Raw genomic sequence first — 55162 nt, 5'->3', positions numbered from 1 at the left:
TGATTAATTGACGGGCGACATCTGTGGTCAGCCAAAGCGTTCTGTCTACTTGGGCTTCTTCGGGCGTTTGGTCTAGTGAAGACAGGTAATGAAGGCGTATCATCATGGCGTCGTAAACGTCGACAGTACTGATATCCCAACCGACAAGCGGGTGCGTCTGAATTACTTCATCATTTCTGTCCATAAAGACCCCTTATTGAGTAGTAACTACCGTGAGTGACTAACGAGGATCAATGCGGCTCATCATCATGAGAGCAATTACAGTATACGCATCCGCTTTCATCGGTGGAGGGGGTTGTCACCAAAATTTGCAAAATAAATATTTATTTGAACAATTATTCTACAAATTTGTATGTGCTGCAGTGGGTGAGTACAGCGCAGCACGTTATTCCGCGTCGGCAGGTGGCGATGCGCCATGCAAACATTTTTCCAGCTCTTCGGCCAAATGGGCGAAATGCTTTTGCGTTTCGGCGTCGCGATTCTGGCTGTGCGACTCCAGCTTCAGGCTGTGGATCAGCCGCTGGTTGGCTTTGTCATCCAGGCTGAAGGCCAGATAAGAGAAAGCCACTTCCAGTACGTTCAAGCGCCTTTTCTGATCGGCAATCAACGCCAGCAGTTCGCCAAACGTCATTGCGTCTTCGGATTTCACCTTGTCCGGGGCCATGCTTACTCCTTTGCGTTAAATACAGCGCTGAGGCGGATTTTGTTCCAGAGTAAGGGTAAGCGATGAATGGGCTGGGCGCCAGAAACAAAAAAGCCGGAGAGCGACCCCCGGCAAAAACAGCATTGCAGTGTTATTCTGCGCTGAACCACTCGTCCGCGCTTTCCCAGGTTTCCTGAAGGATTTCCTCGATCAGATCCCGGTCGGTTTTGGCGCCCCCCAGCACGGAGAGCCCGTTGGCGCCGGCATAACGTACGTGCACGACGGCGTCTGGAAACTGGCGATTGACCCGTTTGCCCAGTTCACCGGTCAGCGCCTCAATGGCGCCCGACGGCAGCGGCCGGGTTTTATCTATAGTGACTTCAACACGCATAATTGCCCCCGAAGCGATTTACTGTTTATTTATACAGTTAACCGACTGCGGGGGTAAGAGGGCGAAGAAAAAATATCAGTCTTTCAGCGACCAGTTCAGGGTTTCACCGGCCAGGAAGGGGATCACGGATTCATTGCCCAGGGCGATCTCTTCTGGCTGGGTGGTCGGCACGCGCTGCAGCTCGATGAAGTCTTCGTTGAGCGGCAGGCCATAGAAACGCGGGCCGTTGAGCGAGCAGAAGGCCTCAAAGTGCGCCAGCGCGCCGAGCTGTTCGAACACCGCGGCGTAAGCCGGGATGGCATTCGGCGCGTTGAAACAGCCGGCGCAGCCGCAGCTGGACTCTTTGCGATGCTTGAGGTGCGGCGCGGAGTCGGTACCGAGGAAGAAACGATCCGAACCGCTGGCGACCGCCTGACGCAGCGCTTCCTGATGGACATTGCGCTTGAGGATCGGCAGGCAGAACAGGTGTGGGCGAATGCCGCCGACCAGCATGTGGTTGCGGTTGAACATCAGGTGCTGCGGCGTGATGGTGGCGCCGAGGAAACGATTGCCTGCCTGCACATATTGCGCCGCTTCTTTGGTGGTGATGTGCTCGAAGACGATCTTCAGCTCCGGGAACTGCTGGCGGATCGGTTCCATCACCTGCTCGATAAAGCGCGCCTCGCGGTCGAAGATATCGACGGCAGGGTCGGTCACTTCGCCGTGGATCAGCAAAGGCATGCCGATTTTTTGCATCTGTTCGAACAGCGGGTAAATGCCGGTCACGTCGCTGACGCCGTGGCTGGAGTTGGTGGTGGCGTTGGCCGGATACAGCTTGGCGGCAGTAAACACCCCTTGCTCAAAGCCGTTGACCAGTTCACTGGCCGCCAAAGAGTTGGTCAGATAGCAGGTCATCAGCGGAGTGAAGTTGTGGCCCTGCGGGACCGCCGCCAGAATGCGATCGCGGTAGGCGCGCGCGGCGGCCACGGTCGTTACGGGCGGAACCAGGTTCGGCATCACGATCGCCCGGCCAAATACCTGGCTGGTATAGGGCACCACCGTTTTCAGCATCTCGTCGTCACGCAGGTGGATATGCCAGTCGTCTGGGCGGCGGATTTTCAGAACTTGAGGTTGTGCGGTCATCTAGCTAGGCTCCGGCGGTCAAATACGTCTAATGAAAAGCGAATAATGGGTTTATTCACGCCGGGGTGTAAGGATAAGCGGAAAGCGCCTGAGATGCATCTGTTTGTTGGCGACAAGTTGAAATCAATAGCACGGCGGGCGCATAGTAACAGGGATTTCAACGATGCCGACGCCAATACCGTCGACCTTCATCAAGTGGAAAGGGAGAAAGCAATGGAAGTACGCGTTATCGCCACCCTGCAAGCGAAAGCGGGATTTGAAGACGCCGTCAGCGAAGCGGTGCACGACATTCTCGAGCCGAGCCGCCAGGAGTTGGGCAACCTGCAATATGATTTGCATCGCGATCTGGAAAAGCCGGGCGTTTTCGTGTTCTTTGAGCGTTGGGCCAGCAGCGAAGCGCTGGATAAGCATAATGAGACGGCGCATTTTCAGCAGTTCGTCAGCCGGCTTGACGGCAAGTTGGATGTTTTAGACATCAAAAAACTGAAAAAGATAGCCTGAGCCTTTTTGCAGGCAAGAAAAAACCCGCCGATGGCGGGTTTTTTTAGAGCTGCAGATTAACTTATTCGTTAACCGGCTGCGGCTTGGTGGCCGGCGCGGTGGCCTGGCTCACCGCCGAATGGCCGCCTGCCGAGCCTTTGCCTTCAAAGTTGAAGGAAGGGCGCTGCCAGTCGCTGTGCTTGCGTTCTTCCGGCACGTAGGCCGGCGCAGGCGCTTTGGTCATCGGCGCAGTGGCGATGTGTTTGTACAGTACGTCCTGCACGGCTTTCACCGGTGCCGGCTGCTGAGTAACCACAGGTGCAGGTTCTGCGGCGATTGGCGCCGGGGCTTTTTCGACCGGAGCGGCTTCCACGGCGGCTGGCGCAGGCGCTGCTTCTGCCACTGGCGTTTCTTCCGCTTGCGCAGCTTCTGCCGGCGCAGCGTCGACCACAGGCTCGTCTTCCACCGGCTTGGCTTCAACCACAGGTTCTGCCGCAACGGTTTCAGCTACCGGCTCGGCTTCCACTGCCGGGGCAGTCTCTTCCGCTTTCGGTTCTTCAACTGCGGCAGGTGCCGGCGCGGCTTCCACCGGCGCCGGGGTTTCCTCGGCCGGGGTGGCAACGACAGGCGCTACGGCTGCAGCTTCTTCCGTTACGGTAACGGCCGCAGTTTCAACGGCGGCTTCTGGTGCCGGCTCGTTGACGCTGGCCGCAGCCTGAGTTTCTTCCACGGCAACGCTGTGCTGTTCAACCGCTGCGGCAACAACCGGTGCCGCTGCCTGTTCTACTTCTACGGCTTCGGCCTGCACTTCGGCTTCTTCAACCTGAGCAACCGGGTAGCTTACCCAGACTTTGCCCGATGCCATTTCCGGCGAAGCGAACGCGCCCGCCAGCGGCATTGGGGACTGCAGCGGGTAACGCTCATCGCGGTAACGACGGCGACGCTGGCCGCTGACGCGCAGGTGGCGCGGTGAACGACGGGAACGGCGCGGCATGCCTTCGCCGTTGCCGCGGTTTTCGCCCTGGGCATCGTCTTCCGGCTGAGCGGCAACGGTTTCCGGCAGCAGCTTGACGCTGTCGTCGGCGGTCGGCTGCGCGACTTCGGTTTTCGCTACCGGCGCTTTCGGCGCCAACAGCTCTTCCGCTGCACGCTGCAGTTCTTCTTCCGCGGACAGGATGCGCACCTTCTGCGACAGAGGGCGGCGCTGACGGCGCTGCATATTCTGCTGCTGGCGTTCTTCCTGCTCTTCGTCGGTGCTCTCGACAGCTTCAACGCTTTCCAGCGCTTTCACTTCCTGCTGCGCCTGACGTTTTTCTTCCTGACGACGACGCTGGCGTTCAGCTCGCTGCTCACGGCGTTGCTGCTGATCTTCGCGCGGCGCTTTAGCGCTTTCTTCCGAAGCGGATTCCTCCGCTACCGGCGCGTTCTGCTGCTGGTTGCGGCGGTTACGGCGCTGCTCATCGCGGGATTCACGCGATTCACGGCCTTCGCGGTTCTCACGCGGCTCACGGTTGTCGCGCTCGCGATTGTCACGGCCTTCACCGCGCTCTTTACGCTCGCCGCGTTCCGGACGGTCGCCACGCTCACCGCGCTCTTTACGGCCTGTGCCTTGGCGACGCTGACCGCGACGATCCTGACGACGGTTTTCACCGTTGCTTTCCGCCTTCGGCGTTTCGGCCGGTTTGGTTTCTTCGACGGCAGGTTGTTCCTCACCGGCGAACAGGCTCTTCAGACCACCGAACAGGCGGCCCAGGAAGCCCGGCTTGGCGGCGGCCGGCGCTGCGGCTTTAGCTTTGGCGGCGGCAGCGGCAGGCTTGGCCACGGCGACAGGTTCTTCAGCCGGCGGTGGCGCATCGGCGGACAGGGAGAAGGAAGCCAGGGCCGGTTGCTCTGGACGCTTGCGTTCCATCGGCGCGTCTTCCAGCGGGCGCTCCATGTCTTCTTCGTGCAGCTTCGGCAGCAGGTAGCTGAGGGTAGAGGTTTCCTCGCCCTTGCGCACGCGCAGCACCGAGTAGTGCGGGGTTTGCATTTCATCGTTAGGCACGATGACGGCTTTCACGCCACCCTGACGTTTTTCGATCGCGCTGACGGATTCGCGCTTTTCGTTCAGCAGGTACGAAGCAACCTGAACCGGCACGATAGCGTGAACTTCTTTGGTGTTTTCCTTCAGCGCTTCTTCTTCGATCAGGCGCAGGATGGACAGCGCCAGCGATTCGTTGTCGCGAATGGTGCCGGTGCCGTTACAGCGTGGGCACACGTGGTGGCTGGATTCGCCCAGCGACGGGCTGAGGCGCTGACGGGACATTTCCAGCAGGCCGAAACGGGAAATGCGGCCGATCTGGATGCGCGCGCGGTCTTGGCGCACGGCATCGCGCAGGCGGTTTTCCACTTCGCGCTGGTGGCGAACCGGCGTCATGTCGATGAAGTCGATGACGATCAGGCCGCCAAGGTCACGCAGGCGCAGCTGGCGAGCGATCTCGTCCGCCGCTTCCAGGTTGGTGTTGAACGCCGTCTCTTCGATGTCGCCGCCGCGGGTGGCGCGGGCGGAGTTGATGTCGATGGCGGTCAGCGCTTCGGTGCTGTCGATGACGATCGAGCCGCCGGACGGCAGGCGCACTTCACGCTGGAAGGCGGATTCGATCTGCGATTCGATCTGGTAGTGGCTGAACAGAGGGATTTCACCGCTGTACAGTTTGATTTTGCTGCTGAAATCCGGGCGGCCCAGCGCAGCGATGTGCTCTTTGGCCAGATCGAGAATTTTCGGGTTGTCGATCAGGATTTCGCCGATGTCCGGGCGCAGGTAATCGCGGAAGGCGCGCACGATAACGTTGCTTTCCTGGTGGATCAGGAACGGCGCGGGGCGGCCTTCGGCGGCTTTTTTAATCGCTTCCCAGTGCTTCAGGCGGAAGGATAGATCCCACTGCAGTGCGTCGGCGGATTTGCCTACGCCCGCGGTGCGAACGATCAGGCCCATGCCGTCCGGCAGTTGCAGCGAGGAGAGCGCTTCTTTCAGCTCGGTGCGATCGTCACCCTCGATGCGGCGGGAAATACCGCCGGCGCGCGGGTTGTTCGGCATCAGCACCAGATAACTGCCCGCGAGACTGATGAAGGTGGTCAAGGCGGCGCCTTTGTTGCCACGTTCTTCTTTGTCTACCTGAACGATGACTTCCTGGCCTTCGCGCAGCACATCTTTGATGTTCGGGCGGCCATGGGAAGAGTAATTGCTAGGGAAGTATTCGCGGGCGATTTCTTTAAGAGGGAGGAAACCATGTCGTTCTGCGCCGTAGTCCACGAACGCTGCTTCAAGACTTGGTTCAATGCGGGTGATTTTGCCTTTGTAAATATTCGCTTTTTTCTGCTCATGACCCGGACTTTCGATATCCAAATCATACAGCCGCTGTCCATCTACGAGGGCAACACGCAACTCTTCCTGCTGAGTTGCGTTAATCAACATTCTTTTCATCTTAACTTACTCGTTATTTTTACATTATCGACAAAGCTGCGGGCAAAATAACCTCATGGCCGGAGTTAAACCGAAAGCCCCGTGTCTTCTCGCAAAGCCGTCAACCTCACGGTTGTCGCCTGCATAGGGGCGCATTATCTCGGTAAGCCTGCTTTTCTTTGTGAAAGACAGCACTTTTACTAGGGGAATAGCCTCTGATTTACGTCGACAGATCTGATTCCATTTGCCGGCCAAGCTGCAACCCGCAGCCCGCTAATTGTTTGATTTCGCATTACGTCTTACGCCATTGCTGCGTTTTTGCGCGATCAGACAAATTTTATAATTCCACCGTTTTCCCTGTTTAACGAGAATCAACGCGGAAAGTGACTGCATTATTCCACTGCTGATGCCGTTATAGCAAGGTGACTTTTCCTTAACTGCGGAAGAAATCGCAAACGTTCAAACCGGCTTGCTGCCTTATTGTCCGCTGGGGTTTCGCCCGCCGTCAGAGAGACAGTTAAGCACAGAAAAAGATGTGGCGCTATTCACGCGCTCTATTTAGAATCCCGCACCATGAAAACGAACAATCCAGCAGTACAATTCATCACGATTTCCGACGACGAAGCCGGTCAGAGAATCGACAACTTTCTGCTCGCTCGCCTGAAAGGCGTGCCGAAGAGCATGATTTATCGCATCGTGCGTAAGGGCGAGGTGCGGGTCAATAAAGGGCGCATCAAGGTCGAATACAAATTGGCGGCCGGCGACGTGGTGCGCGTGCCGCCGGTGCGGGTGGCCGAGCGCGAAGAGACGCCGGTGTCGGCCAAGCTGGATAAGGTAGCCGCGCTGGCCGATTGCATTCTGTATGAAGACGACCACCTGCTGATCCTCAACAAGCCTTCCGGCACCGCGGTGCACGGCGGCAGCGGCCTGAGCTTCGGCGTGATTGAAGGGCTGCGCGCGCTGCGCCCGGAAGCCCGCTTCCTCGAGCTGGTGCACCGTCTGGATCGCGACACCTCAGGCGTGCTGCTGGTGGCCAAGAAGCGTTCCGCGCTGCGTTCGCTGCACGAGCAGCTGCGGCTGAAGGGCATGCAGAAGGATTATCTGGCGCTGGTGCGCGGCCAGTGGCAATCCCACTGCAAGGCCGTACAGGCGCCGCTGCTGAAAAACATCCTGCAAAGCGGCGAACGCATCGTGCGCGTCAGCAGCGAAGGCAAGCCTTCGGAAACCCGCTTCAAGGTGGAAGAGCGTTACGAATTCGCCACGCTGGTGAAGGCCAGCCCGATCACCGGGCGCACTCACCAGATCCGCGTGCACACGCTGCATGCCGGGCATCCGATCGCCTTTGACGATCGCTATGGCGACCGCGAGTTCGATCGCCAGCTGGCGGGCACCGGCCTGAAGCGTCTGTTCCTGCACGCCGCGGCGCTGCGCTTCGAGCATCCGGCCACCGGCGAAACGATGCGCATCGAAGCGCCGATGGACCAAGAGCTGCGCCACTGCCTGCAGGTGCTGCGCCGGCAGGCGGCCAAGTAATCCGCGTCAGACCAGCGGGTTGATGCCCTCAGCCCGCAACATCTCCAACAGCGCGATCAGCGGCAGGCCGATCAGGGCGTTCGGATCCCGGCCTTCCAACCTGTCGAACAGCGCGATCCCCAATCCCTCGCTCTTGAAACTGCCCGCGCAGTTCAGCGGTTGCTCTATGCGTACATAGGCGGCGATCTCCGCTTCGCTCAACGCGCGAAAATGCACGTGGAACGGCTCGCACAGGGCCTGCAGCTGCTTGCTGCGGCCGTTGTACAGCGCCAGGCCGGTATAGAAGGTCACGGCCTGGGCGCTGGCTTGGCGCAGCTGCGCCCGGGCGTTTTCCTCGGTATGGGGCTTGCCGGTGATGTTGCCATCGATCACGCAGACCTGATCGGAGCCGATGATCAGATGCTCGGGATAGGCGAGGGCCAGCGCCTGAGCCTTCGCCGCCGCCAGGCGCAGCACCAGCGCTTCGGCGCTTTCGCCCGGCAGTGGGGTTTCATCCACCTCGGGTGCGGCGCAGTCGAAGGGCAGCCGTAACTTCCCCAGCAGCATTTTTCGATAGGGTGAGGTGGAGGCTAAAAGCAATCTCTGCATAATTTTTTTCGCAAACCGTAGCGTAAATGGGTACGGCATTTTAAACTGTCGGCCGCTGTGGAAGCGAATATTGGTGAAAGGAGCCGTTTTACGGCCTTTTTCTTTGACTCTATGTCGTTACAAAGTTAATATGCGCGCCCTATGCAAAAGGTAAAATTACCCTTGACCATTGATGCGGTACGTACCGCTCAGAAACGCCTGGACTATGCTGGTGTCTATGCGCCTGAGCAGGTTACTCGTGTTGCCGACTCCGTGGTCAGTGTGGACAGTGATGTCGAGGTGTCGTTGTCGTTCAATATCGACAATCAACGCCTCGCGGTGATAACAGGGCATGCGGACGTCACGGTAACGTTGATGTGCCAACGCTGTGGAGTCCCGTTCGAACATCAGGTTCACACAACATATTGTTTTAGCCCGGTCGTCAATGATGAGCAGGCTGAGGCATTACCGGAAGCGTACGAACCGATCGAAGTTGACGAGTTTGGCGAAGTCGATCTGTTGGCGATGATTGAAGACGAAATTATTCTTTCACTGCCTGTCGTTCCGGTACATGAATCTGAACACTGTGAAGTGTCCGAAGCGGACATGGTATTTGGCCAACTGCCTCCCGAGGCGGAGAAACCGAATCCGTTTGCCGTATTAGCCAGTTTAAAGCGTAAGTAATTGAGGAGTAAGGTCCATGGCCGTACAACAGAATAAACCAACCCGTTCCAAGCGTGGCATGCGTCGTTCTCACGATGCTCTGACCACGACTACTCTGTCTGTAGACAAAGTATCCGGTGAAACTCACCGTCGTCACCACATCACTGCCGACGGTTTCTACCGCGGTCGCAAGGTTATCGGCTAAGTAGCGATACCTTGACTCGTCTAACCCTGGCGTTAGATGCAATGGGCGGGGACTTCGGTCCCTGCGTCACAGTGCCTGCTTCGTTGCAGGCACTGGCCTCTAATTTACAGCTTCATCTCCTGCTGGTCGGCAATCCCGACGTCATCTCCCCTTTGCTTGCCCACGCCGATCCGGTTCTTCTGGAGCGTCTGCAAGTCGTGCCCGCCGAGTCCGTGATCGCCGGCGACGCCAAACCTTCACAAGCGATACGCGCCAGCCGCGGCACGTCGATGCGCATTGCGCTCGAGCAGCTCAGCAGCGGTAAAGCGCAGGGCTGCGTCAGCGCCGGCAATACCGGTGCGCTGATGGGATTGGCGAAGCTGTTGGTCAAGCCGCTGGAAGGCATCGAGCGCCCGGCGCTGATGACGGCGATCCCGAATCAGCAACGCAGTAAAACCGTGGTGCTGGATTTGGGCGCCAACGTCGAGTGCGACAGCACCATGCTGGTGCAGTTTGCCGTGATGGGCGCGGTGATGGCGGAAGAGGTGATCGGCATTGTGCAACCGCGGGTGGCGCTGCTGAATATTGGCGAAGAAGAGACCAAAGGCCTGGATAATATCCGCGAAGCGGCCGCTGTGCTAAAAAATACTCCGGCAATCAACTATATTGGTTACCTGGAAGGAAACGAGCTGCTCACCGGCAAGACCGACGTGTTGGTGTGCGATGGCTTCGTGGGCAACGTCACCCTGAAAACCATGGAAGGGGTGGTCAGGGTGTTCTTATCGCTGCTGAAATCGTCCGGCGACGGCAACAAGCGAGCGTGGTGGCTGAAATTGTTGGGCCGTTGGTTGCAAAAACGGGTGGTTAAGCGGTTCGGCCACCTGAACCCCGACCAGTATAATGGCGCATGTCTGTTAGGATTGCGCAGCACCGTAGTCAAGAGCCACGGCGCTGCGAACCCTCACGCGTTTGCAGTCGCAATCGAACAGGCTGTGCAGGCGGTGCAGCGGCAAGTCCCGGAAAGGATTGCTGCGCGCCTTGAGGCTGTATTACCTAAGAGTGACTGATCGTACATGTATACAAAGATTCTCGGTACGGGGAGTTATTTGCCCGTACAAGTGCGCACCAATGCTGATTTGGAAAAAATGGTGGATACCTCTGACGAGTGGATCGTCACGCGTACCGGTATCCGCGAACGTCGCATCGCCGCTGCGGATGAAACCGTCGCGACGATGAGCTTCCAGGCCGCTGAGAAAGCGCTGGAAATGGCAGGTGTGGCTAAAGAAGACATTGGGCTGATCGTCGTGGCGACCACCACGACCACTCACGCGTTCCCGAGCGCGGCGTGCCTGGTGCAGCAAATGCTGGGCATCAAAGACTGCGCGGCGTTCGATCTGGCTGCGGCCTGTGCCGGCTTTACTTACGCGCTCAGCGTGGCCGATCAGTACGTGAAGAACGGCGCGGTCAAACATGCGCTGGTTATCGGCGCGGACGTCTTGTCGCGCACGCTGGATCCTGAAGATCGCGGCACCATCATTTTGTTTGGCGATGGCGCAGGGGCGGTGGTGCTGGGGGCTTCTGAAGCGCCGGGCATTCTGTCTACCCATCTGCATGCCGACGGCAGCTACGGCAACCTGCTGACGCTGCCGTACAAGGATCGCCAGAATCAAGACAAGCCGGCCTATGTCACCATGGCGGGCAACGAAGTCTTCAAGGTTGCGGTTACCGAGCTGGCGCGCATCGTCGACGAGACGCTGCAGGCCAACAACATGGACCGCAGCGAGCTGGATTGGCTGGTGCCGCACCAGGCCAACCTGCGCATCATCAGCGCAACGGCGAAAAAACTGGGCATGGGGATGGACAAAGTGGTGGTGACGCTCGATCGTCACGGCAACACCTCTGCCGCCTCGGTGCCTTCCGCACTGGACGAAGCGGTGCGCGACGGGCGAATTCAGCGTGGCCAACTGGTGCTGCTGGAGGCCTTCGGCGGCGGCTTTACCTGGGGCTCGGCGCTGGTTCGTTTCTGATTTGGACAGGAAGAAAAAATGACGCAATTTGCTTTTGTTTTCCCGGGCCAGGGGTCGCAGACCGTTGGCATGCTGGCCGAGTTGGCCGCACAGTTCCCGATCGTCGAGGAGACCTTCGGCGAGGCGTCTTCCGCCCTGGGTTACGACCTGTGGCAGCTGGTGCAGCAAGGCCCGGCGGAAGAGCTGAACAAAACCTGGCAGACCCAACCGGCTCTGCTGGCCGCCTCGGTGGCGATTTTCCGCGTTTGGCAACAGCAGGGCGGTAAAGCGCCGGCGCTGATGGCGGGCCACAGCCTGGGCGAATACTCGGCGCTGGTCTGCGCCGGCGTGCTGGACTTCAAGGCGGCGATCCGTCTGGTTGAGCTGCGCGGCAAGCTGATGCAGGAAGCGGTGCCGGAAGGCACCGGCGCGATGTACGCCATCATCGGTCTGGACAACGACGCGATCGCCAAGGCGTGTGAAGAGTCTGCGCAGGGGCAGGTGGTTTCTCCGGTCAACTTCAACTCGCCGGGCCAGGTGGTCATCGCCGGCAACAAAGAAGCGGTTGAGCGCGCAGGCGCCGCCTGCAAAGCCGCAGGCGCCAAGCGCGCGCTGCCGTTGCCGGTGAGCGTGCCTTCGCACTGTGCGCTGATGAAACCGGCCGCCGACAAGCTGGCCGTGGCGCTGCAGGACATCACCTTCAACGCGCCGCAGGTGCCGGTGGTGAACAACGTCGACGTGCGCACCGAAAACGATCCGGAAGCGATCCGCAGCGCGCTGGTGCGTCAGCTGTACAGCCCGGTGCGTTGGACCGAGAGTGTAGAATTTATCGCAGCACAGGGAGTGACGTCGCTGCTGGAAGTGGGGCCGGGCAAAGTGCTGACCGGTCTGACTAAACGTATTGTTGACACCCTGACGGCTGCGGCGGTGAACGACACCGCCAGCCTGTCGGCGGCGCTTGAACAATAAAGAGGAAAATGATGAGCTTCGAAGGTAAAATCGTTCTGGTCACCGGCGCGAGCCGCGGTATTGGCCGAGCTATTGCAGAAACGTTTGTGGCACGCGGCGCCAAAGTGATCGGCACCGCGACCAGCGAGAGCGGCGCTGAAGCGATCAGCAGCTACCTGGGCGCAAACGGCAAAGGGTTTATGTTGAACGTTGTTGATGCGCAATCTATCGATAGCGTGCTGGCATCGATTCGCGCCGAATTTGGCGAAATCGACATTTTAGTGAATAATGCCGGCATCACGCGTGATAACCTGCTGATGCGTATGAAGGATGATGAGTGGGAGGATATCCTCGACACCAACCTGACTTCCGTATTCCGCCTGTCAAAAGCGGTAATGCGCGCTATGATGAAAAAGCGGTTTGGCCGTATCATCACCATCGGTTCCGTTGTCGGCACCATGGGGAACGCAGGGCAGGCGAACTACGCGGCGGCTAAAGCCGGTCTGATTGGTTTTAGCAAATCTTTGGCACGTGAAGTTGCTTCGCGTGGCATTACGGTCAACGTCGTGGCACCTGGCTTTATTGAGACGGACATGACACGGGCGTTGACAGATGATCAACGCGCAGGCATTTTGTCATCAGTTCCAGCCAACCGGCTGGGCGATGCTAAAGAAATCGCCAGCGCTGTTGCATTTTTGGCCTCTGATGAGGCCGGCTATATCACCGGTGAAACGTTACATGTCAATGGCGGCATGTACATGATTTAAAAAATGTGAAAACCATTTGCGTTATTTGAGGCAAAAACCGCAAAATAGCGTAAAATCGTGGTTTGACCAGCCGGGATTTAGTTGCATCTTTTTCAGCATTTTATACACTACGAAAACCATCGCGAAAGCGAGTTTTGATAGGAAATTTAAGAGTATGAGCACTATCGAAGAACGCGTTAAGAAAATCATTGTTGAGCAACTGGGTGTTAAACAGGAAGAAGTTTTGAACAACGCTTCTTTCGTTGAAGATCTGGGCGCTGATTCTCTTGACACCGTTGAGCTGGTAATGGCACTGGAAGAAGAATTCGACACCGAGATTCCAGACGAAGAAGCTGAGAAGATCACTACTGTTCAGGCAGCTATTGATTTCATCAACGCTAGCCAGCAGTAAGAGAACATATCTAGGCGGTCGCTCGACCGCCTAAGTTTTTTCTATCCCTAGTGTCATATTTTTCCCTCCCTGGAGGACAAACGTGTCTAAGCGTCGAGTAGTTGTGACCGGACTGGGCATGTTGTCTCCTGTCGGCAATACGGTAGAGTCCACGTGGAACGCTCTTCTTGCCGGTCAGAGTGGCATCAGCCTGATCGACCATTTCGATACCACTGCCTATGCGACCAAGTTTGCTGGCCTGGTAAAGAATTTTAATTCCGAGGATTTCATCTCGCGCAAAGATGCGCGCAAGATGGACGCCTTTATCCAGTACGGTATCGCTGCCGGCATGCAAGCCATGCAGGATGCAGGCCTGGACATCACCGAGGCTAACGCCAGCCGCATTGGAGCCGCGATCGGTTCCGGCATCGGCGGCCTGGGTTTGATCGAAGAAAACCACAGTTCACTGGTTAACGGTGGCCCACGGAAAATCAGTCCGTTCTTTGTGCCATCCACCATCGTGAATATGATTGCCGGTCACCTGACAATCATGTATGGCATGCGTGGCCCAAGCATTTCCATCGCCACCGCCTGTACTTCAGGTGTGCACAACATCGGCCATGCGGCGCGTATCATTGCCTACAATGATGCGGACGTGATGCTGGCCGGTGGGGCAGAGAAAGCCAGCACCCCATTGGGCGTCGGCGGCTTTGGCGCAGCGCGCGCCCTGTCCACTCGTAATGACAACCCGCAGGCGGCGAGCCGTCCGTGGGATAAAGACCGCGACGGTTTTGTGCTGGGCGACGGCGCCGGCATGATGGTGCTGGAAGAGTACGAGCACGCGAAAAAGCGCGGCGCGAAAATCTACGCCGAAGTGGTGGGCTTTGGGATGAGCAGCGATGCTTATCACATGACGTCGCCACCGGAAAACGGCGCAGGCGCTGCGCTGGCGATGGAAAATGCCCTGCTTGACGCTGGTGTGACCCCGTCACAAATCGGCTACATCAACGCGCACGGCACCTCTACGCCGGCGGGCGACCAGGCGGAAGCGCAGGCGGTGAAATCCGTCTTCGGCGCCGATGCAGAACGCGTGCTGGTGAGCTCGACCAAATCGATGACTGGCCACCTGTTGGGTGCGGCAGGCGCGATCGAGTCTATCTTCACCGTGCTGGCGCTGCGCGATCAGGCGGTACCGCCAACCATCAACCTGGATAACCCGGATGAAGGTTGCGATCTGGACTTCGTGCCTCACGAAGCGCGCCAGGTCAGCGATATGGAGTTCAGCCTGTGTAACTCCTTCGGCTTCGGCGGCACCAATGGCTCGCTGATCTTCCGCCGAGTGTAACTCGCGCTGTGGATAGCTGATGAAAAGCCCGGTTTTTTAACCGGGCTTTTTTACGCCTATCGTCTGGACACCAACAGGGCTGCGTATCGCCTCGTCGCCTGCTATCCTGCGAGCGTAATGAAATCACCCGGCAACAGGAGGGAGCATGTACTGGATTAACGGACAACGCCACGATGCGCTGGCGCCGAGCGATCGCGGCCTGCAGTTCGGCGATGGCTGCTTTACTACCGCCCGGGTTATCGATGGTAAAATCGAGCTGCTGCCCTGGCATCTGGAGCGGCTGCAGCAAGCGGCGCAGCGGCTGATGCTGCCCGCCACCGATTGGCTGGCTTTCGAGCGGGAGATGGCGCTGGCGGCCGAATCAATTCCGCTCGGCGTGGTCAAAGCGATACTGACGCGCGGCAGCGGCGGGCGGGGTTACAGCCCGACGGGGTGCGAAAACCCGACGCGCATCGTGGCCCGCAGTAGCTACCCTGCGCACTATTTGCAGTGGCGCGAGCAGGGCATCACGCTTGCGCTCAGCCCGGTGGCGCTGGCGCGCAATCCGTTGCTGGCGGGGTTGAAGCATTTGAACCGCCTGGAGCAGGTGCTGATCCGCGCGCATCTTGACCAGACGGCCGCCGACGAGGCGCTGGTGCTTGACACTGCCGGTATGCTGGTGGAATGCTGTGCGGCTAATTTGTTCTGGCGTAAGGGAAAAGCGGTATTTACCCCGGATCTGAGCCAGGCAGGTGTCGCCGGCCTGATGCGGCGGCGGGTGATCGCGCTGCTGGCAGGCTCGGAATACCGTCTGCACTGCGTCAGTGAACCGCTGGAGACGCTGGCCGATGCCGACGAAGTCCTGGTGAGCAATGCGCTGATGCCGCTGCTGCCGGTAAACGCTGCGCAATCATGGCGCTATGCTTCGCGCCAGCTGTATGATTTTTTGCGTCCACACTGTTAACCATGGCTGATTGATGAAGAAAAGAAAGCTGAAGGTCCTGTCTATTATTGTTGTTCTGGTATTGGCGCTGCTGTTTTGGGGCTACCAGAAGATCGAACGCTTTGCCGATACGCCACTGGCTATCCAACAAGAAACCATCTTCAAACTGCCGGCCGGCACCGGCCGGGTAGCGCTGGAAGGGTTATTGGTGCGCGATAAGCTGGTGCGCAACGGCCGCTGGTTCCAGTGGCTGCTGAAGCTGGAGCCGGAGCTGGCGGAGTTTAAAGCCGGCACCTACCGGTTCACGCCGGGCATGACGGTGCGCCAGATGCTGAAACTGTTGGCCAGCGGCAAAGAGGCGCAGTTCACCGCACGCTTTATCGAAGGCTCACGCCTGCGTGACTGGCAGCAGGTGCTGCAGCAGTCCAAATACCTGAAACACACCCTGGCGGGCAAGAGCGAAGCGGAGATTGCCGCCGCGCTCGGCATTCCTGCGGGAGAAACGCCGGAAGGGCATTTGTACCCGGATACCTATCAGTATACCGCCGGCATGAGCGACATCGCGCTGCTCAAACGCGCACACGTGCGCATGAACAAAGCGCTGCAGGCCGCCTGGGCCGGCCGCGACACCAGCCTGCCGTATAAAACGCCGGAAGAGCTGCTGACCATGGCATCGATCGTCGAGAAAGAGACCGCGGTGCCGGAAGAGCGCAGCAAGGTGGCGTCGGTGTTCGTCAACCGCTTGCGCATCGGCATGCGCCTGCAGACCGATCCGACGGTGATCTACGGCATGGGCGAAAGCTATAATGGCAACATCACGCGCAAGGATCTGGAGACGCCGACGCCTTACAACACCTATGTGATCGCTGGCCTGCCGCCAACGCCGATCGCCATGCCGGGTGAGGCCTCGCTGCAGGCGGCCGCCAATCCGGCCAAAACGCCTTATCTCTATTTTGTCGCCGACGGCAAGGGTGGGCATACCTTCACCACCAATCTGGCGAGCCATAACCAGGCGGTGCGCGTGTACCGTCAGGCGTTAAAGGAAAAGAATGAAAAGTAAATTCGTTGTTATCGAAGGGCTGGAAGGCGCGGGTAAAACCACCGCGCGCGATACGGTGGTCAATGTGCTGCGCGAACACGGCGTCAGCGACATCGTCTTCACCCGCGAGCCGGGCGGCACGCCGCTGGCGGAGAAGCTGCGCGATCTGTTCAAGCGCGGCATCGACGGCGAATTGCCGACCATCAAGGCCGAAGTATTGATGCTGTACGCCGCGCGCGTGCAGCTGGTGGAAACCGTGATCAAACCGGCCCTGGCGCGCGGCGCCTGGGTGGTGGGCGATCGCCACGATCTCTCTTCACAGGCTTACCAGGGCGGCGGCCGCGGTGTGGATCCGCAGCTGATGAGCTCGCTGCGCGACACCGTGCTGGGGGATTTCCGCCCGGATCTGACGGTGTATCTCGATCTGCCGCCGCTGGTCGGCCTGCAACGCGCGCAGGCGCGCGGCCAGCTGGATCGCATCGAACAGGAAGCGCTGCCGTTCTTCGAACGCACCCGCGCTCGCTATCTCGAGCTGGCGGCGCAGGATAAAACCATCGTCACCGTCGACGCCGCCCAGCCGCTGGAGCAGGTGACCGCGGCGATCCGCGACTGCGTCGGCCACTGGCTGCGGCAGCAGGAAGGCGCATAATGAACTGGTACCCGTGGCTGAACGGCCCTTATCGCCAGCTGATCGGGCAGTACGCCGACGGCCGAGGCCATCATGCGCTGCTGCTGCACGCGGCGGCGGGCAACGGTGACGACGCGCTGGCCTACGGCCTGAGCCGCTGGTTGATCTGTCAGCAGCGCAACGGTGAAAAAAGCTGCGGCGAGTGCCACAGCTGCCGGCTGATGCTGGCGGGCAACCACCCGGATTATCACGTGCTGGCGCCGGAAAAGGGCAAGAGCAGCCTGGGCATCGAGCCGATCCGCCAGGTGATTGAAACGCTGTACGCCCACGCGCAGCAGGGCGGCGCTAAAGTGATTTGGCTGCCGCAGGCGGAACAGCTGACCGAAGCGGCGGCCAACGCGCTGCTTAAAACGCTGGAAGAGCCACCGGAGAAAACCTATTTTCTGCTGGGCTGCCGTGAGCCGTCGCGGCTGATGGCGACGTTGCGCAGCCGCTGCCTGTATTGGCATTTGGCCAGCCCGGATGAGCAGCTCAGCCTGCAGTGGCTGGGCCGGCAGGCGGCCGGCTCTCAGACGGACCGCCTCACGGCGCTGCGCCTGCACGACGGCGCGCCGCTGGCCGCCGAACAGCTGTTGCAGCCGCAGCAGTGGCAACAGCGCAGCGCCCTGTGCGCCGCGTTGAGCGCCGCGCTGCCGCAGCGCGATATGCTGTCGCTGTTGCCGGTGCTGAACCATGAAGACGTCGCCGAGCGCCTGCACTGGCTGTGCGCGTTGCTGGTGGACGCGATGAAGTGGCAGCAGGGCGCGCATCACTATGTATTGAATCAGGATCAGCAGCCGCTGGTGCATCAGCTGGCCAGCCTGCTGAGCAGCGCCTCGCTGCAGCAGATCGTGCAGCAGTGGCTGAACTGCCGCCATCAGCTGCTCAGCGTGGTGGGCGTCAACCGCGAGCTGCTGCTGACCGAACAGTTACTTCGCTGGGAACAGATGCTTGGCACCGCCGGCTATTCCCACCCTCATTCGCTGTAAAGTAAAAGAGTTAAAAATTATGTTGTTAGTCGATTCTCATTGCCACCTTGACAGTCTGGATTATCAAACGCTGCACCAGAATGTGGACGATGCGCTGGCCAAAGCCAAGGCGCGCGACGTCGGCTATGTGCTGGCGGTTGCCACCACGCTGCCGGGTTACCGTTCCATGACCGAGCTGATCGGCGAGCGCAACGACGTGGCCTTCTCCTGCGGGGTGCATCCGCTCAATCTGGAAGAGGGGTATGATTACGCCGAACTGCGTCGCCTGGCGGCGGGGGAGCAGGTGGTGGCGCTGGGGGAGACCGGGCTCGATTACTTCTACCAGAAAGACAACCTTGAGCTGCAGCAGGACTCTTTCCGCGAACATATCCGCATCGGCCGGGATCTGAACAAGCCGGTGATCGTCCACACTCGCGATGCGCGCGCGGACACGCTGGCGATCCTGCGTGAAGAGAACGCACAGGACTGCGGCGGCGTACTCCACTGCTTCACTGAAGATCTGGCCACGGCCGAAGCTCTGCTGGATCTGGGCTTCTACATCTCCTTCTCGGGCATCGTCACCTTCCGCAACGCCGAACAGCTGCGCGAGGTGGCGCGCTATGTGCCGCTGGATCGCATTCTGGTGGAAACCGACTCGCCTTATCTGGCACCGGTGCCGCATCGCGGCAAAGAAAACCAACCCGCTTATGTGCGCGATGTGGCTGAATACATGACGGTATTGAAGGGCGTCAGCCTGGAACAACTGGCCGAAGCCACCACCGCCAACTTTTCACGTTTATTTCACCTCGAACTGTGATCTTTGACCTAGGCTATAGCTGTAGGTCATTGTCTGCGTAATTTTTTTTAAGCTCGTAATTAATCACTGAAACGGGTAAGGTTCCCTCCCGTTTCAAGGTGATTGATGCGTTTTTTTTGGTCTATTTCGCCAAAAAACAGCCGGTTTATGCAAAGTTACCGCGGCTCGATCATCGAAACGTGATTGTCATCAAACATTGCGCAGGCTATTTATTTTACTCTGCGTAATAAATTCAAGGGGTGCTCAGACACCCTGAATTGCAGGGGTTTTTCTCCCCCCCTTGCAGCGCGAATCATCGCGACAAGAAGTAGCAAAGCATTATTACTCAGGAGCACACTCAACTATGTTCAAGAACGCATTTGCAAACCTGCAAAAAGTAGGTAAATCGCTCATGCTGCCGGTGTCCGTGTTGCCTATCGCAGGTATCCTGCTGGGCGTCGGCTCCGCCAACTTTAGCTGGCTACCTGCGGTAGTCTCCCACGTGATGGCGGAAGCGGGCGGTTCGGTCTTCGCCAACATGCCGCTGATTTTCGCCATCGGCGTCGCCCTGGGCTTCACCAACAACGACGGCGTTTCCGCGCTGGCGGCGGTGGTGGCCTACGGCATCATGGTGAAAACCATGGCGGTGGTTGCGCCGCTGGTGCTGCACCTGCCGGCTGAAGAGATTGCGGCCAAACACCTGGCGGATACCGGTGTGCTCGGGGGGATTATCTCCGGCGCCATCGCGGCCTATATGTTCAACCGCTTCTTCCGCATTCAACTGCCGGAATACCTGGGCTTCTTTGCCGGTAAGCGTTTCGTGCCGATCATTTCCGGTCTGGCGGCGATCGTTCTGGGCGTAGTGCTGTCCTTCATCTGGCCGCCGATCGGTACGGCTATCCAGACCTTCTCGCAGTGGGCGGCTTATCAGAACCCGGTCGTGGCCTTCGGCATTTACGGCGTGGTTGAGCGTGCTCTGGTGCCATTCGGTCTGCACCACATCTGGAACGTGCCGTTCCAAATGCAAATCGGTGAATTCACCAACGCGGCGGGCCAGGTATTCCACGGTGATATCCCTCGCTACATGGCGGGCGACCCTACCGCGGGCAAACTGTCCGGCGGCTTCCTGTTCAAAATGTACGGTCTGCCTGCTGCGGCCATCGCCATCTGGCACTCGGCCAAGCCGGAAAACCGCGCGAAAGTCGGCGGCATCATGATCTCCGCCGCGTTGACCTCGTTCCTGACCGGTATCACCGAGCCGATCGAGTTCTCCTTCATGTTCGTCGCGCCGATCCTGTACGTGATCCACGCTATCCTGGCCGGCCTGGCGTTCCCAATCTGCATCCTGTTGGGCATGCGCGATGGCACCAGCTTCTCGCACGGCCTGATCGACTTTATCGTACTGAGCGGCAACAGCAGCAAAATCTGGCTGTTCCCAATCGTCGGCATCGTCTACGGTCTGGTGTACTACACCATCTTCCGCGTGCTGATCGCCAAGCTGGATCTGAAAACCCCGGGCCGTGAAGACACCGCTGCCGAGCAGACTGCGCAGGGCGGTTCCGAAATGTCCGCGGCGCTGGTTCAGGCCTTCGGCGGTAAAGAAAATATCACTAACCTGGATGCTTGCATCACCCGTCTGCGCGTCAGCGTGGCCGACGTGTCCAAAGTTGACCAGGCGGGCCTGAAGAAACTGGGCGCGGCCGGCGTAGTCGTCGCTGGCTCCGGCGTGCAGGCCATCTTCGGCACCAAGTCCGACAACCTGAAAACCGATATGGACGAATACATCCGTAATCACTGATTCAGGCAGGGGAGTTACCAAGGGAGGCGAAAGCCTCCCTTTTTTATTGCCTGCCGTCAGGCGCCCAGGCGCTGTTCGAGTTCGGCGAGAGAAGGGAGGAACCAGACCTGTTCGCCGCGGTTGGCCTCACGCACGAAATCTTGCAGCGCGTTGCTTTGCGCCAGCCAGGGGGAGATATCGCCCAGCAGCGCCACGCGCAGGCGGTAGTTGATAAATTTCTGCAATACGGCGCCGGCAATGCCGCTTCTGAGCTGGAAAAAGGCGGCGTCGAGGCGGTTGACGGGGAGGGCAATCATCCCGGCATCGTGTTCAAAGGCGGGCGCGATAAACAGGCTGACGTCGTTTTCGTCTTTCAATGGTGGCCCGGCTTCGGCGAAAACCACCAGGCGCAGATCGTGGATTTGCTGCACGGCGTAGCTCATCGGCGCTCCGGGAGTCAGGGCTTGGCGTGCTTTTGCAGGTAATGCTCGAACACCGCCAGCGTTTCGTCCGAGATATGGTGCTCAATCCCTTCGCTGTCCAGCTCGGCGGTTTCGCTCGGCACCCCGACGCACATCAGCAGATCGACCACGATGCGGTGACGGCGGCGCACCTTCTGCGCCAGCAGCTCGCCTTCCTCGGTTAAAAACACCCCGCGATAAGGGCGCGATTCCACCAGCCCGGCGCTTTTCAGCCGCGCGATATTTTTGATCGCCGTCGGGTGAGACACGCCGAAGCGGCGCGCGATATCGGTGGTTCTGGCTTCGCGGGTGCTTTGCAGCAAATCGGCGATCAGCTCAACGTAATCTTCGATCAGCGCATTGGACTGCGCTTCGCGGGCGCGGCTAAAACGCAGGGCGTGCTCGGCCTCGTCCGGCATGTCGGTCTGGGCGTGGCGGTCGGCGTTATCTGGCGCGCGGGTAACCATAGCGTGGGGCGTCCTGTAAGCATAAAAATGGCATCTCCCGGCAGTGCGGGGAGGGTTGCCCTAAGTTAGTCCAAATAGCACACATTATCAATTCGATGCCACGCATTGTGGTAGTTAGAAATATCTCTACACAAAGCCAATGAATTTCGCCTGTTGCATAAAGTGTAGCCGATGCTACATTGTCGGCATGGTAGGTGGAAAAATAACCAGTGAAAGATTGAGGGTAATTCATGCGTGACGCGGCAACCACTCCATCGTTAACCGAACGGACCAACATCGCGATTGGCGCCGCTCTTGCCGGACGCAAGCGCGGCGCCTTTACGCCGTTGCTGTTCGCCGGCCCGGCGGTGATTGCCTCTATTGCCTATATGGATCCCGGCAACTTCGCCACCAATATTCAGGCCGGGGCGAAATACGGCTACAGCCTGCTGTGGGTGGTGGTGATGGCCAACCTGATCGCCATGCTGTTCCAGGCGCTGTCGGCCAAGCTCGGCATCGTCACCAATCGCAATCTGGCGGAGATGTGCCGCGACCAGTTTTCACGGCCGGTAGTGATCGGCATGTGGCTGCTCAGCGAAGTGGCGGCGATGGCCACCGATCTGGCGGAGTTTCTCGGCGGGGCGATCGCGCTGGCGCTGCTGTTCCATATGCCGCTGCTGGCGGGGATGGGGGTGACGGCGGTGATCACCTATGCGCTGTTGATGGTGGAAAAGAAAGGTTTCCGCCCGGTCGAGCTGATGATCGGCGGCCTGGTGGGCATTATCGCGCTGTGCTATCTGGTGGAGATGTTCATCGTACCGGTGGACTGGCAAGCGGCCGGCCTCGGCATGGTGACGCCGCAGCTGCCGGACGCGCAGGCGCTGACCATCGCCGTCGGCATTATCGGCGCAACCGTGATGCCGCACGCCATTTTCCTGCACTCGGGGCTGACCCAGCACCGCAGCCCGGCCAGCGACAACGGCGAGCGGCGCAAGCTGCTGCGTTTTTCCAATATTGAAGTGGTGATCGCGCTGGCGCTTGCCGGGCTGGTGAATATTGCGATGGTGATCATGGCCTCGAGCGCCTTCCACGCTGGTAACAGCGACGTGGCCGAAATTGGCACCGCCTACCATACATTGACGCCGCTGTTCGGCGCGGCGGCCGCCGGCATCTTCCTCGCTTCGTTGATCGCCTCCGGCATTTCCAGCTCGGTGGTGGGCACCATGGCCGGGCAAATGATCATGCAGGGCTTCGTCGGTTTTCGCATTCCGGTGTGGGTGCGCCGCCTGGTCACCATGGTGCCGGCGTTTATCGTGGTGGCGATGGGCGTCAACGCCACCGACGCGCTGGTCTACAGCCAAGTGGTGCTGAGCCTGGCACTGCCGGCGCCGATGATTGCGTTGGTGATGTTCACCCGCCGCCGCGACATCATGGGCGAGTTCGCCAACGGCCGCTGGACCAGTCTGGCGGCGGTGGTCGGCACGGTGGTGATCGTGCTGCTCAACGTGGTGCTGCTGTTGCAGACCTTCGGCGTCGATATCCCTGGGCTGGGGTGATCTTGCGAGCCGCGCGGGGCGCGGCCGCGTCGCTAAATTATAAATTTCCCACACCACCGTCCATCTGCAGCTCGGCGCCGACCATGAATGCCGACTCGTCTGCCGCCAGAAACACCGCTGCTTTTGCCAGCTCCAGCGCGCTGCCCATGCGGCCGATCGGCACCAGCGCGCGGATATCGTCGCGTAATGCCTGTTCATCCGCTTCCGCCAACCCCAGCTTACCCAACGCCGGGGTTTCGGTCGGGCCGGGGCTGAGGCCGTTAAAGCGAATGCCGCGCGCGTGCAGCTCGCCGGACAGCGTTCTGGCCAGCGACAGCAAGCCGGCTTTGCTGGCGGCGTAGGCGCTGCTCTGCGGCAGGCCGATATGGGCGCTGACCGAACCGCACAGGATCACCGAAGAAGGGTTGGCCAGCAGCGGCAGCAGCGCCTGGATCAGAAAAAACGGTCCCTTCAGATTGATGTCCATCAGCCGCTGATAGCTCTGCTCATCCCACTCCTGCAGCGGGCGATGCGTAACGTCGCCGGCGTTGATGTACAGCACGTCCAGCCGCGGCCACCGTTGCCCCAGCCGCTGCGCCAGTTCGCGCTGCTGCGGAATATCGCCGGCGTCGCTCAGCAGCAACAGCGCCTTGCCACCCAATGCCTGGCCCGCCGCGTCCAGGGCGCTTTGGCTGCGCCCGGTGATCGCCACCGTTGCGCCCTCGGCGATGAACTGGCGGGCGGTTTCCAACCCGATGCCGCTGGTGCCGCCGGTAATCAATGCGTATTTGCCTTGCAGTCGTGCCATAACCGATTCCTCTTTAGCGTCAGTTGCGGCATTATTTGCGCTATAGTTCCTTTTGCATAGTAGGCACCTTTTGGATACTAAAGGACGAGGTGGGATGAAATGACGGCACAAGCGCCATTAGCGGCGGAAAATAATTTGGCGGCGTTGCCGCCGGCGGGCGAACCCTGCCCGATGGTGGACTTCGTCAATCTGGTGTCGGGCAAGTGGGCGATACCGATCCTGTACCGACTGATAATGATCGACGGCCCGGTGCGATTCAGCGAGCTGCAGCGGGCGGTGGCGCCCATTGCGCAGAAAGAGCTGACGCGTCAGCTGCGGCTGTTCGAGCAGCGCGGCCTGGTGACGCGGCAGGTATTTCCCGAAGTGCCGCCGCGGGTGGAGTATCAGGTCACCGCGCTCGGCAAATCGCTACGGCCGACGCTGGACTCGCTGGCCGAGTGGATGCGTCGGCACGCGCCGCAGCTGATCGGCGGCTAGTCGCCGATGCCCGGCGGGTTGATGGCGGAGCGCTCGACCTTTTCATCGCCTTCGCCCCAGCGCTCCAGCACCTGCGCGTATTCGCCGCTGACGATGACGCCGTTGATGGCGGTGTTGACGGCGTTCACCAACCCGTTGCCTTTTTTGGTGGTGACCGCGACGTAGGCCACGCTGGGGCCGATGCCGACCATTTTGGTCTTGCCGGTCAGCGCCGCCTTGTAGGCGCCGGTGGAATGGGGGCCGAAGAACGCATCGGCGCGCCCGGACTGAATGCTCAGGTTAGTGGCGGCGTCGTCGGTGACGTAGATCGGCTGCACCGGCGGCAACCCGGCGGCGCGGTTTTGCTTATCCCATCCCAACAGTATGTTTTCCTGATTGGTGCCGGATCCGACGATGATCCGCAGCCCGGCGACGTCCTGCGGCCGGTTGATCGAGGTGATGTGGCTGGTGGATTTGACGTAAAAGCCCAGCGTGTCCACCCGATAAGTGGCGAAGTCGAATTTGGTCTTGCGCAGTTTGGTGACGGCGATGTTGAAGATCGCCGCGTCGTATTTGCCGGTGCTGATGCCCAGCGGCCAATCTTCCCACGAGGTAGGCACCAGATTCAGCTCCAGCCCAAGGCTGTCGGCCACCAGGCGGGCGATGTCCGGATCGCTGCCGATCAGCGTTTTATTGTCCTCGGCGAACAGCGCCAGCGGCGGAGAGTTCTCGAACGCCACCGCCACCGTCAGCTTGCCGGGCACCGCGAAGTGAAAGTTTGCCGGAATCAGTGCGATAGCGGCCGGGTTTTTCTCCGTGCGTATCGGCTCTCGGTTAGCCTGCAGATCGATACCGCCCGCCGTGGCCGCCTGCACGGCGGCGCTCAGCAACAGCGCGCACAGCGCCGAAATCCTCAGTGGCATAGCACCCTCTATCCTTTGTTAATCATGGGGTTACTATTGGCGGCGGCGCGGGGCAAGTAAAGCAACAATAGTGAATAACCAAAGTGAAAAGATGCACAAACGGGGCGCCGGGCTGCGCGAATCTGCAGCACTCGACGTGGAAAGTGCGCAATCAGGTTGAAAGCAGTAGAATTTGTCACTCATACTGCGTACAGCTAATTGTGTAAAACAAGGAACGCCAGATGGCCGAAGAAACGATTTTCAGTAAAATTATCCGCCGCGAAATCCCTGCTGATGTGGTTTATCAGGACGAACTGGTCACCGCTTTCCGTGACATCTCTCCCCAGGCACCCACCCATGTGCTGATCGTTCCCAACGTGCTGATCCCAACCGTCAACGACGTGACCGTGGAGCATGAAGCCGCGCTGGGCCGCATGATCACCGCCGCGGCGAAGATCGCCGAACAGGAAGGCATCGCCGAGGACGGCTACCGCCTGATCGTCAACTGCAACCGCCACGCCGGTCAGGAGGTCTATCATATTCACATGCACCTGGTCGGTGGCCGCTCGCTGGGGCCGCTGCTGTCACGTTAAGCGAGGAAATCATGCGCGGTAAAAAAACTCTCCATGGTCTGATGGCGTTGGCGCTGCCCGCCGCGTTGCTGATGGGATGCAGTTCACCGCCCGGCATTGCGGTCAACCAAGGGCAGACGGTGGTGATGGATCCTTCGGTGCTGACCGCCGGCATTTTGGCCGATACGCCCTCGATTTCGAATGCCTCCGGGCGGGTGATGGCGACCTCGGTGCTCAACAACAGCCAAATGACGCCGGTCACCGTACATTACCGTTTCTATTGGTACGACGCGCAGGGGCTGGATATTCGCCCCTTCGAGAAACCGCGCGAGATCGTGGTGGCGCCCGACTCGGACGCCAAAATTTACTCGATTAACGGCAATCTGGACGCTAAAAGCGCGCGTCTGTATCTGTACCTGTAAGCGCTTGCCAGGTTTGGAGAAAAAGCATGAAAAAGTACGTCTTAGTGGCGCTGGCCGCATTAACCCTCAGCGGCTGTCTGTCGCGCCCGCCTGAGCCGGAACAACCGTTGCCGCCGGTCACCGTCGAACCGGAACAGCCGACGCCGCCGGTCGAGCAGCCACAGCCGCCAACCACCGAGCCGGTGCCGCAGCCGCCGAAAATCCAGCAGCTCGACTGGCTGGGCAGCGTCCAGCCGCTGGTGGGGCAGATGCTGAAGGCCGATGGCGTCACGGCCGGCAGCGTGCTGCTGCTGGACAGCGTCAAGAACAACACCAACGGTTCGCTGCAGATGGGCAAAGCTACCGCGGCGCTGTACAAGGCGCTGGCGTCGAATTCCACCTTCAGCGTGGTTCCGGAAGCGAAGCTGACCAGCGCCAGACAAACGCTGGGCCTGTCGGCGGATGACAGCTTCGGTTCGCGCAGCAAGGCGATTGGCCTGGCGCGCATCGTCGGCGCGCAGTACGTGCTGTACAGCGACGTCAGCGGCGACGTGAAGTCGCCGGCGTTGGATATGCAGCTGATGCTGGTGCAAACCGGCGAGATCGTCTGGTCGGGCAATGGCGCCGTTAAACGCTGAGGCCGCGCTGCGACGATTGATGGAAACCAGACTGCCGGCGGTGAATACCGCCGGTTGTCATTTCAGCCCGGTGCAGGGGCTGACCGGCGAGAGCTGGCGCATCGACGGCGCGGGCATCACGCTGTTGGCGCGCCAGCACAGTGCGGAAAAACGCGCGCTGGGCGTGAGCCGACGGCGGGAAGCGCGGGTCTTGCGCCGCTGCGCGCCGGGGCTGGGGCCGCGGGTTTTCGCACAGAATAATCAGTGGCTTATCCTCGAATGGCTCGAAGGTGACGTCGTCACAGATGCCGAGTTTGCGGCGCTGAATGAGCGCGGCGAGCTGGCGGCGATGGCGGCGGAACTGCATCGGCGGCCGCTCAGCGGTTACCGGCTGGATCTGCGGCGGCAATTCCTCCGCTACTGGCCGCAGCTGGATACGCGGCGTGTAACCCCCGCCTGGCTGCGCCTGCAGCGCCATTTTTTGCTAAGTGTACCGCCACGGCCGCTGCGCCTGGCGCCGCTGCACATGGACATCCACCCGGGCAATTTGCTCGCCACCGGCGAGGGGCTGCGATTGATCGACTGGGAGTATGCCGCCGACGGCGACGTGGCGCTGGATATCGCCGCGCTGTTTCGCGGCAATGGTTGGTCGGCTTGGCAGCAGCAGCGCTTTTTGCAGCACTACGCGCGCCAGGGCTATCACGACGCCGCCCGGCTGCAGGCCCAGGTGCGGGGCTGGCTGCCGTGGGTGGATTATCTGATGCTGCTGTGGTTTGAAGTGCGCTGGCAGCAGAGCGGCGACGCCGAATTTTTACGCTGGGGCGCTGCAGTGCGCCGGCGATTCTGTTTATCATCATCCGAATTCTGAACGAACAATAATGAAGTGAGGTGCCCGTGGGCCCAGTAATGCTAGATGTCGCCGGCTATGAGCTGGATGCAGAAGAACGCGAGATTTTGAAACACCCGCTGGTTGGCGGATTGATCCTGTTTACCCGCAACTTCCACGATGCGGAGCAGCTGCGTGAGCTGGTGCGCCAGATCCGCGCCGCCTCGCACGATCGGCTGGTGGTGGCGGTAGACCAGGAGGGCGGGCGCGTGCAGCGCTTCCGCGAGGGCTTCACCCGCCTGCCGGCGGCGCAGTCGTTCGCCGCGTTGCACGATGCGCAGGAAGGCGGCCGGCTGGCGCAGGAGGCCGGCTGGCTGATGGCGGCGGAGATGATCGCGCAGGATATCGACATCAGCTTCGCGCCGGTGCTGGACATCGGCCACGGCAGCGCGGCGATCGGCGAGCGTTCGTTCCACAGCGATCCGCAGCAGGCGCTGGCGATGGCCGAACGCTTTATCCTCGGCATGCACAGCGCCGGCATGAAAACCACCGGCAAACACTTCCCTGGGCACGGCGCCGTCAGCGCCGATTCGCACAAGGAAACCCCGCGCGATCCGCGGCCGCTGGCGCAGATCCGCGAGCATGACATGGCGATCTTCCGCGAGCTGATCAACCGCCAGCTGCTGGACGCCGTCATGCCGGCCCACGTCATCTATACTGAAGCGGACCCGCGCCCGGCCAGCGGCTCGCCTTACTGGCTGCAGCAGATCCTGCGTCAGGAGCTGGGCTTCGACGGCGTGATTTTCTCCGACGATCTGTCGATGGAAGGCGCCGCCATCATGGGCAGCTACGCCGAGCGCGGCCAGGCGGCGCTGGATGCCGGTTGCGACATGATCCTGGTGTGCAACCACCGCGAAGGTGCGGTCAGCGTGTTGGATAACCTGTCCCCGGTCAAAGCAGAGAAGGTGAAGCGGTTATATCATCGCGGTCAGTTCACCCGTCAGGAACTGCGCGACTCCGAGCGCTGGCAGCAGGCGCACAAGGCGCTTAGCGCGTTGAGCGAACGCTGGGAGGAGCACAAGCAGCGTTCGCAGGGGTGAATCCAGGCGCCGCATCGCGGCGCAGAGCGGAAATGATGAGGGCCGCGCCCGCGGCCCTTGGCTTGTTGCGAGGATCCACATGATTATCTATTTGCACGGCTTCGATTCCACCAGTCCCGGCAATCATGAAAAGGTGTTACAGCTGCAGTTTATCGATCCGGACGTGCGCTTCATCAGCTACAGCACGCTGCATCCGCGTCACGACATGCAGCATCTGTTGAAAGAGGTGGACAAGGCGGTGCAGCAGGGCGGCGACGCGCACCCGTTGATCTGCGGGGTCGGCCTCGGCGGTTTCTGGGCGGAGCGCATCGGCTTCCTGTGCGGCATTCGCCAGGCGATGTTCAACCCGAACCTGTATCCGGAAGAGCACATGCACGGCAAGATAGACCGGCCGGAAGAGTATCGCGATATCGCCACCAAGTGCGTGGAGGATTTTCGCGAGAAGAACCGCGATCGCTGTCTGGTGGTGCTGTCGCGGCACGACGAGGTGCTGGATAACCGGCGCAGCGCCGAATTGCTGCATCACTACTACGAGATCGTGTGGGATGAACAGCAGACGCACAAGTTCAAAAATATCTCCCCCCATCTGCAGCGGCTCAAGGCGTTCAAGGCGCTGGGTTAACAGTTTCATAACGCTGCCGTGAGCCGCGCTTCCCGTTTTTCACCGGCGGAAAGTGCGGCTTTTTTGTGCGCCAAGGCAAGATCTTGCGTGGCAATCGGCAAAATTTAAAACTGTGACTCAGCGCTAACTATTTGAATCACAATCGCCAAAAAATCCCCTCGTCCAGCCTTTAACCAAAAAAATTTGATGTACATCAATTTTGGTATGACCAAATAACCTCACATGTTATTCTGGCCTCAGAGAGCCGATTTATTTTAAGCGAACCCTATGTATTCTAAGGATATTATTTATTTACCCTGGAATAACAAATGGTTCACATTTAGGGGGTTATTTTGACAACGCCAAAGAAGAAAATCGTTATTGTTGGCGGCGGCGCCGGTGGCTTGGAGCTGGCGACCAGCCTGGGCCATAAACTTGGCCGCAAGAACAAAGCGGAGATCACGCTGGTGGATCGCAACCACAGCCATTTGTGGAAACCGCTGTTGCACGAAGTGGCGACCGGTTCCCTCGATGACGGCGTGGATGCGCTCAGCTACCTGGCGCACGCGCGCAACCACCATTTCAGCTTCCAACTGGGGTCGTTGACCAACATCAACCGCGAAACGCAAACGCTGCAGCTGGCGCAGATCTGCGACGAGCAGGGCGGCGAGCTGGTGCCGGCGCGCGAATTGCCGTACGACATCCTGGTGATGGCGCTGGGCAGCACCTCGAACGATTTCGGTACGCCGGGCGTGAAAGAGCACTGCATCTTCCTGGATAACCCGCATCAGGCGCGTCGTTTCCACAACGAAATGCTCAATCTGTTCCTGAAGTTCTCGGCGCAGCCGGGGCAAAAAGAGCGGGTCAACATCGCCATCGTCGGCGGCGGCGCCACCGGCGTCGAGCTGTCCGCCGAGCTGCACAACGCGGTGAAGCAGCTGCACAGCTACGGTTTCGAAGGCCTGGACAACAGCGCGCTCAACGTGACGCTGGTGGAGGCCGGCGAGCGCATTCTGCCGGCGCTGCCGCCGCGCATTTCCGCTGCGGCGCACCAGGAGCTGATCAAACTGGGCGTGCGCGTGCTGACCAACACCATGGTGACCAGCGCGGACGCCAAAGGCCTGAACACCAAGGGCGGCGAGTTCATCGACGCCGATCTGATGGTGTGGGCGGCCGGCATCAAGGCGCCGGACTTCATGAAGGATATCGGCGGCCTGGAAACCAACCGCATCAATCAGCTGGTGGTGGAGCCGACGCTGCAGACCACGCGCGATCCGAACATCTTCGCCATCGGCGACTGCGCCTCCTGCCCGAAAGAGGGCGGCGGTTTCGTGCCGCCGCGCGCCCAGTCGGCGCACCAGATGGCCTCGCGCTGCGCCACCAATATCCTGGCGCTGATGAACGGCCAGACGCTGAAGCCATACGTGTATAAAGACCACGGCTCGCTGGTGTCGCTGTCGCGCTTCAGCACCGTCGGCAGCCTGATGGGCAACCTGATGCGCGGCTCGATGATGGTGGAAGGGCGCATCGCGCGCTTCGTTTACATCTCGCTGTACCGCATGCACCAGGTGGCGTTGCACGGTTACATCAAAACCGGCCTGATGATGCTGGTGGGCGGCATCAACCGGGTGATCCGCCCACGTCTGAAAATGCACTGATCCCGCCTTTGTCGACCAACCCGCGCCGGTTCGCCCGCGCGGGTTTTTTTATGGCGGCGCGAGGCGATCGGCGGCGGTTGCTTGATTCTTCAGCATAAGCTGTCGTCGGTATGGGTAAAATTCTTAAGATTCCTCCTAAACAGCGGAAAAACGGCCGTTTTCCCGCATTTTTGGTCCCCTTGTCTTATTGCGGGGCTTCAGATCATTGTGCAGACTTTACCTCGTTTACAGACGGCGCGTCGCGCACGCCGTAAACCGGGATACCGCAAGCCGCCCACGCGCAAAATAATAAGCGCGGTGCCATGTCGGTAACAGACCCCGGAAAAAATGCGTGGTAACACTTTCAGGAGGTTTCCTGTGAACAAGTCAATGTTAGCCGGTGTTGGAATTGGTATCGCTGCCGCTCTGGGGATTGCCGCGGTAGCCAGCCTGGACGTCTTTTCTGCCGGTCCGCAATATGCGCAGGTGCTCGCCGCAACGCCGATTAAAGAAACCATCAAAACGCCGCGTCAGGAATGCCGCAACGTCACCGTGACGCACCGTGCGCCGGTGCAGGATGAAAACCGCATCGCCGGTTCAGTGCTGGGCGCAGTGGCGGGCGGCGTGATCGGCCACCAGTTCGGCGGCGGCCGCGGGCGCGACGTGGCGACCGTGGTTGGCGCGCTGGGCGGCGGCTATGCCGGTAACCAGGTGCAAGGGGCGATGCAGAATAACGACGTCACCACCAGCGTGCAGCAGCGCTGCAAAACGGTCTATGACAAGTCTCAGAAAATGCTGGGCTATGACGTGACCTACAAGATCGGCAATCAGCAGGGCAAGATCCGCATGGATCACGATCCGGGTACACAAATCCCGTTGGATAAAAACGGCCAGCTGGTGCTGAACAGAGCCTGATCGCCACATTCGAATTAAGCCCGCGGGCAGTGTTAGTTCTGATCGTTTAACCCGGTTAAGCGAGCGGCGTTAACATTGACGCGGGTTTCTGTTTTCTGCCCGCCCAACAATTTGCGATCGTTCTAATGTCTGCGTGCGATATCACTGGGCAAAACTTCAAAAAAGCCCCCGCGTTTGTTATATTATTGTGCAATTAAGCGGTGTTATCGGCGCCAATCGCCACACCGGCCAAACCCGAGTATTTCGTCTCGCAGAGATAACGACATGTTAGATTTTCGCTTTCCGACAGCGTTGCAAATGGTCCTTAGCGTCGCCGTAGCTGAGAAGCAGGGCATGCGTTCGACGAGCGCCACCCTTGCCGCCGCTCTGGAAGCCAACCCCAGCTTTATCCGCAAACTGATGGTGCCGCTGACCAAAGACGGCATCATCGTTTCCACCCTGGGCCGCAACGGCTCTATCCACCTCGGCCGCCCGGCGGAAGAGATCACACCCTGCGGGACATCTATCTGGCGGTGATCGACGACAAGCGCATCTGGGCTTCCCGCCCTGAAGTGCCGGCCCGTTGCCTGGTGAGCGCCAACGCCTGCTGGTATTTCAAATCGGTGGTGAACGAAGCCGAACAGGCTTCGCTTGCGGTGCTGGCGCGCCATACCGTGGCCGATTCGCTGGCCGAACTGGAGCGGGGCGACAAGCGCGCCTGCGCGGAGTACGCCGCCGCGCAAGAGGCTGAAACCGCCGACAAATAATCGCGGTTCGCATGCATAAAAAAAGGTCGGGCAATGCCCGACCTTTTTGCATTTTAACGCCGCGTTCAGACGGTCTGCGGCTGCGCTTTGCGTGCCACCAGGCGCCGCAGCGTGACGTAGAACACCGGCGTCAGGAACAGCCCGAACAGGGTGACCCCCAACATGCCGGAGAACACCGTGATGCCGGTGACGCCGCGCACCTCGGCGCCGGCGCCGTGGCCGAGGATCAGCGGGATGGTGCCGGCGATGAAGGCGATGGAGGTCATCACGATCGGCCGCAACCGCAGGCGACAGGCCTCCAGCGCCGCCTCGACGATGCCTTTGCCCTGCATTTCCAGCTCGCGGGCGAACTCGACGATCAGAATGGCGTTCTTGCAGGCCAGCCCCATCAGAACGACCAGCCCGACCTGCACGAACACGTTGTTGTCGCCGCCGGTCAGCCACACGCCGAACAGCGCCGACAGCATGGTCATCGGCACGATCAGGATCACCGCCAGCGGCAGCGTCCAGCTTTCGTACAGCGCCGCCAGCGCGAGGAACGCCAGTAGCACCGCCACCGGGAACACCACCAGCGCGGCGTTGCCCTGGGTTGATTGTTGGTAGCTCAGATCGGTCCACTGGATGTTCATGCCGTTCGGCAACAGCTTGCCGGCCATCTGCGTCAGCGCGCCCATCGCCTGGGTAGAGGAAAGCACGCGCGGATCGGCGTCGCCGATCAGATCCGCCGCCGGGAAGCCGTTATAGCGGATCACCGGATCCGGGCCGTAGGTGGTGCCGATGTTGACCATGCTGCCGATCGGCACCATTTCACCCTTGTCGTTGCGGGTGCGCAGGTTGGCGATGTCCTCCACGCTGTCGCGGAACTGGCCGTCGGCCTGCGCCATCACCTTCCAGGTGCGGCCATAGCGGTTGAAGTCGTTGATATAAGACGAACCGAGGTAGGTCTGCAGCGTGCTGAACAGCGCATTGAGCGGCACGCCCTGCGCCTTGGCCTTGTCGCGATCGATTTTGGCGTCCAGCTGCGGCACGTTGGCCTGATATGAGGAGATCGGGAACCCCATGCCCGGCGTTTGCATAATGGCGCCGGACATGGTGTTGATCGCCGTTTGCAACGCACCGTAGCCCAGCCCTGCGCGATCCTGCACGTACAGCGAATAGCCGGAGCCCTGGCCGATGCCGAGGATCGGCGGCGGCATGATCGAGAAGGCGAAGCCTTCCTGAATCTGCGAGATGCGCGCGTTGATCTCGGCGTTGATCTGCGCCGCGGTGCGGGTACGGGTGCTCAACGACTCCAGCGCGAAAAACACCGTGCCGGTATTCGGCGTATTGGTGAACTGCAGCGCGTTCAGGCCGGGGAAAGCCACCGCATCGGTGACGCCGTCCACGCTCAGGCCGATGGCGCTCATCTTGCGGATCACCGCATCGGTGCGTTCCAGCGAGGCGCCTTCCGGCATTTTCACGCCGCCGATCAGGTACAGCTTGTCCTGCGTCGGGATAAAGCCGCCAGGCACGGTCTTGAACATCACCCCGGCGGCGGCCAGCAGCAGCAGGTAGACGACAAACACCGAGCCGCGCCGGCCCAGCACGCGGGAGACGCCGCGCTGGTAGCGTTGCGAACTGCTGGCGAAGAAGCGGTTGAACGGCCGGAACAGCCAGCCGAACAGCCGGTCGATCAGGCGCGACGGCAGATCTTTCGGCGCGCCGTGCGGTTTGAGCAAGCGTGCCGCCAGCGCCGGCGACAGGGTCAGCGAGTTGATGGCGGAGATCACCGTCGAGATGGCGATGGTGACGGCGAACTGCTTATAGAACTGCCCGGTAACGCCGGAGAGGAACGCCATCGGCACGAACACCGCACATAGCACCACGGCGATGGCGATGATCGGGCCGGAGACCTCGCGCATCGCCTGGTGCGCCGCCGCCAGCGGCGACAGCCCCTCTTCGATATTACGCTCGACGTTTTCCACCACCACGATGGCGTCATCCACCACGATGCCGATCGCCAGCACCAGCCCGAACAGGCTGAGGGTATTGAGCGAGAAGCCCAGCAGATACAGCGCGGCGAAGGTGCCGACCACGGAGATCGGGACCGCCAGCAGCGGGATGATCGAGGCGCGCCAGGTCTGCAGGAACAGTATGACCACCAGCACCACCAGGATCACCGCTTCCAGCAGCGTATCCACCACCGCGCGGATCGAATCGCGCACGAACACCGTCGGATCGTAAGGCGATTTCCAGCTCATGCCGTCCGGGAAGCGGGTCGCCAGCTCGGCCATCTTGCCGCGCACCGCGTCCGACAGCTCGATGGCGTTGGCGCCCGGCGACTGGAAGATACCGATACCGACCGCATCCTTGTTATTGAGCTGGGCGCGCAGCGCGTAGCTGCCGGAGCCCATTTCGATGCGCGCCACGTCGCGCAGCCGCACGATCTCGCCGTTGTCGCCGCTCTTGAGGATGATATTGCCGAACTCTTCTTCGGTTTGCAGGCGACCCTGGGCATTGATCGACAGCAGATAGTCGCTGCGCGTCGGCATCGGCTCCGCGCCGAGCTGGCCGGCGGAGACCTGCACGTTTTGCTCCTGCATGGCGCTCACCACGTCGGAGGCGGTCAGCCCACGCGCGGCGACCTTGTTCGGATCGAGCCAGATGCGCATCGCATACTCACCGGCGCCGAAGATCTGCACCTGGCCGACGCCCGGCAGGCGGGCCAGCTCATCCTTGACCTTCAGGGTGGCGTAGTTGCGCAGGTACAGCGAATCGTACTTGCCGGAAGGCGAGACCAGATGCACCACCAGCGTCAGCGCCGGGGACTGTTTCTGGGTGGTGATGCCCTGGCGGCGCACGTCTTCCGGCAGGCGCGCTTCGGCCTGCGCCACGCGGTTTTGCACCTGCACCTGGGCCTGATCGGGATCGGTGCCGGGGCGGAAGGTGACGGTGGTCACCAGCACGCCGTCGGAACCGGCGACCGATTTCATGTACATCATGTTTTCGACGCCGTTGATCGCTTCTTCCAGCGGCGTGGCCACCGTTTCAGCGATCTCTTTCGGGTTGGCGCCCGGGTATTCTGCGCGCACCTGCACGCTGGGCGGCACCACGTCTGGGTACTCGCTGATCGGCAGCAGCGGGATGGCTATCACCCCGGCGACAAAAATCAGTATCGACAGCACCGCGGCAAAGATCGGTCGGTCGATGAAAAAGCGGGAAAAGTCCATGGGTCAGAAGTCTCTGCTGGGAGCTTAGTTAAGTGCGGAGGCGATAGGGTTCATGGCGACGGTTTTCGCGTCGACCGGCATGCCCGGCATAAATACTTTCTGCATGCCGTCGACGATCACCCGATCGCCGTTTGCCAACCCTTTCTGCACGATGCGCAATCCTTCGGCCATGCGGCCCACGTCGATGTCGCGGCGCTGCGCCTTGCCGTCTTTATCGACGATGTAAACGAACTTGCGGTTCTGGTCGGTCATCACCGCTTTATCGTCGATCAGCATGGCGTTGAACTCGGCGCTGCCGGGCATCTCTACCCGGGCGAACAGCCCCGGCGTGAAGCGGCGATCGCGGTTGTCGAGCAGGGCGCGCATGCGGATGGTGCCGGTTCCGGCGTTCAGCTGGTTATCGGTAAAATCCACCAGCCCCTGATGCGGGGTGCCGTCTTCGCCTACCAGGCCGACCTTCACCGGCAGGCGCGCGTCGTGGCGGCCCTGCTGCTGATAGCGCAGGAAGGTGGCTTCATCCACGTCGAAATAGACGTAGACCTTGTCGAGCGACACCAGCGTCGTCAGCACGCTGGCGCTGTCGCCGGCGGTGACCAGGTTGCCGGCGGTGATCATTGCGCGGCTGGCGCGCCCGTCAATCGGCGCGGTAACGCGGGTAAAGTCGAGATTCAGCTGCGCCATGTCGAGCTGGGCCTGCGCTGCCAGCACGTTGCTTTGCGCCTGCGCGGCGGACGACCGGCGCTGTTCCCAGACTTCCTGAGAGATGGCCTGAGTGCCGATCAGTTTCTCGGTGCGCGAGGATTCGCTGTGCGCCAGAGCGGCCTGGTTGCGAGCCCGCACCAGCTCCGCCTGCGCCTGTTCGCGTGCGGCGCGGTAGGTGCGATCGTCGATGGTGAACAGCACCTGGCCTTTTTTCACCTCGTCGCCTTCGGTGTAGTTGACCCGTTCGATGTAGCCGGAGACCCGGGGGCGCAGCTGCACGCTCTGCACCGCTTCGACCCGGCCGTTGAACGCATCCCACTGGCTGATCGGTTTGACCACCACGCTGGCGGCGCTGACCACCGGCGGCGGTGGCGGGGCGTTGTGCGCGACGCTGTTGTCGCACCCGGCGAGCAGGGCGGCCAGCAGCGCCACCCCGGAGAGCCGCTGGCCCAGAGCGACGGCGCGCGTGCGGCCGCCGGCGTTGAACGATGAGTTTGGTTGATTTGCCATTATTTTTATTCCGATGAGTAAGTGCGGTCAGGCCCCATACCCGGCCCTGTTCTCCGGGATTCGCCCCGCGCCGGCGTGCGGTGAGGGGGCGGCTGCGCCATGCAGCGGCGCAACGTTAGGTTTTGAAACACATTGGTGTCACATTAATGTATCAATATCGGTTACATTAATTGGGTGGAGTATAGTGGCGGCTTTCCGGTAAATGCAATAATAAAAATTGCATTTAAAGCGAAACTGTTGCAACGTATGTGCATCGGGCAGAGGGGAACCCTGCCAAATGATGGGAGCATCAGCATGAACACTACGGGCTTTATTACCGATTTGAAGGCGTGGATCGACAACAATCTGGAAGAGAAACTGGATATCAACACCGTGGCGGATCGCGCGGGCTATTCCAAATGGCACCTGCAGCGCATGTTCAAACGCCAGACCGGCTACGCGCTGGGGGAGTATATCCGCATGCAAAAACTGAAAGTCTCGGCGGAGCGCCTGGCCAACAGCGGCGAGCCTAACGTCAGCGTGGCGATTTCGCTCGGCTTCGACTCACAGCAGTCGTTCAACCGCAGCTTCAAGCGCCAGTTTGGCCAAACGCCGGGCGACTGGCGCCGCGCGTTGGCGCAGCCGGCGTCTATGGGGCGCACGCACCACTGAGCGGTTGGGCAGTGGGGATAAAAAAGCCTGAATTTGCGTTCGGGCTTTTTTGTCTATGTGGAAGGAGGGATTGATTCTCCTGCGCTCACCCTGCGGGCCGCCGTTGGCGGTCCAAAACGTGGGCGTTTTGTCGAACCCTGTCGAGGGTTCTCACCCTCCCGGCCGGTGCGTTATGCATACAAAAAAGCCTGAACGTGAGTTCAGGCTTCTTCGTAGAATATGGCGGTGAGGGAGGGATTGATTCGCTACGCTCACCCTGCGGGCCGCCGTTGGCGGTCCAAAACGCAGGCGTTTTGTCGAACCCAGTCGAGGGTTCTTACCCTCCCGGTCGGTGCGCTATGCATACAAAAAAGCCCGAACGCAAGTTCAGGCTTCTTCGTAGAGTATGGCGGTGAGGGAGGGATTGATTCGCTACGCTCACCCTGCGGGCCGCCGTTGGCGGTCCAAAACGCAGGCGTTTTGTCGAACCCTGTCGAGGGTTCTCACCCTCCCGGCCGGTGCGCTATGCATACAAAAAAGCCTGAACGTGAGTTCAGGCTTCTTCGTAGAATATGGCGGTGAGGGAGGGATAGATTCGCTGCGCTCACCCTGCGGGCCGCCGTTGGCGGTCCAAAACGCAGGCGTTTTGTCGAACCCTGTCGAGGGTTCTTACCCTCCCGGTCGGTGCGTTATGCAAACAAAAAAGCCTGAACTTTCGCTCAGGCTTTCTCGTTAGAATATGGCGGTGAGGGAGGGATTCGAACCCTCGATACACTTTCGCGTATACACACTTTCCAGGCGTGCTCCTTCAGCCACTCGGACACCTCACCATATTTTTTGTTGCGAAATCATCGCTGCAACGGGGCGCTACTATAGGGAGTGGGGCCGATCCGGTCAAGAATAATTTCTGTGTTTTTGTTCGTCCGCTCAAGCCGTGCGCACTTTGCTGAAAACTGCGGCGAACGGCAGGGCAGATGTCATGAATAGGCGAGAAAATCAGCGGTAAGGTTCGTGGATAACCGGCGGAAATGAGAATCGCGGTCACAGAGCGGGGGGAGATGCGCTGCGCGCACCCCTCTCGGCGGTGCACCATGCAAAAAAAAGCCTGGACGCGAATCCAGGCTTTCTCTTTAAATTTGGCGGTGAGAGAGGGCTTGATTCGCTGCGCTCACCCTGCGGGCCGCCGTTGGCGGTCCAAAACGCAGGCGTTTTGTCGAACCCTGTCGAGGCTTCTCGCCCCTCTCGGCGGTGCGCCATGCAAATAAAAAAGCCTGGACGCGAATCCAGGCTTTCTCTTTGAATTTGGCGGTGAGAGAGGGGTTCGAACCCTCGATACACTTTCGCGTATACACACTTTCCAGGCGTGCTCCTTCAGCCACTCAGACACCTCACCGTTTTGTTGTCGAAAACGCTTTGCGCTGTCGACGGGCGCTAATGTAGGAGAATCTGATCTCAGCGTCAACCCTCTTATTTCATTCTCATGACTGTTTAGCCAAACTTGCAGCAATTTGCTGATTTACCGAACGATATTCCCACTCGCGGCCGCCAGCGGGCAGGGCAGGCAGCGGTAAGAATCCATGAAAGACGATCGCTTGAACTTTTTCTGCACAGATAGCTCAATATATCGCCATTGAGGTTGGGTTGTTTGCTGTTATATGCATTAATACTGGATTATTAGTCAGATGTGTCGCTAAATGGAATCATGTCGGCGCGGCGTTTTTGGCAAGGAACATCACGTCGCCGCGCAGATTGCCGGGTGACAGGCCGGCGATATCGCAGACAGGGACAGACTCATTACATAATAATGCAGTAGAGGTTCGTTGTGACTCCTTCAGATGCCATACCGGCGCCGCAAGCGCGCCATGCCATTCCCCCCGGTGCGGGGGCGCTGTTCTTCATCCAGATCTTCGCCACGCTAGGCTTCGCCGTGCTCTACTCCACGCTGGTGCTGTACGCCACCAAGCGATTGGGCTTCAACGAAAGCAGCGCCAACGCCATGATGGGCGTGTTCGGCGCCTTCAACTATGGCCTGCACATGTTCGGCGGTTACCTCGGCGGCCGATTCCTCAGCAACCGCAATCTGTTCGTGCTCGGCATGGTGCTGCAGGTGATCGGCTGTGCGCTGATCGCCGTCGCGGGCGTGTGGGGGCTGTACTGGGGGTTGGCGATGTTCCTGACCGGCAGCGGCCTCAACGTTACCTGCATCAATATGATGCTCACCCAGCGTTTCAAGCCGGACGATGATCGGCGCGAATCGGCGTTCCTGTGGAATTATGCCGGCATGAACCTCGGGTTCTTCGTCGGCTTTACCGTCGCCGGTTATTTCCAACTGACGGAAAACTATCGCGCGCTGTTCCTGTTCGCCACGCTGGGCAACGCCGCGGCGATCGTCGTCGCCGTCTGCCGCTGGCGCATTCTGGCGGATCTCAATACGCCGCTGCGCGACGCCAGCCGCAGCCAATACCGTTGGCGCATGCTGGTCGGGCTGGCGGTACTGGTGGCGCTGGTGCCGATCATCCGCGTGATGCTGACCCACGCCGAGTTCAGCGGCCACTTCGTGATCGTGCTCGGCGCGCTGATCTTCCTGATGCTGTGCGTGGTGACGCTGCGCCACCATCCGCGCGATGAGCGCCGCAGAATGGCGGCCTATCTGATCCTGGCGCTGGGCTCGCTGGTGTTCTGGGCGCTGTACCAGCTGGCGCCGATGGGGCTGATGCTGTTCTCCGAGCACAACATCAACCTGAACGTTTACGGCATTCAGGTGGCGCCGCAGTGGATCCAGAACATCAACACGCTGGTGATCGTGGTGGGCGGCCCGCTGCTGGCCTGGTGGTTCAACCGCTTGCGCGCTCGCGGTTGCAACATCGACATTCCGCTGCAGTTCTCCGGATCGCTGTTCTGTATCGGGCTCGGCATGCTGGTGCTGCCGCTGGGCATCAGCATGGCGGGCGGCGATGGGCTGGTGGCGTTTAAATGGATCGTCATCAGCTATGTGCTGCAAAGCGTCGGTGAATTGATGATCTCGCCGATCGGCTACGCCATGATCGGCAAGTTGGCGCCGCCGCGCTATCAGGGCGTGATGATGGGCTGCTGGATGATGGTGACCGGCGTCGCCTCGGTGCTGGCGGGCTACGTCTCCGGCCTGATGCCGGAAAACAGCGGCAGCACGCCGCTGCAGACCAACCCCGGCTACAGCGAAATCTTCAGCGCGCTGGGTTGGGGGGCGACGGGCGTCGGCGTGGCGATGCTGATTCTCATTCCGCTGCTGCGGCGCCTTATCCGGCGCGACGGCCCGTCTGCCGCCTGATTGGCTAACATGCACAACAGCCCCACTGGTCGGGGCTGTTTTTATTTTGGGCTTTAACGCTTGCATCCGGCGGCGAATCACGGAAGGCTGGAGGTAAACCAATAAAAACAAACGGGAGCCCGCAGTATGAACATCATTTATTACCACCCCTTGTTTAACGCCCAGGAATGGCTGGCCGGCATCAAGCAACGCCTGCCGCAGGCCGAGATCCGCGAATGGCAGCGCGGCGACGAGCGGCCGGCCGATTACGCGCTGGTGTGGCGCCCGCCGCACGAGATGCTGGCCAACCGCCGCGATCTGAAAGCGGTGTTCGCCCTCGGCGCCGGCGTTGACGCGATCCTCGATCAGGAGCGCAAACACCCCGGCACGCTGCCTGCCGGCGTGCCGCTGCTGCGGCTGGAGGATACCGGCATGGCGCAGCAGATGCAGGAATACGCGCTGAGCTATGTGCTGCGCTATTTCCGCCGTTTCGACGAGTATCAGGCGCTGCAGCAGCGGCAGGAGTGGCAGCCGCTCGATCCGCACTCGCTGGATGATTTCACCATCGGCATCCTCGGCGCCGGCGTGCTGGGGCAGAGCGTGGCGCGCAAGCTGACCGAGTTTGGCTTCAGCGTACGCTGCTGGAGCCGCAGCGCCAAGCAGATCGATGGCGTGCAAAGCTTCGCCGGGGAGGCGCAGCGCGCTGCCTTCCTCGACGGCGTCAAATTGCTGATCAACCTGCTGCCCAATACGCCGGAGACCGTCGGCATTCTCAACCGCGAGCTGTTCGCGCAGCTGAGTTCGGGTGCCTATCTCATCAACATCGCGCGCGGCGCGCATCTGGTAGAAGCCGATCTGCTGGCGGCGCTGGAGCAGGGGCAACTGGCCGCCGCCACGCTGGACGTGTTCGCCCGCGAGCCGCTGCCGCAGGATCACCCGTTCTGGCGTCATCCGCGTGTCACCATTACCCCGCATATTGCTGCCATCACGTTGCCGCAGCAGGCGATGGATCAGATCGCCGCCAACATCCGCGCGCTGGAGGCGGGGCATGCCCCGGCCGGCGTGGTCGACAGGCAACGGGGGTACTGATCCTTCTGCCGCCGTTCGGTAGCTGATAAGCTGTTATCGTCATCGCGCCTGCCCGTGCCTTTGCGGGCGGACCCTCTGGAAGGAGAAACAATGTACCCCGTTGATTTGCATATGCACACCGTCGCCAGCACCCACGCTTACAGCACGCTGCACGATTACATCGCCGAAGCCCAGCAGAAGGGCATCAAGCTGTTCGCCATCACCGATCACGGCCCGGATATGGCCGATGCGCCGCACTACTGGCACTTTATGAACATGCACGTGTGGCCGCGCCTGGTGAACGGCGTGGGCATCTTGCGCGGCATTGAAGCCAACATCAAAAACCTGCAGGGCGATATCGACTGCACCGGCCCGATGTTGACCGCCACCGACGTCATCATCGCCGGTTTCCATGAGCCGGTGTTTGCGCCGCAGGATAAAGCGTCCAATACTGAAGCGATGATCGCCGCGATGGCGCAGGGGGACGTGCATATCATCAGCCACCCCGGCAACCCGCGCTACCCGATCGACATTCCCGCCGTCGCGGCGGCGGCGGCCAAATACGAGGTGGCGCTGGAGCTGAATAACTCGTCGTTCACCCACTCCCGCAAGGGCAGCGAGGCCAACTGCCGGGCGATCGCCGCCGCGGTGCGCGATGCCGGCGGCTGGCTGGCGCTGGGCTCGGATTCGCACGTCGCCTTTTCGCTGGGTAACTTTGAGCACTGCGAGCGCATTATCGAAGAGGTGGGCTTCCCGCAGGCGCGTATTCTCAACGTCAGCCCGCGCCGGTTGCTGGACTTTCTCGAGCGGCGCGGCAAGCCGGCGATTGCGGAATTGGCCGATTTGTGACATCGTCCCGGCAAAATTTTCCGTATTGTATAAGGCATTATCATGAATGAGTTTTCCATTGTCTGCCGCGTGCTGGGTACGCTGTTCTACCGCCAGCCGCAGGATCCGCTGCTGGTGCCGCTGTTCGCGCTGATCAAAGAGGGCAAGCTGCAGCAGCACTGGCCGCTGGAGCAGGATGATCTGTTGAAGCGCCTGCAGCAGGGCTGCGACGTCAACCAGCTGGCGACCGATTTCAACGCGATGTTCGTCGGCAGCGAGTGCAGCGTGTCGCCGTTCCGCTCCGACTACGTCGAAGGCGCCAGCGAAGCGGACGTGCGCACCTTCCTGCAGCAGCGCGGCATGCCGCTGGCGGAGGCGCCGGCCGATCATTTCGGCCAGCTGCTGCTGGCGGCGTCTTGGCTGGAAGATCAATCGCAGGAAGATGAAACGCAGGCGCAGATCGCCCTGTTCGACGAGTTCCTGCTGCCGTGGTGCGGCCGCTTCCTCGGCAAAGTGGAAGCCCACGCCACCACCGGTTTTTACCGTACACTGGCGCTGATGACCCGCGACGCCATCCAGGCGATGCGCGACGAGCTGGCGGAGTACGAGCAGGACGACGAAGCGGGCGACGAAGAAGCGTAACGCCGCAGCTTACCCAGGCGGGCCGCCCGGCCCGCTAAACACAGGTTTGCATCCCCCAGACGTAAATTGACAAAAAATCCCTTAATCTGGCGGTTTACCGTCGGCTCGGCCGCGCCTGCGCGCCGCGCTTTTTCACGCAAGGGGCAGATGATGAAAAGTAACTGGATGCAGCAGATTCAAACGTTGATCGGGCAGAAGGCCGGCGCGATGGGCGGGGCGGAAGGCATCGGCAAGCTGCTGGCGCCGACGGCGCTGGGCGGCCTGGTCGGCGTGCTGTTGGCCAACAAGTCCTCGCGCAAGCTGGTGGGCAAGTTCGGCAAGAATGCGCTGATCATCGGCGGCAGCGCGGCGGTGGGCGCAGTGCTGTGGAACAAGTATAAGCAGCGGGTGAAAGAGACCCATCAGGACGAACCGCAGTTCGGCCTGCAAACCACGCCGGTGGATCTGCGCGCCAAACGCCTGGTGCAGGCGCTGGTGTTCGCCGCCAAGAGCGACGGCCATATCGATGCCGACGAGCAGCGCGCCATCGATCACAGCCTGGCGCAGCTGCAGGTGGGGGAGGAGGCGCAGGGCTGGGTGCAGGAAGCGATCGAGCAGCCGCTCAACCCGGAATTGATCGCCCGCAGCGTGCAAAACGAAGACGAGGCGCTGGAGGTTTACTATTTGAGCTGCCTGGTGATCGACGTCGATCACTTTATGGAGCGCGGCTACCTCGACGCGCTGGCGCAGGCGCTGAAGATCCCGGCGGACGTCAAGCAGGGCATCGAGAGCGACGTCAACGAGAAAAAGCGCGAGCTGGCGTAGCGCCGCTTGGCAAGCCGGGGGGAATCGTGTCACTCTTGCCGCAATCTATGTAAGCGGATGATTTAGCAATGATGACCCCACCGAAAGCGGAAAAACGCCCTTATCCCATCACCATCCACGGCGACACGCGCGTGGATGACTATTACTGGCTGCGCGACGACGAGCGCGCAGACCGCCAGGTGCTGGACTACCTGCAGGCGGAGAACGCCTACACCGATGCGATGCTGAAGCCGCAGCAGGCGCTGCGCGAAACCCTGTACGAAGAGATGGTGGCGCGCATTCCGCAGCAGGAACATTCGGTGCCTTACGTGCGCCACGGCTATCGCTATCAGACGCGCTATGAGCCGGGAAATGAATACGCGATTTCCGTGCGCCAACCGCAGGCCGAGAGCGAGCGCTGGGAGGTGCTTATCGACGGCAACCAGCGCGCCGAGAATCACGAGTTTTACACCCTGGGCGGGCTGGACGTCAGCCCCGACAACCAGCGGCTGGGGGTGGCGGAGGATTTCCTGTCGCGCCGCCAGTATGATATTCGCTTCAAGAACCTGGCCGACGGCAGTTGGGCGGACGAAGTGCTGGAGAACACCTCCGGCAGCTTCGAATGGGCCAACGACTCCTCGACGGTGTACTACGTGCGCAAGCACGCCAAGACGCTGTTGCCGTATCAGGTTTATCGCCACGTGGTGGGCAGCGATCCGCAGCAGGACGAGCTGATTTACGAAGAGCTGGACGATACCTTCTACGTCGGGCTGGAGAAGACCACCTCCGAGCGCTTTATCCTGATCCACCTGAGCAGCACCACCACCTCGGAGATCCTGCTGCTGGACGCCGACCGTGCGGACGCCAAGCCGCAGCTGTTCGTGCCGCGCCGCAAGGATCACGAATACGCCATTGATCACTATCACCAGCATTTCTACATCCGCTCCAACAAGGACGGCAAGAACTTCGGCCTGTACCAAAGCGAACAGGCGGACGAAGCGCAGTGGCAGACGCTGATCGCCCCGCGCGCCGACGTGATGCTGGAGGGCTTTAGCCTGTTCCGCGACTGGCTGGTGGTGGAGGAGCGCAGCGCCGGCCTGACGCTGCTGCGCCAGATCCACTGGCAGACTGGCGAAGAGAAGCGCATCGCCTTCGACGATCCGACTTACACCACCTGGCTGGCGTACAACCCGGATCCGGAAACCGCGCTGCTGCGCTACGGCTATTCGTCGATGACCACCCCGACCACGCTGTACGAGCTGAATATGGACAGCGGCGAGCGGACGATGCTCAAACAGCAGGAAGTGAAGAACTTCACGCCGGAAAACTACCGCAGCGAGCGAGTCTGGGTGAAGGCACGCGACGGCGTCGAGGTGCCGGTATCGCTGGTGTATCGCCAGGACAGCTTCCAGCGCGGCGCCAACCCGTTGATGGTGTACGGCTACGGCTCCTACGGCAGCAGCATGGATCCGGCGTTCAGCGCCAGCCGCCTGAGCCTGCTGGATCGCGGTTTCGTGTTCGCGCTGGCGCACATTCGCGGCGGCGGCGAACTGGGGCAGCTGTGGTATGAAGACGGCAAGCTGTTCAACAAGCAGAACACCTTCAACGATTTTATCGACGTGACCGAAACGCTGGTCGCCCAGGGGTACGGCGACGGCAAGCGGGTGTTCGCCATGGGCGGCAGCGCCGGCGGCCTGCTGATGGGCGCGGTGATCAACCAGGCGCCTCAGCTGTTCCACGGCGTGGTGGCGCAGGTGCCGTTCGTCGACGTGGTGACCACCATGCTGGATGAGTCGATCCCGCTGACCACCGGCGAATACGACGAGTGGGGCAACCCGAACGAGCAGGCCTATTATGACTACATCAAGCAGTACAGCCCGTACGATCAGGTGAAGGCGCAGGCATACCCGCATCTGCTGGTGACCACCGGCCTGCACGATTCGCAGGTGCAGTATTGGGAGCCGGCCAAGTGGGTGGCCAAGCTGCGTGAGCTGAAAACCGACGATCGGCAGCTGCTGCTGTATACCGACATGGATGCCGGCCACGGCGGCAAGTCCGGGCGCTTCAAGGCCTATGAGGATATTGCGCTGGAGTACGCCTTCATTCTGGCGCTGGCGGAGTAACGACATTCGGCGGGCGGCCTGCGCCGCCCGCCATGTTAGCCAATCAGATAGTATTTCAGCGTGTGTTTCATGTCCGGGCTCAGATCGTCGATGGATTTCAGCATCCAGCGCAGATAGCCGGGATCTTCCTGGGCGATGCGATCGATCTCCTGCCCGCGATACTTGCCGAATTTGAACTTCTTCAGCAGCACCGGTTGTTCGGTGATCTGCACCATTTGCTCCGGCGTCCAGCCCGAATCCTTGATGATGCGTTGCAGCAGCGCGGCGGTGACATAGCAGTCGTACAGCGCGCGGTGCGGGTACAGCGTGGCGTCTGCCGGCAGCTGCACGTCCAGGTTCAGCGCGTAGCGCAGATATTGGTTGCCGTACTTGATGTCCGGATACAGCGTGCGCGCCAGCTTGAGCGTGCAGATCCAGGCGCCGTTCATCTCCGGCAGCACGCCGCGATCGAAAGCGGCGTTGTGCGCCACATAGTAGGGGCTGCCCTGATAGCGGCCGATTGCCACCGCAATGCGCGGTTTGCCTTCCACCATCTGTTCGGTGATGTGATGAATCGCCATCGCGTCGAGGCTGATGGGGCGATCCGGGCTGACCAGATCGCTCATCGGGTTGGTCAATTGGCCGTCGAGCAGATCGAGGGAGGCCACTTCCACCACGCCGCCGTCCAGCCCACAGGTCTCGGTATCTATTACGCGTAACGTCATGTTTTCCTCTGCGTTGCCGTCAGGCTTCAGCTTAACCGCCGCAGGCGGCCGTGCCAACCGTCGGAAGTCTTGTCGGCGATGATCAGCCCAGGAGTGTCATCCGACGCGGCAACCAGGAGCTCTCCCGTGTTATCCCAGATGGCGCTGCGGCCTGCCGGGATCCAGCCACCGGTCGGTGCCGCATGGTTGGCCATCAGCGTGACCATGCCATAACGTCGGGCATAGCCTGCCAGCGCGGCGCTGTCTTTCGCGTAGCCGGCTTCAGATACCAACACGCCAGCGGCATAAATGTGCGCACCCGCCAGCGCGGCGGCGCTTGCGTGGCCGGGCTCCGAAGTATCGGCACAGATAGCCAGTGCGATGTTGTGGTGATGGAGTTCCAGCAACGAGCCGCCCTCACCGGGCGAGAAGTATTGCTGTTCCGCGCCGTGCAGATGCTGTTTGGTATAGCTACTCAATGCGCCGTTGGGGCGAAAGATTAAGGCGGCGATATGCAATGCCGTGCCACTACGCAAAGGCGCGCCGACGATGATTGTCATCTGCCGCGATTGTGCCGCCGCACTGAGTGGTTGCAGACGGGGATCGCCCAACGTGAGCGCCAGTTCGGCAGCATCGGTCAACTCATAGCCGCTTAGCGACAGTTCGGGAAACACCAACAGTTGTACCTGCTGATCTGCTGCCTGCGCAACGAATTCAAGATGACGTTCAAGGTTGCAGGCGATATTGGCCGCCGCAGCGGGGTATTGGGCGGCGGCAAGGGTGAGGCAGGACATCGGCCATCTCTCCTGTGAGGCAATAAAAAACCCGCCTTGGCGGGTTTAATGACGGATGGAAGGGCGCTTACTCACCAGACGGATGCGCTTTTTTGGCGCGTTTCTCCGCACGTTTCTCAGCTGGGGTTTTCAACGGCTTCTTCTTCGCATTCTTTTTGCTATCCATTCCCTTACTCATGATGGCCTCTCGTTACCTATGATTGGGTGGCTTGCTCAGCCATTAACCGCCTAAAGTCGGCAGGATGCAAGCGACAAAGTGCGAATTGTGTTTAACCGGCTGTTTGTGCGTGAAATTTTGTTTTTGGATGACCGGGTGCTAAAAATAAATATTATGTTATAATGTTACACTTTTGATGTTGGGAGAGCGCAATGACAGTCATGACGTTACCGGATGCGCAGCAACTGCTGGCCATGCCGGATTCTGATTATATGAACTCGGTTCAACGGGCGTTTTTCCGCCAGCTGCTGCAAGATGAGCGGCAAAAGCTGCTGCTGCACATCGATGAGCTGAAAAAAGAGATCGACGGCGGTGAAGCGACGGGCGATGAAGCCGACAAGGCGGCGCGCGAAGAGGATCTGCGCCTGCTGTTCCGCCAGTTGGATCGCGAAAGCCGCCTGCTGCCGAAAATCGATGCGGCGCTGGCAAGGTTGCAGAACGGCGAGTACGGCTACTGCCGGGAAACCGGCGAACCTATCGGGCTGGCGCGCCTGCTGCTGCGCCCGACGGCGGAACTGAGCATCGAGGCGAAAACCGCGCAGGAGATGCGCGAGCCGCATATGCGCAAAGGTGGCTAACTGAGTTCCCGGGGGGCGAATGCGCCCCTCAACCGATAGGGCCTGTGGGCATTTTGCAGGCAGGTCGTTGTGATTTTGAGCAAACGCGCGCCGAGTTCTCGGCGCGCGTTCTAGTTTTCGGGTTTTACCGTTGACCTGCCGGGCGGCTTCCGCTTTGATGAAAGCATGACTCACAGAGAGACGGAAAGCGCCATGGAACAATTACGAGGTTTGTACCCGCCGTTAGCGGCATACGACAGCGGTTGGCTGGACACTGGGGATGGCCACCGGATCTACTGGGAGCTGAGCGGCAACCCGAACGGTAAGCCGGCGGTCTTCATTCACGGCGGGCCGGGCGGCGGCATTTCTCCGCATCATCGCCAGTTGTTCGATCCCGAACGCTACAAGGTGCTGCTGTTCGATCAGCGCGGCTGTGGCCGCTCCCGTCCGCACGCCAGCCTGGACAACAACACCACCTGGCATTTGGTGGCCGATATCGAGCGGCTGCGCGAAATGGCCGGCGTCGATCAATGGCTGGTGTTTGGCGGTTCCTGGGGATCGACGCTGGCGCTCGCCTATGCGCAGACTCACCCGGAGCGCGTCAGTGAAATGGTGCTGCGCGGCATCTTCACCCTGCGCAAGCAGGAGCTGCATTGGTATTATCAGGACGGCGCGTCACGCTTCTTCCCGGACAAATGGGAGCGCGTGCTGTCCATTCTGTCGGATGAAGAACGTAAAGACGTGATCGCCGCCTACCGGCAGCGGCTGACCTCGGCCGATCCGCAGGTGCAACTCGAAGCGGCCAAGCTGTGGAGCGTGTGGGAAGGGGAGACGGTCACGCTGTTGCCGAGCCGCGAATCCGCTTCGTTCGGCGAGGATGATTTCGCGCTGGCGTTCGCCCGCATTGAAAACCACTATTTCACCCATCTGGGCTTCCTGGAGAGCGATGACCAGCTGCTGCGCAACGTGCCGCTGATCCGCCATATCCCGGCGGTGATCGTCCACGGCCGCTATGATATGGCCTGCCAGGTGCAGAACGCCTGGGATCTGGCCAAGGCCTGGCCGGAAGCGGAATTGCATATAGTGGAAGGGGCGGGGCATTCGTATGACGAGCCGGGCATCTTGCACCAGCTGATGATCGCCACCGACCGGTTCGCCGGCAAGTGACGCAAAAAACCCGCCGTAACGGCGGGTTTTGTTATTTGGCCTTCGGCTCGTACGGCAGGCGCGAAAACTTGTGGGATTCCGCGCGGTAGTGCGCCACACGCTCGCGAAAATAGTCGCGCAGTGGTTCCGGCTGTTCGCGCTCCACCACTTCCGGGATCACCGGCATGTTGTAGCGCTCTTTGTACGCCACGCCAGAGGCGGCGAGATCCACGTTCACCCTGTCCATCTCTTCTTTGGACAGCTCGGCCAGATTGTAACCCACGCTATGCTCCTTACTTACTTTGCCGTATTGAACCTGCGCAGAAGGTAATCCACCCGGCGACGCTTGGCAAGCCCGTAGCGCCGCCGCGGCGGACGATATTTTCCAAAGAGTAATGCAATCTATTTATTCTTTTAAATAAGAATGATTCGCTTTTTGATTAAAATAAAAGATGGGAATAATTATCATAATAATTAGCGTGAATTTCTATATGATTTTATGTGTTTGATTTTAAGTAAATAAATAATTAATATTGATCGGGTGTAAATAAGGTGTTTTTATTTTTACGGCAGCAGGGCATAATGCGCGGAAATTAAATTCATGACCTGCAAAATAAAAGGAATCATTATGCTGACGCAAGAAATGACTCAAAAGCTGAATGAGCAACTGAATCTGGAGTTCTACTCCGCGAACCTGTACCTGCAAATGAGCGCATGGTGCAGCGATAAAGGCTTTGAAGGCGCCGCCGCATTTCTTAAAGAGCACTCTCAGGAAGAGATGCAGCATATGCAACGCCTGTTCGACTACCTGAGCGACACCGGCTCTTTGCCGCTGCTGGGCAGCATCGCCGCGCCGCCGGTGGCGTTCGAATCGCTGGCGGACGTGTTCCAGCAGACCTACGAACACGAACAGCTGATCACCCGTCAGATCAACGAACTGGCGCACGCCGCCATGACCGCACACGATTATTCCACCTTCAACTTCCTGCAGTGGTACGTGGCGGAGCAGCACGAAGAAGAGAAACTGTTCAAATCCGTGCTGGATAAGCTGGCGCTGGTGGGCACCAGCGGCAAAGGCCTGTTCTTCATCGACAAAGATCTGAAGAAAATGGGCGCGATGGGCCAGGGCGGCAACGGCCAGGCTTAATTCGCACCAGAATATCGGAAAACCGCGCGCGGGCGAGCCTGACGCGCGGTTTTTTTTACCCTGCGTTTATCGCGGTTATGCGGCGATACGTGCTGCCGGATCGCAAAATGCCAGTGATGCGCTCGACTTGCCGCAGCGCGGTCGTTATGATTTACCGCGATACGCTACAGGGATGGTAGAGTCAAAACAGCGGGTTAGCCGATACAACCCGTTTTTCTGTTTACCCGTGGCGCAATCATTTGCGGTGGGTTGGGGCCGCTGATACATCGCCTTGGCTGTGGCCTTAACCCTTATGACCCTCTTTTACTGTTAAGGGATACCACTGTGATCGGTAAAATTCGTTCCTCTTGTCGCCTGCTTTCCACCGTTTTCGTCCTGTTCGTCGGCCTGTCTTCGCAGCAAGCGCTGGCGCACGCCCACCTGAAAGTGGAAACGCCGAAGGCCGACGCCAGCGTCAGCCCGGCGCCGAAGGCGCTGACCCTCAGCTTCTCCGAAGGCATCGAACCGAACTTCAGCGGCGTGAAAATCACCGGCCCGGACAACGCCGTGGTGAAAACCGGCAAACTGCAGCTCGATCCGAACAACAACACCCAGGTCAATGTGCCGATCGAAGGTGAGTTGAGCGCGGGCAAATACAACGTCAGCTGGCATGTGGTTTCGGTCGACGGGCATAAAACCAAAGGCCAGTACAGCTTCACCGTAAACTGATCGTGAGTCTGGCGACCCTGTTCGTTCTGTGTCGCTTGGTGCACTTTGCGGCGGTGATGCTGATGTTCGGCATCAGTCTGTTCACCGCCTTACTGTCACCGCAGCGCCTCTCCCCGATCCTCTCCCGCGATGTGCGCCCGCTGCTGCTTGCCGGCACCTGGATTGCCGGGCTTTCCGCCGTGGCGCTGCTGGCCATTCAGGCTGGGCAAATGGGCGACGGTTGGGAAGACGCCTGGCGGCTGGAGGTCTGGTGGGCGGTGCTCGGCACCACCTTCGGCGAAGTGTGGCGCTGGCATCTGGGCCTGTCGCTGCTGGCGATCCTGAGCCTGCTGCTGCCGGAACGGCCGCGTGCGCAGGCGTTGGCGCTGTGTTCGGTACTGCTGCTGGTGAGCCTGGCGTTTATCGGCCACGCGGCGATGCACGAAGGCGCGCTGGGCGCGCTGCACCGCGCCAACCACGCAGTGCACCTGCTGGCCGCCGGCTACTGGTTCGGCTGCCTGGCGCCGCTGCTGGTTTGCCTGCGCTATCTGCAGCCGCCGCAGTGGCGCAGCGACGCCATCACCACGCTGATCCGTTTTTCGCGCTGGGGGCACCTGGCGGTGGCGGCGGTGATCGTCACCGGTATCGTCAACAGCCTGATCATTCTCGGCGGTTGGCCGCTCAACCTCGGTTCGCCTTATCAGCGCCTGCTGCTGATTAAAACCGCGCTGGTGGCGCTGATGGTGATGGTGGCGCTGGCCAATCGCTACGCCATCGTGCCGGCGATGAGCCGCGTGCCGGCGCTGGCGCAGCGCGGCGTGGTGCTGGCTTGCTGGCTCGAAGTCGGGCTGGGGGTGGCGGTGCTGCTGCTGGTCAGTTTATTTGCAACCTATGCGCCGGTTTGACATTTCGGCTTGCCGCAACCGGGCAAGCTGCGGGAAAATCGACGTGAATAGCAACCTTAAGGCCAACACATGAAATCGGTATTACTCGGCATTACGCTGCTGGCAACCGCGACCGGCGCGCTGGCGGCAGACAAACTGGTGAACATCACCAAACTGGAATACGGCAAACAGTGGGCGTTCACCAAGGAAGAAGTGACGCTGCAGTGCCGCAGCGGCGGCGCGCTGTTCGTGCTGAATAACAGCACCCTGATGCAATACCCGCTCAACGACGCAGCGGAGCAGCAGGTGAAGAAGGGCCATCAGCGCGCGCAGCCGCTGGAGGTGCTCCTGCTGGACGACCCTGCCGAACCGGGGAAAAAAATGAGCCTGGCGCCGTTTATCGAACGCGCCGAGAAGCTGTGCGCTGACTAACCGCTTGTTTGCCAACGCCTTGCCCAGCGCGCGCGGATTGATGCGCATTTGCCGCATAGTTATTTCGTCACGAAACTATCACGCGGCCGCCGGGCGGCTGGCAAAACTGGCGCGGTAGGCTACTCTTAAAGTGCACGGCTGAACAAGCCCTGCATTAAATGCCAACTTTTAGCGCACGGCTCTCTCCCAAGAGCCATTTCCCTAGACCGAATATAGGAATCGTATTCGGTCTTTTTTTGTGTGATTGATTTATAAGGGAATTCCACTTAAAGCGCCAATAAAACTTTGGTTTCTCTTTCCAGTCGTAACACCTCAGCTCCGCACTCCTCACCCGCACATATCGCTAATTTAGCCGCACCAAAAGTCATTACGTCATTTATGGCGCTGATAAGCTCCGGTCATTGCTCCCATCACCGGTTAAATGAGAGTGGCATTATGGGGAATATCAAGGCATTAAGCGTTATAAAAGGAAACCTGTGTTGAACGATCGGTTGAGCCAGTTGAAGAGGGTGTTGCCCGCCTATCTTGAGGCGTGGCGTGAGGGCGCTTTACCCTCTGACTGGGGGCAGGTGGCTAATCCTGAAGTGGTTGCCGCCCTGTTGGCGGAGTGGGAGGCGCTGAGCGAATTGGCGTCGCTGTTCGAAACCGCGACTGAAACCCCAACCGATCCCGCCGCGTTTTGGCAGGCGCGCGCCGAGCTGATGGCGCAGCGCAATCGTGAGCTCAGTGCCCAACTGGCGACGCCAATCCGTTTGCCCGGCGCACGGGTAGCCTTCTTTGGCTATGTGAAAACGGCGGTGATGGACGCCAGGCAGGTGAAGGCGGCAATTCGCGATGCCGGTTTTACCATTGCGGGCGACAGCCAAAATGAGAACACGGCTTAGCGCGGCTTCTTCTCAAATTTCTCGGCAAAAAAGAACCGCAGCAATTTATGGGTCCACAGCAGCATTGCGCCGACCACCACCAGCGAGACGACGAAATGCGACAGGTTTTTCGGCGCGGCGTAGCCGTGAGTAAAAGAAACCCCGGCGCCGCTGAGCAGCAGGGTGGCGATCCAAAAGCCGAGTAGCAGGCACAAGGTACGGAACAGTTTAAACATTGTTATCACCGAAATGCTGAAAGCGCCGACTGAACGGAAAGACTCAGCCGGAGCTCTGATTAGTTAAAACAGCTGAGCGTGAGCAGGTATTGCCGCCTTTATTGCTGTGCTGCTGCTGTTGTTCTTGTTGCCACCGTTGTTGTTGACGCGTCCATTGCTGCCGCGGTTGTTGGCAAAGTTACCTGCGCCGGCGATCAGGTGAAAATATTTAGCCTCGATCTCTTGCATAAAACTCCCTCTTTATCGATTCGGTTAAATGGCGTATAGCTTGCGCAAGCCAGCTGTTTTTAACAGAAAAAACGGCGGGGATAATTACCGGTTCGGATAAGAACAGGGGATTTATTTGCAGGTATTTACCAGGCTGATAAGCGTGCCGGAGATTGATATTCCTGCGTGAGTCATTTCGCTTAACAAGACGTTCTTTACGATGAATGGCGCCACCACCGGCACGCAGCAAGGTTCAATTCATCCAGTCAATTTGTTAGGATCGCCCGACCTACATGACTATTGGTGCAGTACATTGAAAATTAAAGCGTTGTTATTTGTTACGTTGGCCGCACTGGCCGGCTGCAGCCAGGAGGGAACCTCGATGAATCAGCCCGCAAACGAGAAAGGCGGCCAAACGGAAGTGTTGCTGGTGAACAGCGCGCTGGTGGACTGCGTGGGCGTCGCCCCGATGAAGTGCATGCAGGTGCGCCGCTCCGCGCAGCAGCCGTGGGAGTTGTTCTATACCGGCATCGAAGGTTTCACCTTCGAACCGGGCTATCAGTATCGGCTGAAAGTGCGCGTTACTCCGGTAGAGAACGTGCCGGCCGATGCCTCATCGCTGCGTTACACGCTGATTGAGCAGTTGGAAAAGAACAAGGCGTGACCCTCGACAGGCCGGGTAATCGCAATCCGGCCTGCCATGATTATCCCTTTACCATCATGACATGCCTCGGCGGTGGGCTTGCCGACTGGTCTGTTCACTGCGCTTGTTTTCGCACTTTCTTAAGTATATTGAGAAAATCAGGTATATTGTCCTTCGGTTTTTAGCTACCAAGAAAAAATTACTATGATTATCAAACCTAAAATTCGTGGTT

The 55162-nt window shown here is 60.1% G+C and carries 59 protein-coding genes, 2 tRNA genes, 4 other RNA genes and 1 pseudogene (2 of these 66 running past the window's edge); 43 read left to right on the top strand and 23 right to left on the bottom strand.

What is annotated here, in order from left to right; genetic code table 11:
* From bssS to pyrC, 4 genes are all read right to left on the bottom strand, one after another.
* A protein-coding gene (gene bssS / locus ACJ8HB_RS01705; protein ID WP_004927812.1) for a biofilm formation regulator BssS crosses the window boundary here: on the bottom strand, positions 1-184 show its 5' portion. The gene continues 71 nt to the left of window position 1, outside the view; 184 of the gene's 255 nt are visible here — the first part of the coding sequence; the start codon lies at positions 182-184; the stop codon falls past the left edge of the window.
* Positions 185-385: 201 nt separating this feature from the next.
* A complete protein-coding gene (locus ACJ8HB_RS01700; protein WP_004927809.1) occupies positions 386-664 on the bottom strand; it encodes a hypothetical protein in 279 nt (92 codons plus the stop codon).
* A gap of 130 nt (positions 665-794) precedes the next feature.
* A complete protein-coding gene (dinI, locus tag ACJ8HB_RS01695) occupies positions 795-1034 on the bottom strand; it encodes a DNA damage-inducible protein I (protein WP_033638037.1) in 240 nt (79 codons plus the stop codon).
* Between the two features lie 75 nt (positions 1035-1109).
* Positions 1110-2156 carry a dihydroorotase gene (pyrC, locus tag ACJ8HB_RS01690; RefSeq protein ID WP_047568077.1) on the bottom strand — a complete coding sequence of 349 codons (1047 nt, stop codon included), beginning with the start codon at positions 2154-2156 and terminating at the stop codon, positions 1110-1112.
* Positions 2157-2369: 213 nt separating this feature from the next.
* On the opposite strand from pyrC, the gene ACJ8HB_RS01685 reads away from it, so the two are divergent.
* Entirely contained in the window at positions 2370-2657 is a 288-nt protein-coding gene (locus tag ACJ8HB_RS01685; RefSeq protein ID WP_033647446.1) for a putative quinol monooxygenase, read from the top strand.
* Positions 2658-2718: 61 nt separating this feature from the next.
* On the opposite strand, the gene rne is transcribed toward ACJ8HB_RS01685, so the two are convergent.
* Complete coding sequence (gene rne, locus ACJ8HB_RS01680; RefSeq protein WP_072021567.1) at positions 2719-6099, bottom strand: ribonuclease E; 3381 nt, start codon at positions 6097-6099, stop codon at positions 2719-2721.
* A 552-nt stretch (positions 6100-6651) separates the two neighbouring features.
* Between rne and rluC the strand changes: the two genes are divergently transcribed.
* Complete coding sequence (gene rluC, locus ACJ8HB_RS01675; protein WP_047568071.1) at positions 6652-7611, top strand: 23S rRNA pseudouridine(955/2504/2580) synthase RluC; 960 nt, start codon at positions 6652-6654, stop codon at positions 7609-7611.
* 6 nt (positions 7612-7617) lie between these two features.
* On the opposite strand, the gene ACJ8HB_RS01670 is transcribed toward rluC, so the two are convergent.
* A complete protein-coding gene (locus tag ACJ8HB_RS01670; protein ID WP_072021566.1) occupies positions 7618-8199 on the bottom strand; it encodes a Maf family protein in 582 nt (193 codons plus the stop codon).
* Positions 8200-8340: 141 nt separating this feature from the next.
* Between ACJ8HB_RS01670 and yceD the strand changes: the two genes are divergently transcribed.
* The 14 genes from yceD (at position 8341) to ptsG (ending at position 20651) form a co-directional block, all read left to right on the top strand.
* Positions 8341-8862: a 23S rRNA accumulation protein YceD gene (gene yceD / locus ACJ8HB_RS01665; protein WP_004927780.1), complete on the top strand. Its 522-nt coding sequence runs from the start codon at positions 8341-8343 to the stop codon at positions 8860-8862.
* A 16-nt stretch (positions 8863-8878) separates the two neighbouring features.
* Entirely contained in the window at positions 8879-9046 is a 168-nt protein-coding gene (gene rpmF, locus ACJ8HB_RS01660) for a 50S ribosomal protein L32 (protein ID WP_004927778.1), read from the top strand.
* 11 nt (positions 9047-9057) lie between these two features.
* On the top strand, positions 9058-10092 hold the full coding sequence (gene plsX, locus ACJ8HB_RS01655) for a phosphate acyltransferase PlsX (RefSeq protein WP_094859786.1): 1035 nt from the start codon (positions 9058-9060) through the stop codon (positions 10090-10092).
* A gap of 6 nt (positions 10093-10098) precedes the next feature.
* A complete protein-coding gene (locus ACJ8HB_RS01650; RefSeq protein ID WP_025302411.1) occupies positions 10099-11052 on the top strand; it encodes a beta-ketoacyl-ACP synthase III in 954 nt (317 codons plus the stop codon).
* Between the two features lie 18 nt (positions 11053-11070).
* On the top strand, positions 11071-12000 hold the full coding sequence (gene fabD, locus ACJ8HB_RS01645; RefSeq protein ID WP_015377451.1) for an ACP S-malonyltransferase: 930 nt from the start codon (positions 11071-11073) through the stop codon (positions 11998-12000).
* Positions 12001-12011: 11 nt separating this feature from the next.
* A complete protein-coding gene (gene fabG, locus ACJ8HB_RS01640; protein ID WP_016928193.1) occupies positions 12012-12746 on the top strand; it encodes a 3-oxoacyl-ACP reductase FabG in 735 nt (244 codons plus the stop codon).
* A 154-nt stretch (positions 12747-12900) separates the two neighbouring features.
* Positions 12901-13137 (top strand): acyl carrier protein, encoded by a 237-nt coding sequence (gene acpP / locus ACJ8HB_RS01635; protein WP_004719003.1) that lies wholly within the window; start codon positions 12901-12903, stop codon positions 13135-13137.
* An 82-nt stretch (positions 13138-13219) separates the two neighbouring features.
* Positions 13220-14461, top strand: a complete 1242-nt coding sequence (fabF, locus tag ACJ8HB_RS01630; protein ID WP_033638042.1) for a beta-ketoacyl-ACP synthase II — start codon at positions 13220-13222, stop codon at positions 14459-14461.
* 145 nt (positions 14462-14606) lie between these two features.
* A complete protein-coding gene (gene pabC / locus ACJ8HB_RS01625; RefSeq protein ID WP_015377453.1) occupies positions 14607-15404 on the top strand; it encodes an aminodeoxychorismate lyase in 798 nt (265 codons plus the stop codon).
* A gap of 13 nt (positions 15405-15417) precedes the next feature.
* Positions 15418-16443: an endolytic transglycosylase MltG gene (gene mltG / locus ACJ8HB_RS01620; protein ID WP_033646443.1), complete on the top strand. Its 1026-nt coding sequence runs from the start codon at positions 15418-15420 to the stop codon at positions 16441-16443.
* Positions 16433-17071, top strand: a complete 639-nt coding sequence (gene tmk, locus ACJ8HB_RS01615; RefSeq protein ID WP_033646442.1) for a dTMP kinase — start codon at positions 16433-16435, stop codon at positions 17069-17071. Before mltG ends, tmk begins: the two co-directional genes overlap by 11 nt.
* A complete protein-coding gene (gene holB, locus ACJ8HB_RS01610; protein WP_047568063.1) occupies positions 17071-18078 on the top strand; it encodes a DNA polymerase III subunit delta' in 1008 nt (335 codons plus the stop codon). The genes tmk and holB overlap by 1 nt, the downstream gene beginning before the upstream one ends.
* Before the next feature lie 19 nt (positions 18079-18097).
* Complete coding sequence (locus ACJ8HB_RS01605) at positions 18098-18874, top strand: metal-dependent hydrolase (protein ID WP_047568061.1); 777 nt, start codon at positions 18098-18100, stop codon at positions 18872-18874.
* 343 nt (positions 18875-19217) lie between these two features.
* Positions 19218-20651 (top strand): PTS glucose transporter subunit IIBC, encoded by a 1434-nt coding sequence (gene ptsG / locus ACJ8HB_RS01600; protein ID WP_016928184.1) that lies wholly within the window; start codon positions 19218-19220, stop codon positions 20649-20651.
* Positions 20652-20707: 56 nt separating this feature from the next.
* Here the strand turns inward: ptsG and ACJ8HB_RS01595 are convergent, their stop codons facing one another.
* Both ACJ8HB_RS01595 and mntR read right to left on the bottom strand, forming a co-directional pair.
* On the bottom strand, positions 20708-21073 hold the full coding sequence (locus tag ACJ8HB_RS01595) for a DUF4180 domain-containing protein (protein ID WP_033655058.1): 366 nt from the start codon (positions 21071-21073) through the stop codon (positions 20708-20710).
* A gap of 14 nt (positions 21074-21087) precedes the next feature.
* The gene (mntR, locus tag ACJ8HB_RS01590; RefSeq protein WP_033638048.1) at positions 21088-21558 is read right to left on the bottom strand and encodes a manganese-binding transcriptional regulator MntR; all 471 of its coding nucleotides are present in this window, start codon (positions 21556-21558) and stop codon (positions 21088-21090) included.
* A gap of 230 nt (positions 21559-21788) precedes the next feature.
* On the opposite strand from mntR, the gene ACJ8HB_RS01585 reads away from it, so the two are divergent.
* Positions 21789-23093 carry an Nramp family divalent metal transporter gene (locus tag ACJ8HB_RS01585; RefSeq protein WP_004928764.1) on the top strand — a complete coding sequence of 435 codons (1305 nt, stop codon included), beginning with the start codon at positions 21789-21791 and terminating at the stop codon, positions 23091-23093.
* Positions 23094-23130: 37 nt separating this feature from the next.
* Here the strand turns inward: ACJ8HB_RS01585 and ACJ8HB_RS01580 are convergent, their stop codons facing one another.
* Positions 23131-23880, bottom strand: coding sequence for an SDR family oxidoreductase (locus ACJ8HB_RS01580; protein ID WP_047568056.1), 750 nt, complete (start codon positions 23878-23880; stop codon positions 23131-23133).
* A gap of 99 nt (positions 23881-23979) precedes the next feature.
* On the opposite strand from ACJ8HB_RS01580, the gene ACJ8HB_RS01575 reads away from it, so the two are divergent.
* Positions 23980-24357: a winged helix-turn-helix transcriptional regulator gene (locus ACJ8HB_RS01575; protein ID WP_072264913.1), complete on the top strand. Its 378-nt coding sequence runs from the start codon at positions 23980-23982 to the stop codon at positions 24355-24357.
* Here the strand turns inward: ACJ8HB_RS01575 and ACJ8HB_RS01570 are convergent.
* Positions 24354-25259, bottom strand: a complete 906-nt coding sequence (locus ACJ8HB_RS01570) for a transporter substrate-binding domain-containing protein (protein WP_047568053.1) — start codon at positions 25257-25259, stop codon at positions 24354-24356. The two genes, ACJ8HB_RS01575 and ACJ8HB_RS01570, sit on opposite strands and share 4 nt — an antisense overlap.
* A gap of 221 nt (positions 25260-25480) precedes the next feature.
* On the opposite strand from ACJ8HB_RS01570, the gene hinT reads away from it, so the two are divergent.
* From hinT to ACJ8HB_RS01525, 9 genes and pseudogenes are all read left to right on the top strand, one after another.
* Positions 25481-25831 (top strand): purine nucleoside phosphoramidase, encoded by a 351-nt coding sequence (hinT, locus tag ACJ8HB_RS01565; RefSeq protein ID WP_004928776.1) that lies wholly within the window; start codon positions 25481-25483, stop codon positions 25829-25831.
* Between the two features lie 11 nt (positions 25832-25842).
* Positions 25843-26232 (top strand): YcfL family protein, encoded by a 390-nt coding sequence (locus ACJ8HB_RS01560; RefSeq protein ID WP_047568051.1) that lies wholly within the window; start codon positions 25843-25845, stop codon positions 26230-26232.
* Between the two features lie 26 nt (positions 26233-26258).
* On the top strand, positions 26259-26849 hold the full coding sequence (gene lpoB / locus ACJ8HB_RS01555) for a penicillin-binding protein activator LpoB (RefSeq protein WP_033646436.1): 591 nt from the start codon (positions 26259-26261) through the stop codon (positions 26847-26849).
* On the top strand, positions 26830-27696 hold the full coding sequence (gene thiK, locus ACJ8HB_RS01550) for a thiamine kinase (protein WP_047568049.1): 867 nt from the start codon (positions 26830-26832) through the stop codon (positions 27694-27696). The genes lpoB and thiK overlap by 20 nt, the downstream gene beginning before the upstream one ends.
* Before the next feature lie 38 nt (positions 27697-27734).
* Positions 27735-28754, top strand: coding sequence for a beta-N-acetylhexosaminidase (gene nagZ, locus ACJ8HB_RS01545; protein WP_033646434.1), 1020 nt, complete (start codon positions 27735-27737; stop codon positions 28752-28754).
* Positions 28755-28833: 79 nt separating this feature from the next.
* Entirely contained in the window at positions 28834-29376 is a 543-nt protein-coding gene (ycfP, locus tag ACJ8HB_RS01540) for an alpha/beta hydrolase YcfP (protein WP_015377468.1), read from the top strand.
* A gap of 332 nt (positions 29377-29708) precedes the next feature.
* The gene (locus ACJ8HB_RS01535) at positions 29709-31013 is read left to right on the top strand and encodes an NAD(P)/FAD-dependent oxidoreductase (protein ID WP_004928794.1); all 1305 of its coding nucleotides are present in this window, start codon (positions 29709-29711) and stop codon (positions 31011-31013) included.
* A gap of 357 nt (positions 31014-31370) precedes the next feature.
* Positions 31371-31907 carry a glycine zipper 2TM domain-containing protein gene (locus ACJ8HB_RS01530; RefSeq protein WP_004928798.1) on the top strand — a complete coding sequence of 179 codons (537 nt, stop codon included), beginning with the start codon at positions 31371-31373 and terminating at the stop codon, positions 31905-31907.
* 264 nt (positions 31908-32171) lie between these two features.
* Positions 32172-32653: pseudogene (locus ACJ8HB_RS01525) on the top strand (RrF2 family transcriptional regulator).
* Positions 32654-32718: 65 nt separating this feature from the next.
* Here ACJ8HB_RS01525 and sdeB read toward each other — a convergent pair.
* Complete coding sequence (gene sdeB / locus ACJ8HB_RS01520; RefSeq protein WP_094859787.1) at positions 32719-35862, bottom strand: multidrug efflux RND transporter permease subunit SdeB; 3144 nt, start codon at positions 35860-35862, stop codon at positions 32719-32721.
* A 24-nt stretch (positions 35863-35886) separates the two neighbouring features.
* Positions 35887-37074, bottom strand: coding sequence for a multidrug efflux RND transporter periplasmic adaptor subunit SdeA (gene sdeA / locus ACJ8HB_RS01515; RefSeq protein WP_094859788.1), 1188 nt, complete (start codon positions 37072-37074; stop codon positions 35887-35889).
* 294 nt (positions 37075-37368) lie between these two features.
* Between sdeA and ACJ8HB_RS01510 the strand changes: the two genes are divergently transcribed.
* A complete protein-coding gene (locus tag ACJ8HB_RS01510) occupies positions 37369-37725 on the top strand; it encodes a helix-turn-helix domain-containing protein (protein ID WP_442522805.1) in 357 nt (118 codons plus the stop codon).
* Between the two features lie 53 nt (positions 37726-37778).
* Here the strand turns inward: ACJ8HB_RS01510 and ACJ8HB_RS01505 are convergent.
* The 6 genes from ACJ8HB_RS01505 to ACJ8HB_RS01480 form a co-directional block, all read right to left on the bottom strand.
* Positions 37779-37899, bottom strand: a non-coding RNA gene (locus ACJ8HB_RS01505) — RtT sRNA.
* Between the two features lie 46 nt (positions 37900-37945).
* Positions 37946-38065: non-coding RNA, RtT sRNA (locus tag ACJ8HB_RS01500), on the bottom strand.
* Between the two features lie 46 nt (positions 38066-38111).
* A non-coding RNA gene (locus ACJ8HB_RS01495) (RtT sRNA) lies at positions 38112-38231 on the bottom strand.
* A 46-nt stretch (positions 38232-38277) separates the two neighbouring features.
* Positions 38278-38397, bottom strand: a non-coding RNA gene (locus ACJ8HB_RS01490) — RtT sRNA.
* A gap of 47 nt (positions 38398-38444) precedes the next feature.
* A tRNA-Ser gene (locus tag ACJ8HB_RS01485) sits at positions 38445-38534 on the bottom strand.
* Between the two features lie 473 nt (positions 38535-39007).
* Positions 39008-39097: transfer RNA gene (locus ACJ8HB_RS01480), tRNA-Ser, on the bottom strand.
* Between the two features lie 447 nt (positions 39098-39544).
* Here ACJ8HB_RS01480 and ACJ8HB_RS01475 point away from each other — a divergent pair.
* The 6 genes from ACJ8HB_RS01475 to ACJ8HB_RS01450 all read left to right on the top strand — a co-directional run bounded on the left by ACJ8HB_RS01475 (position 39545) and on the right by ACJ8HB_RS01450 (position 46434).
* Positions 39545-41011, top strand: coding sequence for a peptide MFS transporter (locus ACJ8HB_RS01475; protein ID WP_039567114.1), 1467 nt, complete (start codon positions 39545-39547; stop codon positions 41009-41011).
* A 126-nt stretch (positions 41012-41137) separates the two neighbouring features.
* Positions 41138-42079, top strand: a complete 942-nt coding sequence (ghrA, locus tag ACJ8HB_RS01470) for a glyoxylate/hydroxypyruvate reductase GhrA (RefSeq protein WP_033646429.1) — start codon at positions 41138-41140, stop codon at positions 42077-42079.
* A 90-nt stretch (positions 42080-42169) separates the two neighbouring features.
* Positions 42170-42907, top strand: a complete 738-nt coding sequence (locus tag ACJ8HB_RS01465) for a phosphatase (RefSeq protein WP_033638063.1) — start codon at positions 42170-42172, stop codon at positions 42905-42907.
* Positions 42908-42949: 42 nt separating this feature from the next.
* Positions 42950-43528: a TorD/DmsD family molecular chaperone gene (locus ACJ8HB_RS01460; protein ID WP_047568039.1), complete on the top strand. Its 579-nt coding sequence runs from the start codon at positions 42950-42952 to the stop codon at positions 43526-43528.
* 150 nt (positions 43529-43678) lie between these two features.
* Positions 43679-44332: a tellurite resistance TerB family protein gene (locus ACJ8HB_RS01455; RefSeq protein ID WP_033638740.1), complete on the top strand. Its 654-nt coding sequence runs from the start codon at positions 43679-43681 to the stop codon at positions 44330-44332.
* A gap of 68 nt (positions 44333-44400) precedes the next feature.
* The gene (locus tag ACJ8HB_RS01450; protein WP_033646427.1) at positions 44401-46434 is read left to right on the top strand and encodes a S9 family peptidase; all 2034 of its coding nucleotides are present in this window, start codon (positions 44401-44403) and stop codon (positions 46432-46434) included.
* Positions 46435-46469: 35 nt separating this feature from the next.
* Here ACJ8HB_RS01450 and exoX read toward each other — a convergent pair whose 3' ends face one another.
* On the bottom strand, positions 46470-47138 hold the full coding sequence (gene exoX, locus ACJ8HB_RS01445) for an exodeoxyribonuclease X (RefSeq protein WP_004928833.1): 669 nt from the start codon (positions 47136-47138) through the stop codon (positions 46470-46472).
* Between the two features lie 26 nt (positions 47139-47164).
* Positions 47165-47911 carry a carbon-nitrogen hydrolase family protein gene (locus ACJ8HB_RS01440; RefSeq protein ID WP_047568036.1) on the bottom strand — a complete coding sequence of 249 codons (747 nt, stop codon included), beginning with the start codon at positions 47909-47911 and terminating at the stop codon, positions 47165-47167.
* 369 nt (positions 47912-48280) lie between these two features.
* On the opposite strand from ACJ8HB_RS01440, the gene dksA reads away from it, so the two are divergent.
* Both dksA and pip read left to right on the top strand, forming a co-directional pair.
* A complete protein-coding gene (gene dksA / locus ACJ8HB_RS01435) occupies positions 48281-48706 on the top strand; it encodes an RNA polymerase-binding protein DksA (protein ID WP_033653830.1) in 426 nt (141 codons plus the stop codon).
* Between the two features lie 192 nt (positions 48707-48898).
* Positions 48899-49852 (top strand): prolyl aminopeptidase, encoded by a 954-nt coding sequence (gene pip / locus ACJ8HB_RS01430; protein ID WP_033646426.1) that lies wholly within the window; start codon positions 48899-48901, stop codon positions 49850-49852.
* A 31-nt stretch (positions 49853-49883) separates the two neighbouring features.
* Here the strand turns inward: pip and ACJ8HB_RS01425 are convergent, their stop codons facing one another.
* The gene (locus ACJ8HB_RS01425) at positions 49884-50114 is read right to left on the bottom strand and encodes a DNA polymerase III subunit theta (RefSeq protein WP_033642715.1); all 231 of its coding nucleotides are present in this window, start codon (positions 50112-50114) and stop codon (positions 49884-49886) included.
* Between the two features lie 345 nt (positions 50115-50459).
* On the opposite strand from ACJ8HB_RS01425, the gene ftnA reads away from it, so the two are divergent.
* From ftnA to ACJ8HB_RS01400, 5 genes are all read left to right on the top strand, one after another.
* Positions 50460-50978, top strand: coding sequence for a non-heme ferritin (ftnA, locus tag ACJ8HB_RS01420; protein WP_025302449.1), 519 nt, complete (start codon positions 50460-50462; stop codon positions 50976-50978).
* A 324-nt stretch (positions 50979-51302) separates the two neighbouring features.
* Entirely contained in the window at positions 51303-51686 is a 384-nt protein-coding gene (yobA, locus tag ACJ8HB_RS01415; protein WP_004940886.1) for a CopC domain-containing protein YobA, read from the top strand.
* Between the two features lie 2 nt (positions 51687-51688).
* Entirely contained in the window at positions 51689-52570 is an 882-nt protein-coding gene (copD, locus tag ACJ8HB_RS01410) for a copper homeostasis membrane protein CopD (RefSeq protein WP_047568032.1), read from the top strand.
* 69 nt (positions 52571-52639) lie between these two features.
* Entirely contained in the window at positions 52640-52981 is a 342-nt protein-coding gene (locus ACJ8HB_RS01405; protein WP_025302452.1) for a YebY family protein, read from the top strand.
* Between the two features lie 479 nt (positions 52982-53460).
* The gene (locus ACJ8HB_RS01400) at positions 53461-53865 is read left to right on the top strand and encodes a hypothetical protein (protein ID WP_047568029.1); all 405 of its coding nucleotides are present in this window, start codon (positions 53461-53463) and stop codon (positions 53863-53865) included.
* On the opposite strand, the gene ACJ8HB_RS01395 is transcribed toward ACJ8HB_RS01400, so the two are convergent.
* Both ACJ8HB_RS01395 and ACJ8HB_RS01390 read right to left on the bottom strand, forming a co-directional pair.
* Positions 53862-54080, bottom strand: a complete 219-nt coding sequence (locus tag ACJ8HB_RS01395; protein ID WP_033638114.1) for a hypothetical protein — start codon at positions 54078-54080, stop codon at positions 53862-53864. The two genes, ACJ8HB_RS01400 and ACJ8HB_RS01395, sit on opposite strands and share 4 nt — an antisense overlap.
* A 63-nt stretch (positions 54081-54143) precedes the next feature.
* Positions 54144-54308, bottom strand: a complete 165-nt coding sequence (locus ACJ8HB_RS01390; RefSeq protein WP_154609290.1) for a hypothetical protein — start codon at positions 54306-54308, stop codon at positions 54144-54146.
* A gap of 292 nt (positions 54309-54600) precedes the next feature.
* Between ACJ8HB_RS01390 and ACJ8HB_RS01385 the strand changes: the two genes are divergently transcribed.
* Positions 54601-54951 carry a DUF4377 domain-containing protein gene (locus tag ACJ8HB_RS01385; protein WP_047568027.1) on the top strand — a complete coding sequence of 117 codons (351 nt, stop codon included), beginning with the start codon at positions 54601-54603 and terminating at the stop codon, positions 54949-54951.
* Between the two features lie 183 nt (positions 54952-55134).
* Positions 55135-55162 carry the 5' portion of an enoyl-ACP reductase FabV gene (gene fabV, locus ACJ8HB_RS01380; protein WP_033638117.1) on the top strand. Its footprint extends 1172 nt past the window's final position, so only the first 28 of its 1200 coding nucleotides appear in the window; its start codon is at positions 55135-55137; its stop codon lies off the right edge, out of view.

The organism is Serratia sp. CY27727 (genome assembly GCF_052169275.1).
Classification (GTDB): domain Bacteria; phylum Pseudomonadota; class Gammaproteobacteria; order Enterobacterales; family Enterobacteriaceae; genus Serratia; species Serratia sarumanii.
The sequence above is the reverse complement of the archived record's forward strand: the minus strand, read 5'-3'. Positions and strand labels throughout refer to the sequence as shown.

Coding starts and splice junctions, on each gene's coding strand:
- ptsG (WP_016928184.1), top strand. CDS start 19,218: ATGTTCAAGAACGCATTTGCAAACCTGCAAAAAGTAGGTAAATCGCTC.
- fabD (WP_015377451.1), top strand. CDS start 11,071: ATGACGCAATTTGCTTTTGTTTTCCCGGGCCAGGGGTCGCAGACCGTT.
- ycfP (WP_015377468.1), top strand. CDS start 28,834: ATGATTATCTATTTGCACGGCTTCGATTCCACCAGTCCCGGCAATCAT.
- nagZ (WP_033646434.1), top strand. CDS start 27,735: ATGCTAGATGTCGCCGGCTATGAGCTGGATGCAGAAGAACGCGAGATT.
- fabG (WP_016928193.1), top strand. CDS start 12,012: ATGAGCTTCGAAGGTAAAATCGTTCTGGTCACCGGCGCGAGCCGCGGT.
- ACJ8HB_RS01390 (WP_154609290.1), bottom strand. CDS start 54,308: ATGCAAGAGATCGAGGCTAAATATTTTCACCTGATCGCCGGCGCAGGT.
- dksA (WP_033653830.1), top strand. CDS start 48,281: ATGACAGTCATGACGTTACCGGATGCGCAGCAACTGCTGGCCATGCCG.
- ACJ8HB_RS01595 (WP_033655058.1), bottom strand. CDS start 21,073: ATGAGCTACGCCGTGCAGCAAATCCACGATCTGCGCCTGGTGGTTTTC.
- ACJ8HB_RS01560 (WP_047568051.1), top strand. CDS start 25,843: ATGCGCGGTAAAAAAACTCTCCATGGTCTGATGGCGTTGGCGCTGCCC.
- sdeB (WP_094859787.1), bottom strand. CDS start 35,862: ATGGACTTTTCCCGCTTTTTCATCGACCGACCGATCTTTGCCGCGGTG.
- hinT (WP_004928776.1), top strand. CDS start 25,481: ATGGCCGAAGAAACGATTTTCAGTAAAATTATCCGCCGCGAAATCCCT.
- pyrC (WP_047568077.1), bottom strand. CDS start 2,156: ATGACCGCACAACCTCAAGTTCTGAAAATCCGCCGCCCAGACGACTGG.
- ACJ8HB_RS01405 (WP_025302452.1), top strand. CDS start 52,640: ATGAAATCGGTATTACTCGGCATTACGCTGCTGGCAACCGCGACCGGC.
- ACJ8HB_RS01585 (WP_004928764.1), top strand. CDS start 21,789: ATGCGTGACGCGGCAACCACTCCATCGTTAACCGAACGGACCAACATC.
- pabC (WP_015377453.1), top strand. CDS start 14,607: ATGTACTGGATTAACGGACAACGCCACGATGCGCTGGCGCCGAGCGAT.
- acpP (WP_004719003.1), top strand. CDS start 12,901: ATGAGCACTATCGAAGAACGCGTTAAGAAAATCATTGTTGAGCAACTG.
- dinI (WP_033638037.1), bottom strand. CDS start 1,034: ATGCGTGTTGAAGTCACTATAGATAAAACCCGGCCGCTGCCGTCGGGC.
- mltG (WP_033646443.1), top strand. CDS start 15,418: ATGAAGAAAAGAAAGCTGAAGGTCCTGTCTATTATTGTTGTTCTGGTA.
- ACJ8HB_RS01510 (WP_442522805.1), top strand. CDS start 37,369: ATGAACACTACGGGCTTTATTACCGATTTGAAGGCGTGGATCGACAAC.
- ftnA (WP_025302449.1), top strand. CDS start 50,460: ATGCTGACGCAAGAAATGACTCAAAAGCTGAATGAGCAACTGAATCTG.
- ACJ8HB_RS01455 (WP_033638740.1), top strand. CDS start 43,679: ATGAAAAGTAACTGGATGCAGCAGATTCAAACGTTGATCGGGCAGAAG.
- mntR (WP_033638048.1), bottom strand. CDS start 21,558: ATGGTTACCCGCGCGCCAGATAACGCCGACCGCCACGCCCAGACCGAC.
- thiK (WP_047568049.1), top strand. CDS start 26,830: ATGGCGCCGTTAAACGCTGAGGCCGCGCTGCGACGATTGATGGAAACC.
- ACJ8HB_RS01465 (WP_033638063.1), top strand. CDS start 42,170: ATGTACCCCGTTGATTTGCATATGCACACCGTCGCCAGCACCCACGCT.
- ACJ8HB_RS01395 (WP_033638114.1), bottom strand. CDS start 54,080: ATGTTTAAACTGTTCCGTACCTTGTGCCTGCTACTCGGCTTTTGGATC.
- ACJ8HB_RS01685 (WP_033647446.1), top strand. CDS start 2,370: ATGGAAGTACGCGTTATCGCCACCCTGCAAGCGAAAGCGGGATTTGAA.
- ACJ8HB_RS01450 (WP_033646427.1), top strand. CDS start 44,401: ATGATGACCCCACCGAAAGCGGAAAAACGCCCTTATCCCATCACCATC.
- sdeA (WP_094859788.1), bottom strand. CDS start 37,074: ATGGCAAATCAACCAAACTCATCGTTCAACGCCGGCGGCCGCACGCGC.
- yceD (WP_004927780.1), top strand. CDS start 8,341: ATGCAAAAGGTAAAATTACCCTTGACCATTGATGCGGTACGTACCGCT.
- rpmF (WP_004927778.1), top strand. CDS start 8,879: ATGGCCGTACAACAGAATAAACCAACCCGTTCCAAGCGTGGCATGCGT.
- lpoB (WP_033646436.1), top strand. CDS start 26,259: ATGAAAAAGTACGTCTTAGTGGCGCTGGCCGCATTAACCCTCAGCGGC.
- ACJ8HB_RS01580 (WP_047568056.1), bottom strand. CDS start 23,880: ATGGCACGACTGCAAGGCAAATACGCATTGATTACCGGCGGCACCAGC.
- tmk (WP_033646442.1), top strand. CDS start 16,433: ATGAAAAGTAAATTCGTTGTTATCGAAGGGCTGGAAGGCGCGGGTAAA.
- ACJ8HB_RS01670 (WP_072021566.1), bottom strand. CDS start 8,199: ATGCAGAGATTGCTTTTAGCCTCCACCTCACCCTATCGAAAAATGCTG.
- rluC (WP_047568071.1), top strand. CDS start 6,652: ATGAAAACGAACAATCCAGCAGTACAATTCATCACGATTTCCGACGAC.
- ACJ8HB_RS01605 (WP_047568061.1), top strand. CDS start 18,098: ATGTTGTTAGTCGATTCTCATTGCCACCTTGACAGTCTGGATTATCAA.
- ACJ8HB_RS01570 (WP_047568053.1), bottom strand. CDS start 25,259: ATGCCACTGAGGATTTCGGCGCTGTGCGCGCTGTTGCTGAGCGCCGCC.
- holB (WP_047568063.1), top strand. CDS start 17,071: ATGAACTGGTACCCGTGGCTGAACGGCCCTTATCGCCAGCTGATCGGG.
- ACJ8HB_RS01575 (WP_072264913.1), top strand. CDS start 23,980: ATGACGGCACAAGCGCCATTAGCGGCGGAAAATAATTTGGCGGCGTTG.
- ACJ8HB_RS01650 (WP_025302411.1), top strand. CDS start 10,099: ATGTATACAAAGATTCTCGGTACGGGGAGTTATTTGCCCGTACAAGTG.
- rne (WP_072021567.1), bottom strand. CDS start 6,099: ATGAAAAGAATGTTGATTAACGCAACTCAGCAGGAAGAGTTGCGTGTT.
- pip (WP_033646426.1), top strand. CDS start 48,899: ATGGAACAATTACGAGGTTTGTACCCGCCGTTAGCGGCATACGACAGC.
- ghrA (WP_033646429.1), top strand. CDS start 41,138: ATGAACATCATTTATTACCACCCCTTGTTTAACGCCCAGGAATGGCTG.
- ACJ8HB_RS01700 (WP_004927809.1), bottom strand. CDS start 664: ATGGCCCCGGACAAGGTGAAATCCGAAGACGCAATGACGTTTGGCGAA.
- ACJ8HB_RS01460 (WP_047568039.1), top strand. CDS start 42,950: ATGAATGAGTTTTCCATTGTCTGCCGCGTGCTGGGTACGCTGTTCTAC.
- exoX (WP_004928833.1), bottom strand. CDS start 47,138: ATGACGTTACGCGTAATAGATACCGAGACCTGTGGGCTGGACGGCGGC.
- ACJ8HB_RS01440 (WP_047568036.1), bottom strand. CDS start 47,911: ATGTCCTGCCTCACCCTTGCCGCCGCCCAATACCCCGCTGCGGCGGCC.